Annotated in this window: 49 protein-coding genes and 1 tRNA gene (1 of these 50 only partly in view); 44 read left to right on the forward strand and 6 right to left on the reverse strand. The window is 68.0% G+C overall.

Annotation, left to right across the window (positions count from 1 at the left end; genetic code table 11):
* From BN3001_RS01945 to BN3001_RS08535, 14 genes are all read left to right on the forward strand, one after another.
* Positions 1-98, forward strand: partial view of a thiolase family protein gene (locus BN3001_RS01945; protein WP_058270137.1) — the 3' end only. 1,120 nt of this gene lie to the left of the window's left edge; the window shows 98 of its 1,218 coding nt (coding positions 1,121-1,218); the start codon falls outside the window, past its left edge; the stop codon is at positions 96-98.
* A gap of 45 nt (positions 99-143) precedes the next feature.
* The gene (locus BN3001_RS01950) at positions 144-1,334 is read left to right on the forward strand and encodes an iron-containing alcohol dehydrogenase (protein WP_058270138.1); all 1,191 of its coding nucleotides are present in this window, start codon (positions 144-146) and stop codon (positions 1,332-1,334) included.
* Between the two features lie 107 nt (positions 1,335-1,441).
* Entirely contained in the window at positions 1,442-1,585 is a 144-nt protein-coding gene (locus BN3001_RS08295; RefSeq protein ID WP_156410030.1) for a hypothetical protein, read from the forward strand.
* Positions 1,586-1,851: 266 nt separating this feature from the next.
* Positions 1,852-2,307: a PTS sugar transporter subunit IIA gene (locus tag BN3001_RS01955; RefSeq protein ID WP_058270139.1), complete on the forward strand. Its 456-nt coding sequence runs from the start codon at positions 1,852-1,854 to the stop codon at positions 2,305-2,307.
* 358 nt (positions 2,308-2,665) lie between these two features.
* Positions 2,666-3,280 carry a cytidylate kinase-like family protein gene (locus tag BN3001_RS01960; RefSeq protein WP_058270140.1) on the forward strand — a complete coding sequence of 205 codons (615 nt, stop codon included), beginning with the start codon at positions 2,666-2,668 and terminating at the stop codon, positions 3,278-3,280.
* A gap of 197 nt (positions 3,281-3,477) precedes the next feature.
* Positions 3,478-6,909, forward strand: a complete 3,432-nt coding sequence (locus BN3001_RS01965) for an ABC transporter ATP-binding protein/permease (RefSeq protein ID WP_058270141.1) — start codon at positions 3,478-3,480, stop codon at positions 6,907-6,909.
* Positions 6,910-7,000: 91 nt separating this feature from the next.
* Positions 7,001-8,380 (forward strand): MATE family efflux transporter, encoded by a 1,380-nt coding sequence (locus BN3001_RS01970; RefSeq protein WP_058270142.1) that lies wholly within the window; start codon positions 7,001-7,003, stop codon positions 8,378-8,380.
* Between the two features lie 119 nt (positions 8,381-8,499).
* Positions 8,500-9,081 (forward strand): DJ-1 family glyoxalase III, encoded by a 582-nt coding sequence (locus tag BN3001_RS01975; RefSeq protein ID WP_058270143.1) that lies wholly within the window; start codon positions 8,500-8,502, stop codon positions 9,079-9,081.
* 12 nt (positions 9,082-9,093) lie between these two features.
* Positions 9,094-10,488: a Y-family DNA polymerase gene (locus BN3001_RS01980; RefSeq protein WP_058270144.1), complete on the forward strand. Its 1,395-nt coding sequence runs from the start codon at positions 9,094-9,096 to the stop codon at positions 10,486-10,488.
* 10 nt (positions 10,489-10,498) lie between these two features.
* On the forward strand, positions 10,499-10,936 hold the full coding sequence (locus BN3001_RS01985; protein ID WP_058270145.1) for a hypothetical protein: 438 nt from the start codon (positions 10,499-10,501) through the stop codon (positions 10,934-10,936).
* 172 nt (positions 10,937-11,108) lie between these two features.
* Entirely contained in the window at positions 11,109-11,402 is a 294-nt protein-coding gene (locus BN3001_RS01990; protein WP_058270146.1) for a hypothetical protein, read from the forward strand.
* A 144-nt stretch (positions 11,403-11,546) separates the two neighbouring features.
* Positions 11,547-12,248: an ABC transporter ATP-binding protein gene (locus tag BN3001_RS01995; protein WP_058270147.1), complete on the forward strand. Its 702-nt coding sequence runs from the start codon at positions 11,547-11,549 to the stop codon at positions 12,246-12,248.
* A gap of 4 nt (positions 12,249-12,252) precedes the next feature.
* Positions 12,253-13,374, forward strand: coding sequence for a coiled-coil domain-containing protein (locus BN3001_RS08530; protein ID WP_058270148.1), 1,122 nt, complete (start codon positions 12,253-12,255; stop codon positions 13,372-13,374).
* A 235-nt stretch (positions 13,375-13,609) separates the two neighbouring features.
* Positions 13,610-15,253, forward strand: a complete 1,644-nt coding sequence (locus BN3001_RS08535; protein ID WP_058270150.1) for an ABC transporter permease — start codon at positions 13,610-13,612, stop codon at positions 15,251-15,253.
* Here the strand turns inward: BN3001_RS08535 and BN3001_RS02015 are convergent.
* Positions 15,237-15,932, reverse strand: coding sequence for an alpha/beta fold hydrolase (locus BN3001_RS02015; RefSeq protein ID WP_058270151.1), 696 nt, complete (start codon positions 15,930-15,932; stop codon positions 15,237-15,239). The genes BN3001_RS08535 and BN3001_RS02015 overlap by 17 nt on opposite strands.
* A 6-nt stretch (positions 15,933-15,938) precedes the next feature.
* Complete coding sequence (locus BN3001_RS02020; protein WP_058270152.1) at positions 15,939-17,945, reverse strand: class I tRNA ligase family protein; 2,007 nt, start codon at positions 17,943-17,945, stop codon at positions 15,939-15,941.
* A gap of 146 nt (positions 17,946-18,091) precedes the next feature.
* Between BN3001_RS02020 and BN3001_RS02025 the strand changes: the two genes are divergently transcribed.
* From BN3001_RS02025 to queA, 3 genes are all read left to right on the forward strand, one after another.
* Positions 18,092-18,622: a DUF3267 domain-containing protein gene (locus BN3001_RS02025; RefSeq protein ID WP_082629915.1), complete on the forward strand. Its 531-nt coding sequence runs from the start codon at positions 18,092-18,094 to the stop codon at positions 18,620-18,622.
* A 96-nt stretch (positions 18,623-18,718) separates the two neighbouring features.
* Positions 18,719-19,414, forward strand: coding sequence for an epoxyqueuosine reductase QueH (locus BN3001_RS02030; protein ID WP_058270154.1), 696 nt, complete (start codon positions 18,719-18,721; stop codon positions 19,412-19,414).
* Between the two features lie 87 nt (positions 19,415-19,501).
* Positions 19,502-20,665, forward strand: coding sequence for a tRNA preQ1(34) S-adenosylmethionine ribosyltransferase-isomerase QueA (gene queA, locus BN3001_RS02035; protein WP_058270155.1), 1,164 nt, complete (start codon positions 19,502-19,504; stop codon positions 20,663-20,665).
* 46 nt (positions 20,666-20,711) lie between these two features.
* Here the strand turns inward: queA and BN3001_RS02040 are convergent, their stop codons facing one another.
* Entirely contained in the window at positions 20,712-21,908 is a 1,197-nt protein-coding gene (locus BN3001_RS02040) for a coiled-coil domain-containing protein (protein WP_058270156.1), read from the reverse strand.
* A 237-nt stretch (positions 21,909-22,145) separates the two neighbouring features.
* On the opposite strand from BN3001_RS02040, the gene BN3001_RS02045 reads away from it, so the two are divergent.
* From BN3001_RS02045 to rplT, 11 genes are all read left to right on the forward strand, one after another.
* Positions 22,146-22,427 carry an HPr family phosphocarrier protein gene (locus tag BN3001_RS02045; RefSeq protein WP_058270157.1) on the forward strand — a complete coding sequence of 94 codons (282 nt, stop codon included), beginning with the start codon at positions 22,146-22,148 and terminating at the stop codon, positions 22,425-22,427.
* A gap of 278 nt (positions 22,428-22,705) precedes the next feature.
* Positions 22,706-23,845 carry a tRNA guanosine(34) transglycosylase Tgt gene (gene tgt, locus BN3001_RS02050; RefSeq protein WP_058270158.1) on the forward strand — a complete coding sequence of 380 codons (1,140 nt, stop codon included), beginning with the start codon at positions 22,706-22,708 and terminating at the stop codon, positions 23,843-23,845.
* A gap of 107 nt (positions 23,846-23,952) precedes the next feature.
* Positions 23,953-25,461 (forward strand): protein translocase subunit SecD, encoded by a 1,509-nt coding sequence (secD, locus tag BN3001_RS02055; protein ID WP_058270159.1) that lies wholly within the window; start codon positions 23,953-23,955, stop codon positions 25,459-25,461.
* Positions 25,454-26,422, forward strand: a complete 969-nt coding sequence (gene secF, locus BN3001_RS02060) for a protein translocase subunit SecF (RefSeq protein ID WP_058270160.1) — start codon at positions 25,454-25,456, stop codon at positions 26,420-26,422. Before secD ends, secF begins: the two co-directional genes overlap by 8 nt.
* Complete coding sequence (gene recJ / locus BN3001_RS02065; RefSeq protein ID WP_058270161.1) at positions 26,422-29,775, forward strand: single-stranded-DNA-specific exonuclease RecJ; 3,354 nt, start codon at positions 26,422-26,424, stop codon at positions 29,773-29,775. The genes secF and recJ overlap by 1 nt, the downstream gene beginning before the upstream one ends.
* Positions 29,772-32,120 (forward strand): RelA/SpoT family protein, encoded by a 2,349-nt coding sequence (locus BN3001_RS02070; RefSeq protein ID WP_058270162.1) that lies wholly within the window; start codon positions 29,772-29,774, stop codon positions 32,118-32,120. The genes recJ and BN3001_RS02070 overlap by 4 nt, the downstream gene beginning before the upstream one ends.
* Position 32,121: 1 nt before the next feature.
* Positions 32,122-32,856: an MBL fold metallo-hydrolase gene (locus tag BN3001_RS02075; RefSeq protein ID WP_058270163.1), complete on the forward strand. Its 735-nt coding sequence runs from the start codon at positions 32,122-32,124 to the stop codon at positions 32,854-32,856.
* 123 nt (positions 32,857-32,979) lie between these two features.
* A tRNA-Leu gene (locus BN3001_RS02080) sits at positions 32,980-33,068 on the forward strand.
* 316 nt (positions 33,069-33,384) lie between these two features.
* Positions 33,385-33,954 (forward strand): translation initiation factor IF-3, encoded by a 570-nt coding sequence (gene infC / locus BN3001_RS02085; RefSeq protein ID WP_148362920.1) that lies wholly within the window; start codon positions 33,385-33,387, stop codon positions 33,952-33,954.
* Position 33,955: 1 nt separating this feature from the next.
* Positions 33,956-34,156, forward strand: coding sequence for a 50S ribosomal protein L35 (gene rpmI, locus BN3001_RS02090; RefSeq protein WP_058270164.1), 201 nt, complete (start codon positions 33,956-33,958; stop codon positions 34,154-34,156).
* 42 nt (positions 34,157-34,198) lie between these two features.
* Positions 34,199-34,564, forward strand: a complete 366-nt coding sequence (rplT, locus tag BN3001_RS02095) for a 50S ribosomal protein L20 (RefSeq protein WP_058270165.1) — start codon at positions 34,199-34,201, stop codon at positions 34,562-34,564.
* 149 nt (positions 34,565-34,713) lie between these two features.
* Here the strand turns inward: rplT and BN3001_RS02100 are convergent, their stop codons facing one another.
* Positions 34,714-35,910 carry a glycosyltransferase family 4 protein gene (locus BN3001_RS02100; protein WP_058270166.1) on the reverse strand — a complete coding sequence of 399 codons (1,197 nt, stop codon included), beginning with the start codon at positions 35,908-35,910 and terminating at the stop codon, positions 34,714-34,716.
* A 546-nt stretch (positions 35,911-36,456) separates the two neighbouring features.
* On the opposite strand from BN3001_RS02100, the gene rho reads away from it, so the two are divergent.
* The 7 genes from rho to BN3001_RS02135 all read left to right on the forward strand — a co-directional run bounded on the left by rho (position 36,457) and on the right by BN3001_RS02135 (position 45,348).
* Positions 36,457-38,406 carry a transcription termination factor Rho gene (gene rho / locus BN3001_RS08110; protein ID WP_082629916.1) on the forward strand — a complete coding sequence of 650 codons (1,950 nt, stop codon included), beginning with the start codon at positions 36,457-36,459 and terminating at the stop codon, positions 38,404-38,406.
* Between the two features lie 328 nt (positions 38,407-38,734).
* Positions 38,735-40,135 carry a hypothetical protein gene (locus BN3001_RS02110; protein ID WP_058270167.1) on the forward strand — a complete coding sequence of 467 codons (1,401 nt, stop codon included), beginning with the start codon at positions 38,735-38,737 and terminating at the stop codon, positions 40,133-40,135.
* 242 nt (positions 40,136-40,377) lie between these two features.
* The gene (locus tag BN3001_RS02115; RefSeq protein ID WP_058270168.1) at positions 40,378-41,562 is read left to right on the forward strand and encodes an ABC transporter substrate-binding protein; all 1,185 of its coding nucleotides are present in this window, start codon (positions 40,378-40,380) and stop codon (positions 41,560-41,562) included.
* Positions 41,563-41,676: 114 nt separating this feature from the next.
* Complete coding sequence (locus BN3001_RS02120; protein ID WP_058270169.1) at positions 41,677-42,552, forward strand: branched-chain amino acid ABC transporter permease; 876 nt, start codon at positions 41,677-41,679, stop codon at positions 42,550-42,552.
* Positions 42,553-42,563: 11 nt separating this feature from the next.
* Positions 42,564-43,715 carry a branched-chain amino acid ABC transporter permease gene (locus BN3001_RS02125; protein ID WP_058270170.1) on the forward strand — a complete coding sequence of 384 codons (1,152 nt, stop codon included), beginning with the start codon at positions 42,564-42,566 and terminating at the stop codon, positions 43,713-43,715.
* A 106-nt stretch (positions 43,716-43,821) separates the two neighbouring features.
* Positions 43,822-44,637, forward strand: a complete 816-nt coding sequence (locus BN3001_RS02130; protein ID WP_058270205.1) for an ABC transporter ATP-binding protein — start codon at positions 43,822-43,824, stop codon at positions 44,635-44,637.
* The gene (locus BN3001_RS02135; protein ID WP_058270171.1) at positions 44,638-45,348 is read left to right on the forward strand and encodes an ABC transporter ATP-binding protein; all 711 of its coding nucleotides are present in this window, start codon (positions 44,638-44,640) and stop codon (positions 45,346-45,348) included.
* Positions 45,349-45,378: 30 nt separating this feature from the next.
* On the opposite strand, the gene thrB is transcribed toward BN3001_RS02135, so the two are convergent.
* Entirely contained in the window at positions 45,379-46,314 is a 936-nt protein-coding gene (gene thrB, locus BN3001_RS02140) for a homoserine kinase (protein WP_058270172.1), read from the reverse strand.
* Entirely contained in the window at positions 46,311-47,795 is a 1,485-nt protein-coding gene (gene thrC, locus BN3001_RS02145) for a threonine synthase (RefSeq protein ID WP_058270173.1), read from the reverse strand. The genes thrB and thrC overlap by 4 nt, the downstream gene beginning before the upstream one ends.
* Positions 47,796-47,900: 105 nt before the next feature.
* Here thrC and BN3001_RS02150 point away from each other — a divergent pair, with 105 nt between their 5' ends.
* From BN3001_RS02150 to BN3001_RS02190, 9 genes are all read left to right on the forward strand, one after another.
* Positions 47,901-49,031, forward strand: coding sequence for a homoserine dehydrogenase (locus BN3001_RS02150; RefSeq protein WP_058270174.1), 1,131 nt, complete (start codon positions 47,901-47,903; stop codon positions 49,029-49,031).
* Positions 49,032-50,381, forward strand: coding sequence for an aspartate kinase (locus tag BN3001_RS02155; protein WP_058270175.1), 1,350 nt, complete (start codon positions 49,032-49,034; stop codon positions 50,379-50,381). It abuts the gene before it with no gap.
* 57 nt (positions 50,382-50,438) lie between these two features.
* Positions 50,439-51,452: an aspartate-semialdehyde dehydrogenase gene (locus BN3001_RS02160; RefSeq protein ID WP_058270176.1), complete on the forward strand. Its 1,014-nt coding sequence runs from the start codon at positions 50,439-50,441 to the stop codon at positions 51,450-51,452.
* A 442-nt stretch (positions 51,453-51,894) separates the two neighbouring features.
* On the forward strand, positions 51,895-52,266 hold the full coding sequence (locus tag BN3001_RS02165) for a hypothetical protein (protein WP_148362921.1): 372 nt from the start codon (positions 51,895-51,897) through the stop codon (positions 52,264-52,266).
* A gap of 175 nt (positions 52,267-52,441) precedes the next feature.
* Entirely contained in the window at positions 52,442-52,759 is a 318-nt protein-coding gene (locus BN3001_RS02170) for an Asp-tRNA(Asn)/Glu-tRNA(Gln) amidotransferase subunit GatC (protein WP_058270178.1), read from the forward strand.
* A complete protein-coding gene (gene gatA / locus BN3001_RS02175) occupies positions 52,759-54,270 on the forward strand; it encodes an Asp-tRNA(Asn)/Glu-tRNA(Gln) amidotransferase subunit GatA (protein WP_058270179.1) in 1,512 nt (503 codons plus the stop codon). Before BN3001_RS02170 ends, gatA begins: the two co-directional genes overlap by 1 nt.
* Complete coding sequence (gene gatB, locus BN3001_RS02180; protein WP_058270180.1) at positions 54,270-55,817, forward strand: Asp-tRNA(Asn)/Glu-tRNA(Gln) amidotransferase subunit GatB; 1,548 nt, start codon at positions 54,270-54,272, stop codon at positions 55,815-55,817. The genes gatA and gatB overlap by 1 nt, the downstream gene beginning before the upstream one ends.
* Before the next feature lie 96 nt (positions 55,818-55,913).
* Complete coding sequence (locus BN3001_RS02185) at positions 55,914-56,297, forward strand: Spx/MgsR family RNA polymerase-binding regulatory protein (RefSeq protein ID WP_058270181.1); 384 nt, start codon at positions 55,914-55,916, stop codon at positions 56,295-56,297.
* A gap of 141 nt (positions 56,298-56,438) precedes the next feature.
* Positions 56,439-56,939, forward strand: a complete 501-nt coding sequence (locus BN3001_RS02190) for an Mbeg1-like protein (protein WP_058270182.1) — start codon at positions 56,439-56,441, stop codon at positions 56,937-56,939.
* The last annotated feature ends 8 nt before the right edge of the window (positions 56,940-56,947 follow it).

Raw genomic sequence — 56,947 nt, forward strand, 5'->3', positions numbered from 1 at the left:
ATGAGCTCGCGCGTCGCCATCCCGAGAAGCAGGATGCCATGGTGTCTATGTGCATCGGCGGCGGCCAGGGCATCTCGATGTACTTCACCAAGGAATAAGGCGCATCTCGTCCATCAAATCCCAAACGAAAGGAAATACCAACAATGGTCAACTTTGAGTATCTCGTTCCCACCAAGATGGTCTTCGGTAAGGGCACCGAGGAGAAGGCCGGCCGCCTTATCAGGGAGTTCGGCGGCCACAAGGCCCTTATCCACTGGGGTGGCGACTATGTGCGTACCACCGGTCTGCTTGAGCGCGTCGAGCGCGGCCTTGAGGCTGAGGGCATCGAATATGTCGAGATGGACGGTGTTGTGCCTAATCCTCGTCTCTCGCTAATTAAGCAAGGCGTTGAGCTGTGCAAGAAGGAGAACGTCGACTTTATCCTTGCTATCGGCGGCGGCTCCGCCATCGACTCCTCCAAGGCCATCGCCTACGGCCTTGCAAACGACTTCGAACTTGAGGATCTCTTCCTCGGCAAGGTGAGCACCGACAAGATTGCAAAGATTGGCGCCATCTCCACCCTAGCCGGTACCGGCTCCGAGACTTCGAACTCCACGGTCATCAACATTGACACTATGGGCGACGCCATGCTTAAGCGCTCCTACAATCACGAGTGCGCCCGCCCGCTGTTCGCCATCCTGAACCCCGAGCTCACCTATTCGGTGCCCGCGTTCCAGACCGCCGCCCCGGGCGCCGACATCATGATGCACACCATGGAGCGCTACTTCACCACCGAGCAGCATGTCGAGCTCTCTGACGAGTTGGCCGAAGGCCTCATGCGTACCGTTAAGACCTTCGTCCCCGAGGCGCTCGCCAATCCGACGAGCTACGCCGCTCGCGCCAATCTGCTGTTGGCGGGTGCCAAGTCCCATGATGGCCTCACCGGCCTCGGTCGCGTTAGCGACTTTGCGTGCCACGCTATTGAGCATGAGATTGGCGCCATGTTCGACGTCGCCCACGGTGCTGGCTTGACCGCCATCTGGTCCAGCTGGGCCAAGTACGTCATCGACGTCGACCCCGAGCGCTTCGCACAGTTTGCCGTTAATGTCTGGGGCGTCCAGAACAACTTCCACAACCCCAAGGAGACCGGTCTTCGTGGCGTCAAGGCTTGGGATGAGTGGTGCCATTCCATTAATCTACCCACCAGCCTCTCCGAACTCGGCATCGAGCCGACTGACGAGCAGATTCACGAGATGGCTCAGGGCGCCGTCGACGCCCGCGGTGGTGACCATGCCGGTGCGTTCAAGTTCCTCTACGTTGAGGATATCGAAAACATCCTCAAGGCTGCCCGCTAAGTCTTCAGCCGATAGGCAGCATCGGGGTGTGCGGTGCCCTTCCACACCGCACACCCCGTCGTTTTTGTTCGCTGTGCCCAGTGCCATGTTGAGTCTGGTGTCTAGGGATGATAACGCTTGACAAGAAGAGAAATAAGCTCCTCATGGTGGCCGCGGCCCTGCTTTTGCCCCTGGGTCTTATCTACGCCTTCGTGTTCATGCTCGATGGCGTCGGCATGGACACCACCGGCATTGGCCGCGAGCTGCCGTAGGCACCATGCCGTTCGTTTCGCGCGTCGAATGGAGACAGGCGAATCTTGCTGTCGTTAACGTCTATAGCATCTTTGTCTCACTCGCCGGGCCTTTTGGATTTGGGATGCTATTTGAGACTTACACATCGCTGCTCTCGGTTCTGGGGATAATGACCGTATTAGGTGGCGCGAGCGTGCTGCTTGCGAGCAAACTGCAGTAATAGCTAGGTCGGTGGACTGGACTTTTAGATACAAAAGCTGTGAGTTTTCACAGAGAGGGGAGTTTCATGAGCGACTTCGTAAAGGAGGAGAACGTGTTCGTCGGCCAGAGCGCGCAAAGCCGCGATGAGGTTCTCCGCTTTCTCGCCGACCGTGCGGGTGATTTGGGCATCACTACCGATTCCGATGCCGTTTATCAGGCATTCCTTGAGCGCGAGGACATGGGTGAGACGGGTATGACTGACGGCTTCGCCGTGCCGCACGCTAAGAGTGCCGCTATCGACCATGCCACCGTTATCGTTTTCAAAAACGATTGCCCTCTTGATTGGCCTAGCTTCGACAACAAGCCGGTCGACATCGCCCTGGCGCTCCTCGTCCCCGACGTTGAGGCTGGTACGACGCATATCAAGCTACTGTCAAAGACCGCCGTACTGCTCATGCAGGAGGAGTTTAAGAAGCTTCTGCGCAGCTCTGACGATCGTAAGGCCATTGCTGACGCCATTAACACTGGCATCGAATCGTAAAGGGAATCGTTTTTACTTTTGACTTGTTGGGTTGGTCCTTCTTGCTGCCGCATGGGAGTTAGGTGACAAGAAGGACTCAGCGCCCTTTCTTCGTCACCGTGCTAGAAGCGATGAGGTGGGCTCGCAGCAACGATAGTTCCCCCAGATGAGCCATATTCTTAGATGCTTCCTGTGCAACGCGCAGGCTGATTTCTGGTTCTATTTCGGCAACGGGAGAGCAGCGCCCTCCACTGCGCGCTCGCACGATCGAGCGTCTGTGACGGCCCAAGACCTTGTTAGAGGGAACGTCTAACCTTACCGCGGATGACGGGGGAGGCGCAGAGCATGGGGAGTCTTTACCGTCAGCAACGTGAACCTTATGCTCCAGCGCCTGCTCGACCCCATCGTCGTCTCGATCGCGCGCGACTATGGCGCGGAGGGGCACGAGGTGGGCAAGCTCCTCGCCGACAGGCTCTCGATCCCCCTGTACGACAACGAGCTGCTCGTGCGCTCGGCCCGGCGCATGGGCATCAACGTGGACCAGGCCGCCCTGGCCGAGCGGGCCCAGGACGTTCCGCTGGCCCTCCTGCCCGGCGCCATCGACCAGCGCACGGAGTCAGACCGCCTCTTTGAGGCCATGAGGCAGGTGATACTGGACCTGGGCGCCACCACGAGCTGCATCATCGAGGGGCGCCTGTCCGACTACATCCTGCGCGACAACCCCAACCTCATCGCGGTGCTGGTGACGGCTCCGCTCGAGTGTCGCGTCAAGATCGTCGCCGACAAGAGGGGCCTCTCGCCCCATGAGGCCCTCACCCTCGTGCGCCGTCAGCAGCGTCGCCGCGAGCGTTTCTACACCCGCTACTCCGCCGGCAGGTGGGACATGTACGCCGACAAGGACCTCGTCGTGGACCGCTCGGTCTTTGGCCGGCAGGGCTGCTGCGACATCATCGCGGCGGCATACGAGTACAAGAGGTCGCTGATCGATCGGTAGGACGCGCTGCCTCAATGCGATGCGGTCGCGCGGGCCTCTGGCGGGCGCTCCGAGGACATGCCTGTCCGGACGTCGTCGTGATGAGGGGTCGTATTGTCTTGGCTTCGTAAGCCTTTGGCTGGCGCGCACGATTTGTGGGTACGTCCCCCATGTCAGGTGGCTGCCCTGCAGGGCGGATGCGGAAAAAACGGGTGCAGATGCTAGAGCTCAGGAACGTCTCGAAGACCTATGTGACCAGTGCGTTTTCTCAGGTTGCGCTTGACGGCGTGACGGTGATCCTGCGCGACAGCGAGTTCGTGGCGGTGCTGGGGCCGTCCGGGTCGGGCAAGACGACGATGCTCAACGTCCTTGGCGGCCTTGACCGTCCGGACGCGGGCGACATCGTCATCAACGGCGTCTCCACCGCGCAGTACGGTCCCAGGGACTGGGACGACTTCCGAAATCATCGCGTGGGCTTCGTCTTCCAGAGCTATAACCTCATCCCGCATCAGTCGGTCCTCTCCAACGTGGAGCTGGCGCTCACGCTCTCGGGCGTGGGTCGTGCGGAGCGAAGGACCCGCGCCTTGCGGGCGCTGGGGCAGGTTGGCCTTACGGACCACGCTCGCAAGCGACCCCACCAGCTCTCGGGCGGGCAGATGCAGCGCGTGGCCATCGCACGCGCCCTCGTGAACGACCCCGACATCATCCTTGCCGACGAGCCGACGGGGGCCCTGGACACCGAGACGGGCCTACAGGTCATGGAAATACTGGCCAAGGTCGCCCAGGACCGCCTGGTGGTCATGGTCACGCATAACGCGGGTCTGGCCGAGCGCTACGCGACGCGCGTCATTCGCATCAGGGACGGCAGCGTCGTGGGGGACTCCGATCCCATCGCCGCAGGAGTCGGCCGCGGCGCCGCCGGCGTCGCGGCAGGGAAGGCCCCGGACGCCGTGCCCGACTCCCGCGCCCGAGACGTGGCGCCCGCCCGGCCCGCGTCGTCTGGCGACGGCGGTCCTGGGCGCGGTCGCAGGGGAGGAAGACGCGCGTCGATGGGCATCCTGACGGCCCTCTCGCTCTCCTTCAACAACCTCATGAGCAAGGGGGGACGCACGGCCCTCACGGCCTTTGCGGGCTCCATCGGCATCATGGGCATCGCGGCCATCTTGGCCCTCTCAAACGGCGTCAACGACTACATACGCACGACCGAGCGCGACACGCTCTCGAGCTACCCGCTCACCGTGAGCAGGGTCGGCATGGACATGTCGGGCCTGATGGGCACGATGACGGGAGGGTCGGACTCGACGCAGGGGGCGTCCGGGGGCGGCAAGGAGGCCGATGCCTCGGGCCCCATCCCGCAGACCGCCCTGGTGGGCGACCTGCTCGCACAGGTGAGGTCCAACGACCTCGCCGAGTTCAAGCGCTTCCTCGAGGGAGGCACATCGGACATCACGCGCTATGCCTCCGCCGTCCAGTACGGCTACGACGTCACGCCTTGGGTCTTTGAGGAGGACGCCTCGCACGGCGTCACGCAGCTCAACCCCTCACCCCTGAGCGGGCCGTCGCCGCGCGCGGGCGAGCGCCTGTCGCTCAGCATCACCCCCTTCGGGTCCTCCTCGTTCTCGGAGCTTGCCTCCAGCCGCGACCTTCTCGAGAGCCAGATGGACGTGGTCAGGGGGCGCTGGCCCTCCGCCGACGACGAGGCGGTCCTCATCCTGCGGCCGGACGGCAGCATCAGCGACTACACCCTCTACAACCTCGGCTTCTATGACCTCGACGCCATGAGCGACCTCATGCGCAGGCGGACCGGCGGAGAGGACGTGGAGCTGCCGGACGACATGAGGGACTTCAGCTACGACGACGCGATGGGCATGAGGTTCAAGGTCGTTCCGGCCTGCGCGCTCTACCAGAGAAACGCCTCGTCAGGAACATGGACTGACATGTCCGACGACGCGGATTACCTGCGTGCGGTCGTAGACGAGGGCATCACCCTCAAGGTCGTGGGCGTCGTCAGGCCCACGAGCGCGGCGGGCGGGTCGAGCATGCCGGAGGGCGTCGGCTACCTGCCGTCCCTGACGAGCCGCCTGATCAAGGACTCGTCCGAGAGCCGGATAGTCCAGGACCAGCTCGCGCAGCCCGAGGTGGACGTCTTCACGGGACGGACCTTCGACGACCTGCAGAGCGAGCAGGGAAGGACCATGGACATGAGCTCCCTCTTCTCCGTTGACGAGGACAAGCTCAGGAGCGCCTTCTCCTTTGACGCCTCGGCGCTTCAGGGTCTGGGACGGCTTGACCTCTCGGGCATCTCCCTGGGGCCCTCCGACCCCACGGGGACATTTGGCCCCGACCTGACGGGCATGAGCCTTGACCCGAGCGTGACGTCCTCGATTCTTGACGCCGACGCCCTGGGGCGCCTCGTCGCCGACGCCCCGCGCTTTGACGTGGACGCGGCGCTGGGCCAGGCCGCCGCCGACCTGACGGACGAGCAGCGCGACGCCATCGCCCACGACACGTACGTGCTGGGCAGCGGCTTTATTCAGTGGATGCGCCAGAACCATCCCGACGAGGTCCTGGCGGACCCCTCCATCTCGTCCGACGCGCTGTCACGGCGCTTTCAGGAGTACGTGAGCGAGGACGCCACGGCCCGGGAGGTCCGCGACGACCTCGACGCGCTGACCGAGACCACGCTGCAGACGGTTGTGGACGATGCCATGCAGGCCTACCTGACCCGGCAGTTCGTGCCCTACTTTGCCCAGTCGATGCAGTCTCTCATGTCCGTGGCGGCGCAGGCCATGACCACGCAGCTCGCTCTGCAGCTGCAGCAGCAGATGGCCCAGGCCACCGACAGCCTCTCCACCCGGCTGTCACAGGTCATATCAGGCCAGCTTCAGGCGCAGATGTCTGCGCTCTCGCACGCGTTGAGCGACGGGTTTACGGTGGACCCCGCCGTCTTTGCGAGCGCCATCAAGCTCAACATGAGCCAGGAGGACCTGGCCTCGCTGTTTGCCAACTATGCGAACGCGGACGAGCTCACCTACCGCGCCAACCTCAGGAAGCTTGGGTACGCGGACGCAGCCGACCCCGACCTCATCAAAATCTATCCCAAGGACTTCCCATCGAAGGAGGGCGTGCTCGGCGTCATCGACCAGTACAACCAGGCCGCCCGCGACGCCCAAGACGAAAGACGGGCCATCCAATACGTTGACGTCGCCGGCACGCTGATGAGGTCGGTGACCTCCATCGTCGACATGGTCTCGCTGGTACTGATCGCCTTCGTCTCCATCTCGCTGGTGGTGAGCTCCATCATGATCGGCATCATCACCTACATCAGCGTGCTCGAGCGTCGCAAGGAGATCGGCATACTGCGCGCCATGGGGGCGTCCCGGCTCAACATCGCCAACATCTTCAATGCCGAGACGACCATCGAGGGGCTCCTGTCCGGCGTCCTGGCCATCTCCGTCGTATATGCGCTGTCGGCACCCATAAACGCCGCCGTGCTCCAGGCCCAGGGCGTCCACGGCATCATGGCGCTCCGTCTTGCGGACGCCGTCGCGCTGGTTGTCGTCTCGGTCCTTCTCACGCTCGTCGCGGGCGTCGTGCCCGCCATGGCCGCGGCGCGTCGTGACCCGGTTGAGGCTCTCAGGGGCGAGTAGTACCATCATCAGATGTCGTGGCGCGCACCGTCACGGACCCTGACCCCGACTCTGACCCGTCATCCCACGGACCGAGAGGAGCCTGTCTCACATGCCCGAAGCCACGCCTCCCTCCGACGCGCAGCGTGAGCGCATCGAGCGGGCGCGGCGGCTCTTCGTGGACCTCTCGCCCCGTCGCCTCTTCTTTACCGCCGCGGTCCCCGGCGCCCTGAGCATGCTCTCGTCCTCGCTCTACGATCTGGCGGACGGCATCTTTGTGGGACAGATCCTGGGCGAGCAGGCCTTTGCCGCCGTCAACTTCGCGATGCCCTTCGTGATCATGGTCTTCGCCTTTGGCGACCTGGTGGGCGTGGGTTCGTCGGTGCCCATCTCCATCGCCCTGGGCAGGGGGGACCACGACCGCGCCAACAACGTCTTCAGCTGCTCGATCATCATGAACGTGGCGGGCGGCGGCCTGCTGGGCGGCCTGCTCTGGCTCCTGTCGCCTTGGATCATGGGGATGCTGGGCGCCACAGGGGAGCTCGCGGACATGGCCGTGACCTTCGTGAGGATGTACGCGCTCTGGTCGCCCGTCACCACCACGATGTTCGCCATTGACAACTACCTGCGCATCTGCGGCAAGATCAAGAGCGCCCTGGCCCTCAACGTGTTCATGGCGCTGGTCGGGGCCGCCGTGGAGTTCTCGCTCCTGTACTATGCGCGCCTGGGCGTATTCGGTGCGGCTCTGGGCTACTGCGTCGCCATCGCCTCGGCGGTCGTCGTGGGGATGGCGCCCTTCGCGGCGGGACGGATGCTTCTGCGGCTCGTGCGCCCGCGCTTTACGCTTGAGCTGGTGAGGGAGGTCATGGTCGCCGGCATGTCGGCGTTTCTCAACAACGTGGCCAGCCGCCTCGCCGCCGTCATACTCAACGTCGCTCTGCTCTCGACGGGCGGGGCCCGCGCCGTGTCGGTCTACGGCATGCTCATGTACGCGGGCGGCTTCATCTATCCCATCATCTACGGCATCTGCGACTCCCTGCAGCCCGCCGTCGGCTACAACTGGGGCGCCCGCCACTTTGAGCGCGTGCGGGCCATCGAGCGCTGGTGCTTTGGCGCCGCCGCCTTCGTGGGCGTGGGGTTCTCCTGCGCCATGTTCCTCTTTCCGGAGCAGGTGACGCGCATCTTCATGGCCGACGCCTCGGGCGAGCTGCTCGCCCTGGCCATCTGGGCCTTCAGGTGCTTCTCGCTGACCTACCTGGTTCGCTGGTTCCCCATAGCGACGCTCTCGCTGTTCACTGCGACCGAGAACCCCAAGCTCGCGGTGCTGCTGTCGATATTCTTCGCCCTCGTCGCCCCGCTGGTGGCCCTGGGCGTTCTGTGGCCGCTCGGCCTCACGGGGCTGTGGCTTAACGTGCCGCTGTCCGGCCTGCTGTCCGCCGGCGTCGCCCTTGGGCTGATACGCGCCTTCAGGGACGAGCTTCACCTGCGCTAGCCGGGGTCCACGCGTCCGCGCCGACGCCCCCTCGCGCCACCGTGGCCAAATTCATCGAACATATGTCCGCATCTTGCGCTATGCTACGGATGAGATGGCCCGGGACGAGGGAGGAAGTCATGTTCAAGAAGACAAGCGACCTGCGCGTGGCCGCGTTCTTTGCCGACGGCCTGGAGGAGTGCGAGGCCCTGGTGGTATGCGACCTCCTCTATCGCGCGGGCATCAAGGTCGACAAGGTGTCCGTGACGAGCAACCTGGCCGTCCAATCGAGCCACGAGGTGACCATCGTCTGCGACTGCAGCCTGCGGGACGAGGACTTCTCGTTTGATGACTACGGCCTGCTCTTCCTGCCCGGCGGCATGCCCGGTTCGACCAACCTGCGCGCCTGCGAGCCTCTGACCGCGGCCCTTCGGACGGCCGTCGCGGCGGGCACGGACGTCGCGGCCGTCTGCGCGGCGCCCTTCATCCTGGCCGAGCTGGGCCTCCTCGCAGGAAGGCGCGCCACGAGCAACCCTGGCTTTCAGCACGTCCTCGCCGAGCACGGCGCCCAGGTGCTCCAAGACCCGGTGGTCATGGACGGCAGCCTCATCACCAGCAAGGGCCTGGGCACCTGCGTGGAGCTGGGCCTGGCGCTTGTGGGTCGCTACCTGGGCCCCAAGGCCGTCGAGCGGCTCAAGGACCAGATCGTCTACCTGCGCTAGGGTCAGACGCTCATGCACGGGCTCGCCACGACCCCCGCGGGGGCGGGGCGCACGTCGCCTCGGCAACGCTGGTATCTGGTCGTTGACCTCAAGAGCTTCTACGCGAGCGTGGAGTGCGTGGAGCGCGGGCTCGACCCGCTGACGGCCCGCCTGGTGGTGGCCGACCCCACCCGCACCCAAAAGACCATCTGCCTGGCCGCGTCGCCCGCCCTGAAGGCGCTCGGCGTGCGCAACCGCTGTCGGGTGTTTGAGATTCCCACGTCCATCGACTATCTGATGGCGAGCCCGCGCATGGCCCTCTACATAGAGCGCTCCGCCGATGTCTACGCCGTCTATCTGCGGTACGTGAGCCCCGAGGACATCCACGTGTACTCCATTGACGAGGCCTTCCTGGACGTGACTCCCTACCTGGGCCTATATGGCTGCACGGCCCGCGAGTTGGCCGAGCGCATTCGTCAGGACGTGATGCGCTCCACGGGCATCCCGGCCGCCTGCGGGGTGGGCACCAACCTGTACCTCGCCAAGGTGGCCCTTGACATCACGGCCAAGCACAGCCCCGACTCGCTTGGCATCCTCACGCAGGAGAGCTACCGTCAGACGCTCTGGGACCACCGGCCCCTCACGGACTTCTGGCGCGTCGGCCCTGCCACGGCGCGCCGGCTGGCCGCCCTGGGCGTCACCACCATGGGACAGTTGGCCTCGCACCCTCCCGAGCCGCTCTACCGGACGTTCGGCGTGGACGCCGAGATACTCATCGATCACGCCTGGGGCGTCGAGCCGGTCACCATCGCAGACGTCAAGTCCTATCGGCCGCGGAGCGAGAGCCTCTCAAACGGCCAGGTCCTGGCGCATGACACGGACCGTGCGGGCGGCCTCGTCATCGCCAAGGAGATGGCGGACGCCCTGACGCTGGAGCTGGTGGAACGCGGGCTCGTGTGCTCGTCCCTCTCGCTCATGGTGGGCTACAAGCCCACCCCGCGCGACGGGCATGTCGCCCTCGGGGTGGCGCGGCGAGCAGGGGCGCACCCGGGCGACCTGCGCCGAGGTGAGTTGAGGGAGGCCGGCGGCGTCACGCTGTCGCAGCCCACCAGCTCGCTCGCGCGAGTCTGGCGCGCGCTCGAGGGGCTGTACGGTCGCGTCGTCACCCGGGACCTCCCGGTGCACCGGTTGAGCGTCTGCTTGGGCGGGGTCGGTTCCGAGCGGGCCCCGGGCACCCAGATGAGCCTTCTTGACGATGGGGGAGCAGATGACGCGCGCGAACGTCGTCGCCAGGAGGCCATCAGCGCAATCAAGGGCAAGTTTGGCAAGAACGCCCTGATCAAAGGTATAGACCTGCTGCCGGGTGCCACGGCGCGGGAGCGCAACGCCCAGATTGGGGGTCATCGCAGTGGCGTCGAGGAGGGCTGAGGGGGCGGCTGTGGGACGTCCTGGGGCTGCCACGTCCGGACGTCCTGCGCGGCCGACGCCGCCGGGCGACCCGTCGTCGACCCTCGACGGCGACGACGAGCTGCATCTGCGCCATCCGCGCATGCCTCTCTCGCGGCGGGCAAAGATCTTCATGCCCTTCGAGCCTCTCAGGGGCTATCGCGCGGCCCTGCGCGAGCGCGAGCGTCGGCTGGTCCGCGTGCCGCGCGTCGAGCTTGGCCTCGAGCGCCGCGAGGAGCTCTCGGCGCTGCTGGCGTCCCTGCGCGCCGGCGAGGAGGTCCTCGTCCGCCACTATCGGGACGGCAGCTACGTGCTGACACGGGGCGTCGTCGCCAGGCTGCGCCGAGCCGATCGGGTCCTCGAGCTTGACGGGGCGAGCATCCCCCTTGAGGACATCGCCCTGCTGGAGCGCGTGGACGCCCGGGAATAGGTCCCGCCCGCCGCCGTCGCGCCCTTGTCGTCAAGAGTTCGCGGCGTGGCCCGCGCTGACGGCTTTGTGACGTCTGGAGGCGCGCGGGCGCCGAGCGCCATCCCCGCGGTCGCGCTTGGGCATAATAGACGGAAGTCGTCATGGACGGGACGGACGTGAAGAGAGGTGAGGCATGGCGCGTCAGGTACGCACGCGGCAGCTCGTCGGCGAGGAGAGGGACTATCGTGACGTCGCGGCCAACGCCCGCGGCTCATGGCTGCTGACCCTGCTCGGGCTTCTCCTGTCGGCCCTGGGCATCGCCCTGGTCCCAGGTGGAGGAGGCACGCAGCTGCCTCTCACGCTCCTTGCCATCGCCGTCGTCCTGGGTGGCGTCGCCCTGCTGTACGGGGGGCACTCCCTACGGCGTGACGCCCGCAGGGCCAAGCGGCGTCATGACGAGGGACGAGGGGAGCGGCATCGTGGCTGACGGGCGCCGCCGTCGCCGGCGCGTCCGCTCGCGCCTGGGCGACAGGCCTGCTGCCATGGTCGCTCCCCACGTGCCGGAACGCTAGAATTGGCTTCGGCCGCCGCGCGAGAGGCGGGCGCAGGCGACGCTGGCAGGAGGTGACCCGTGGCGTTCGTTGAGTTCAAGGACGTGCGCAAGACGTATCAGATGGGCGACGTCGAGGTCAGGGCCGTCGATGGCATGGACTTCGCCATCGAGCGGGGCGAGCTCGTCGTCATCGTCGGCCCCTCGGGCGCCGGCAAGACCACGGTGCTCAACATGCTCGGGGGCATGGACTCCTGCAGCTCGGGCACCATCGCGCTCGACGGTGCGCTCGTCAGCGCGATGGGGGAGCGCGAGCTCACCCAGTACCGCCGTCACGACATCGGCTTCGTGTTCCAGTTCTACAACCTCGTCCAGAACCTCACGGCGCTCGAGAACGTGGAGCTGGCGGGGCAGATATGTCGTGACCCCCTGCCGGCCGCCGACGTGCTCGCGCAGGTGGGGCTCGAAAAGCGCATGGACAACTTTCCCGCCCAGCTATCCGGTGGCGAGCAGCAGCGCGTGGCCATCGCACGCGCCTTGGCCAAGAACCCCAAGCTGCTCCTTTGTGACGAGCCCACGGGCGCCCTGGACTACCGGACGGGCAAGCAAATACTGGGGCTTCTCCAGGACACCTGCAGAAGCACGGGACGCACCGTGGTCATCGTGACGCACAACATGGCCTTCACGCAGATCGCCGACCGCGTGATTCATGTCCGCGAGGGGCGCGCGCAGGCCGTCGAGCTCAACGACCGTCCCGCCGACGCCGCCGTCGTCGAGTGGTAGGCCCATGCCCGCGCCCACGAACACCTCCCTTCCGCCCGACGCGCCCCGTGACAGGCCGTCCGCTCGCGGACGCCGCCCCTCGGCGTTCTGGCTTGAGCTTCTGCGCTCCATCCGCGGCAGCCTGGGGCGCTTCCTCGCCATCCTGGGCATCGTCGCGCTGGGCTGCGGCTTCTTTGCGGGCCTGCAGATGGCGGGCTCCGACATGCGTCTGGCCGCCGACCGCTACTACGACGCCACCTGCCTCTGGGACCTGCGCGTCATCTCGACCTTGGGCCTCGGCGACGCCGACGTCCTCCGTCTGGGCCAGATCGAGGGCGTCACGGAGGTCATGGCCTCCCGCAGCGTGGACGCCATGGCCCAGATGGGTGACGAGCAGGTGGCCGTGAGGATCACGTCCCTTGGCGAGGAGGATGCCGAGACGGACAGGTTCGCGTCCGTGAGCGCCTCGCGCGTCAACCGCCTCGTCCTGCGGGAGGGAGGCTGGCCCACGGCGGCGGACGAGTGCGTGATCTCGGCCGACGTCAACCGCGGCGTGTCGGTGGGGGACACCGTCAGGGTCCTCTATGGCAGCTCCGCCCTTGACGACCTGCTCCAGACGAGGTCCTACAAGGTCGTGGGAACGGTGAGCTCGTCCGACAACGTCTACACGAGCAACTTTGGCTCCACCAACCTGGGCGCGGGCAAGATTGACGACTACCTCTACGTGCCCGACGGCGCCTTCAAGCGCGACGCGGCCTATACCGTCGCCTATCTGAAGGTCGCCGGCGCCCAGGACCTCCAGAGCGGGTCGGACGCCTATCGCGCAAAGGTGGGATCGGTCAAGGAGCGCATCGAGCAGGGAACGGACGCCCTCGCGTCCGGGCGTCGGGAGGACCTCCGGAAGAAGGCCCAGGCCGAGCTTGACGACGAGGTCGCCACGTACTGGCGCAAGCATGACGAGGCCTACGACGAGCTTGCCTCCTCCAAACGCAGGCTCGACGAGGCGGAGGCGCAGATTGCCGACGGCCAGGCGCAGCTCGACGCGGGCCAGCGGGAGTATGACGCGGGCGTGGCCGAGCTGCGAAGCAGGAGGGCGGACGCCGAGCGGCAGCTTGCCGACGGCCAGGCGCAGCTCGACGCTACTTGAGGGCTGTCGCGTATACACATCTAGATGTGTATAAGAGACCGCCCGCGCCCAGCTGGAGGACGGCAGGGTCCGCTACGACGACGGCAAGGCCGAGGCGGACGAGCGGTTCGCCACGGCCTGGCGGCAGATTCAGGACGCCCAGAGCAAGATCGATGACATCGAGCCCCCCGACGTCCATGTCCTCGACCGCACCCAGAGCGAGAGCGCGGCCACCTATCAGGCGGACACCGAGCGCATGGACCACATCGCCGACGTCTTTCCCCTCATCTTCTTTTTGGTAGCGGCCCTCGTGGCCCTCACCACGATGACGCGCATGGTCGAGGACGACCGCGTCCAGATCGGCACGTACAAGGCGCTCGGCTATGGCAAGGCGGCCATCGCGAGCAAGTACCTCATCTATGCGGCCGCGGCGGCGGGCCTCGGCGCCGTCGTGGGCATTCTCGTGCTGTCGCAGGCGCTGCCCCGGGTGGTCACCGTCGCCTACTCCATCATCTATGCGGTGCCGCTCATGGCGTTTCCCCTGCCCGTGAGCCTGCCGGTGGCCCTCATGGCCGGCGGGCTGGGCGTGGGCGTGACGCTGCTCGCCACCTGGGCGGCCGCGTACTCCACCCTGCGCGAGGCGCCCGCGACGCTGATGCTTCCGCGTGCCCCCAAGGCGGGCAAGCGCATCCTGCTCGAGAACGTTGGCCCCGCGTGGCGACGCCTGTCCTTCTCGTGGAAGGTCACGTTCCGCAACCTCTTCCGCTACAAGCGCCGCCTGCTCATGACCGTCATCGGCATATCGGGCTGCACCGCCCTGCTGCTGGTGGGCTTTGGGATGCGCGACTCCATCTGGGACATCATCGACCTTCAGTTTGGCTCGATCGTCCATTACGACACCACCGTGGGCCTCACGACCGACGCCACCGAGCTCGAGGTGGCGGATGTGAGTGACTACCTGCGCTCCACCGGGTCCGTCAGCGACCAGGTGCGGGTGCAGCAGGAGAACATGCAGGCCGCCGGCACCGGCGCCTCCACGAGCGCCACCGCCACCACCGCCACGACCGTGGTAATCCCCCAGGACAGCGCCGCGCTTCCCTCTGCCGTGAGCCTCAGGGACCGCGTCAGGGGATCCCAGGTTTCCTTCGACGATGACGCGGTGGTGGTGAGCGAGAAGCTCGCCGCGCTTCATAACGTCAAGGTGGGGGACAGCATCGTCCTCTATGACCAGGACGACGTCGGCAACGCCGTCGGGGACGGCCATGCGCTCACCGTCACGGGCATCGCGGAGAACTACGTGCGCAACTACGTCTACGTGGGCCGTGAGGCCTGGAAGGGCGTGAGCGACGTCGCGCCGACGTTCTCGACGATCTGGTGCAACATCCCCGACGCGTCCGCCCGCGCCGGCATCTCGAGCCATCTGCATGACTTGGGGGACGTCTCCACCGTGATCTTCTCAAACGAGATCATCGACCAGTATCGCCACATGCTCACGGCCGTCAACATGGTCGTGGTGGTCCTCATCGTGTCCGCGGCGTCGTTGGCGTTCATCGTGCTGTACAACCTCACCAACATCAACGTGGACGAGCGCGTGCGCGAGATCGCCAGCCTCAAGGTCCTGGGCTTCACGCGCCGCGAGGTGTACGCCTACGTCTTCCGTGAGATCATCCTGCTCACGCTCATCGGCGACGCCGTGGGCCTGGCGCTCGGCGTGTTCCTGGAGCGCTTCGTCATCACCACGGCCGAGGTTGACTACGTGATGTTCGGTCGCACTATCCACCTTCCGAGCTTTGCGTTCGCCTTTGTCCTCACGCTCGCCTTCTCGGGCGTCGTGATGCTCATCATGCGCCACAAGCTCGACCGCATCGACATGGTGGAGTCGCTCAAGAGCGTGGAGTAGGCGCGGCGGTGCGGATGGTCTCGAGCGCCAGCGCCGCCGCGACCTGGGGGGCCTGCTTGGGGACGTTGTGGGCGCAGTCGCTCACCACCACCAGGCGCACGCGCTCGTTGCCCCCCGAACAGATGCCCTCATAGATGGCCTGAGTCTCCTCGGGGCGGACGCAGTCGTGCTCTCCCGCGACGATCGTTGCCGGGCAGCGCACGGCCGCGAGCGAGGACGCCTTGATGTGCGGCTCCTCGAGCATCAGCTCAAGCAGGTCGGCGCCGTCGCGGGCCTCGCCGGCGGTGGGGCACAGCAGCGTGGGGTCGACGTCCCCGTCCGCAGGCAGGCCCTGGGCCCATGCCGCCCAGGAGCGGGCCGCCCTCGCGCTGCCGGCGAGGTCCCACCCATCCTCCTCGACGACCCCCTCGGGCGTGAGGTTGGCCCCGATGGCGAGCAGCGAGAGGGCGCGGTCGGGATGATCGCGCGCGACCAGCAGTGCCTCGATGGCGCCGTCCGAGAAGCCCACGAGGTGGGCGCGACGGACGCCTAGCGCGTCCAGGCACGCGAGGGCGTCGTGGGCCATGAGCTCGTAGCTGAGCCGGGCGCGACCGCGCGTCGAGCGTCCCTGCGCCCGCGAGTCAAGGCAGACGGCCGCAGCGGGCGTCCTCTCGCGCGCGATGTCGGCCCTCTCGCTCATCGCGGCCTACTTGGTGAAGAAGTCGGTGCGCGGGGGCAGCTCCACCAGGGCGTGCTCCCGGGGCGCCTGGCCAAGCTCGCGCGCCAGCTCCAGCGGCGTCTGGAAGGCATGCTCCCACGAGAAGAACAGCGCGGGGTCAAAGGCGAGGTGCTCGCAGATCCTCTCGCACCCCTCGGGGGTGGCGGGGTGCATGAGCAGCGTCGTCGTGCGCAGGGCCGCGAAGGCGTTGGCGAGGGCGTGCTCGTAGGCGACGTCATCGCCTCGGGCCGCCTTGGACTCGTCGGACCAGCGCTTGTTGGCGCCGCGGCAGAAGTCTTCGACGACGGCGAGCGCCCCGTGCGCGTCAAAGGCATGGGCGCAGCGCTCGAAGGCGAGCGTGGCCTCTGTGCAGGCGTCGCGCACGTCCTCGTCGGCGTCGCGCGAGGGCAGGTGCCCGTCGCAGACGTTCTGGGCCCCGTAGAGGCAGGAGCGCGCCAGGCGGTTGAAGATGTTGGCCAAAAAGGCGCTCTCCTTGAGGGCGGGGTCGGCCACGCGCGGGTCGTCCTTCACGAGCACGTCCCTGCCGGTCTTCTTGTCCCTGTGGCTCACGCTCGTGTCATAGGGCTTGGGCGAGAAGCTCACGGCCTTCTGGTCGAGGCCCAGGCTGAGCCAGTGGCAGCGCAGCTGCTCGGCGTCATAGTGGTCAAGCAGCTCAGAGGCGAGCGGGGGCTTGACGGCGCCGGAGCTCGAGGCCTTCTTGTTCATGAACAGGATGTGGTGGTTGGCCACGGGCACGCCCTGCGTGAGGCCCCAGTCCAGGGCCTCCCAGAGCGCGGGCTGAGCCACGCAGTAGAAGTAGATGTTGTCCTGGCCGATGAACTGATAGACCTTGGCGTCGGCGGAGCACCACCAGTCACGCCAGTCGTCGCTGGCGTAGCGTCCCGGCTCGGCGCCGGCGAGCGCCGCCTGGGTGAAGCTGATGGGCGCCCAGAGGCTCTCGGGCCAGCACCACACCGTGAGGCCGCTCGTCCCCTCGAGCTCGGGAGCCGGCACGCCCCAGGAGATGTTGCCCGTGATCCTGAACGGCAGCAGGGTCTTGCCGGTGCGAAAGCGCACGCCCGCCGCCTCGAGGACCTCGCGCGCCCGGTCGCGGTCCTGCCAGCTGGCAAACGCGATGGAGAAGGACTGCTGCCCCTTGGCCGCCTCATGAAGCTCGTGGGCGGGCAGCTCCGTCGCCGCGGCGTCAAAGGCCGCGCGGAACTTCGTCTGGACGTACATGACCGGGGCCACGAGCGACTCGCGGACCGTCGTGGTGACGATGGGGCGCACCTGAGGGTCGAGGTCCCACTCGTCCATGAGCCCCTCGAGCTCCCGCTTGAAGGAAGGCAGGTCAAAGTACCAGTTGTCAACCGGTCGCAGCTCGGGCGTGGTGCCCGTGAGCTGGGAGACGGGAGCTATGAGCTCCTCGGGGTCAAACTGGTGGCCCAGGTCGCACTCGTCGGCGTAGGCCTTCTCGCTCTTGCAGCCGCGCACGGGGCAGCGGCCCGTGACCTGCCGGCCGTTGAGGAACTGGCCCGCCGTGGCGTCATAGAACTGTCGCGTGCCCATGCGGCGCAGGTGACCTCGCTCGTGCAGGCGCGTGAGCACGGCGGCGGTCAGGCGCGCGTGGATGTCTCGGGCCGGCCCGATGCCAGAGCCGGCAAACAGGTCGAGGCTGATGCCATAGGCGTCGAGGGCACGGCGCTGGGCGTCGTGGTTGGCGCCCACGTAGTCGAGGATGACGCCGTCAAAGCCCTCGCCCTCCACCTTCTTGCGATAGCCCTCCATGATGGGCGAGCCGTAGCAGTCGGTGCCCGAGACAAAGAGCACGTTCCTCCTTCCCAGGCGGTCGCGAAGGAAGCGCGCGAAGAAGTCCGCCGGCACGAACACGCCCCCGATGTGCCCAAAGTGCAGGCTCTTGTTGCCGTAGGGCATGCCGCCCGTGATGACGGCGCGGGCGGGGAAGGAGGGGCGGTTCGAAAGGCTGACAGACATGCGCACGGTCCTTTGCGAGGCTGGGGGAGTACCATACGCAGGCGATTATCCCACATCGGCCGCGCTCGCGCCGTCCGGGTCGACCGGGTCGGCATGCGCCCGCGCGGATCTCATGCCTCGGGGCGTGGCCGTGCTACCCTTGGCCCATGAGGACGCTTTGCGAGATAGACGTGCTGGGCGACGAGGGGATGCGACGCAGGATGGGCAGATTCGTCCTGGTCACCCTCGTCGTCGGCGCGGCGGTCGCCCTCGCGCTGGTGACGTCGGGCGTCCGCGACGCCGTGGCCCCGCCCGTCTGGGCGGCGCTCCTGCTGACGCTGAGCCTCGTCGCGCTGCCCCTCCATGAGCTCGTCCATGCGGCTGCCTTCAAGCTGCTGGGACCGCCCGGCACGCGGGTTCGCCTTGGCGCCCAGGAGGGCATGCTCTATGCCTGCGCTGCGGGGACGCTCCTTTCTCGCCGCCGCTTCATGGCGGTGCTCGTGGCGCCCGCCCTGCTCGCGAGCGTCGCCTTTTTTCTCCTGTGCGTCGCGGCGAGCCTGCCTCTGCTGGCGTGGTGCTGCGGTGCCGTGCACCTTGCGGGCTGTGCGGGCGACCTCATCATGGCGGGCGCCATCTGGCGCGAGAGGGGCTGCTCGCACGTGCGCGACACCGAGCGGGGCATCGAACTCATGGGATAGCGCCCCGCGCGCGGGAATCGGCGTCCCATATGCTCTACAATTCCAGGGCGGAAGGGCGGCGCCGGACGACGCCGCGCACGGCAGCGGGGAGGGACCATGGACGAACGGTCGGCGTCGGGACGCACGCCGCTATTGCTCCACGCCTGCTGCGGCCCCTGCTCGCTGGAGCCCGTCCGCCTGCTGCGCGAGGAGGGCTTTGAGCCCACCATCTGCTGGGTCAATCCCAACATCCAGCCCGTCGCGGAGCATGACCTGCGCCTGAGGGTCCTGAGGGACTGGGCCGCCCGCGTCGCCCACGTGGACGTCATCGTGGGCGCGGACGACCGTGACGGCTGGGAGCGCCTCGTGGCGCCCGCCGCGTTCGACCGCGGGCGCCGCTGTAGGGCCTGCTACACGCTGCGCCTGGCCGAGACCTGCCGCATCGCTCGCGCACGGGGCTTCTCTCATGTGAGCACGACCCTGGCCGTCTCGCCCTACCAGCTCTTTGACGCGTGCGAGGACGCGCTGGTGACCCTCGCGCGCGCCCAGGGCCTGCGCGCGGTATGGCGCGACGTCCGCGACCGCTATCCCGACGCCGTCAGGGGGGCGCGCGAGCTGGGCATGTACCGGCAGAGCTACTGCGGCTGCCGCTTCTCGGCGGCCGAGGCCGCGCGCGCGCGCCACGCGGCCCGCGACCACGACGACGACGTCCTCTCCACCATCCGCTCAAGCCGCACGGACGCCGGGGCGGCCGCGCGCGCCGGTCGCGTCCTGACGGAGGCGAGTCCGTCTCGCCTCGTGACGGGCACGTAGCGCCACGCGCCCCACCGCGGCATGCCCCCCCGCGGCGCAGGCCCCATCCATCCGTACTGCCACCCGCTCCAAGGAGATGCTCGAACCATGCGCACCGACGACTTTGACTATGACCTTCCCGACGAGCTCATCGCCCAGGCCCCTGCGGAGCCGCGTGACTCCTGCCGCCTGCTCGTCCTTGACAGGGCGGACGACAGCGTCGAGCATCGCCTGTTCACGGACGTAATTGACTACCTCGAGGCGGGGGACCTCCTCGTTGCCAACAGGACGCGGGTGCTGCCGGCCCGGCTCATGGGTCACAAGCGCCAGACGGGCGGGGTCGCCGAGACGCTCCTGCTCAAGCGCCGCGAGGACATAGATCCGCTGGGACGCGTCTGGGAGTGCCTCGTCAAGCCCGGCAGGCGCCTCAAGCAGGGGAGCGTCATCGAGTACCGCGAAGGCGGGGCCCATGCCCCCCTGAGCTGGGAGCCCGTGCTCACGGGTGAGGTCGTCGACTACCTCGAGGACAACCGCGGCGGTCGCCTGCTGCGCTTTGAGCCCGCGCGGGGCCTCTCGCTCGACGAGGCCATCCACAAGGCGGGCCATGTGCCCCTGCCGCCCTACATCACGCAGTACGACGGCGACCCCGAGAAATACCAGACGGTCTACGCCATGCGCGAGGAGCACTCAGCGGCGGCACCCACGGCGGGACTCCACTTTACTCCCGAGCTCCTCGAGCGCATCGCGGCGCGGGGCGTGGGCTTCAAGACCGTCGAGCTCGAGGTGGGCATCGACACCTTTCGCCTCGTCGAGGAGGACGACCCCACGGCGCACGTCATGCACACCGAGCGCTACCACGTTGGGCAGGACGTCGTGGACGCGGTCCACGCGACCAAGGCGGCGGGCCATAGGGTGATCGCCGTGGGCACGACGTCGGTCAGGTCGCTCGAGAGCGCCTTTGACCTCGCAGCGCCCGCATCCGACCCCCCGATGGCGGCACGACGCTTTGAGGGGGCGCCCGACTCGGCGAGGGTCACGGGCAGGGGGGACCTCGTCGCCCGCCGCGACGCCACCACCGACCTCTACCTGATGCCGGGGTCCACCTACCACGTGGTGGACGCGCTCATCACCAACTTTCACGTGCCGCGCTCGACCCTCATGATGCTCGTGTCCGCCTTTGCCTCGACGAGGCAGATCATGGATGCCTATCACGCCGCCGTTGACGAGCGCTATCGCTTCCTGAGCTTTGGCGACGCGATGCTCATCAGGTAGGCGCGCCCACCTCGCGCGCCCGCGAGGCCCGCGGCGCGCTCGACCCTCAGCGCAGGACCTGCGTGACGATCACGACGACGGCGACGACGGCCGCGAGCGCGAGGAGGGCGATCCCGACGAACGCGAGGCGCTGACCCCTTGTCCTGGCACGCAGGTTCCGCTCAAAGCGGGCGAGGCCCTCGACCTCGGCCTCGAGCGAGACGAGCTGCGCCTGTCGCTCGTCGATGGCGCGCTCGAGGGCGGCGGTCTTCTCCGGCGTGTCATGGACGTCGCCCGCCTCGTCGAGGATGTCGCGCGCCGCCGTAATGCGACCCTGGGCCTCCCGCGCGTCGTCCTGGGCCAGCTGCCGGTCATGCTCGACCTGCGAGATCTGGTCCTGAAGTTGCCTCTCCTCGTCCCTGGCGGCGTTGTAGAGCGACTCGTACTCCTCGCGGCGGCTGGTCGCCTCGCGCTTGGCGTCGCCGGCCTGACGCTCGACGGCCTCCAGCGACTGGCGCTGGGTCCAGAGATGGGTCTGGGCGTTGTCCACGAGCTGCTGGCACTCGACGGTGACACGTGCGACGTCGTTGCGGGCGGCGTCGAGGTGCGCCTGCTCCGCCACGGCCTCGCTCTGCATCTTCGAGAGCGCCGAGGCCGAGGCGGAGGGATCCTTCTTGAGGGCCATGAGCTCCGCCTGGACCTTCCTCAGGCGGTCCTGCGCGTTGTCGACGGCCTTGTTGGCCGCGGCGATGCGCTGCTCGCGGCGCTTTGCCGCCTCGGCCACCTGCTGGTCGGCACCCTTCACGGCGCGCCTGGCGTCCGCCAGCGAGCGCGCCGCGTCGTCCGATCGGCCCTTCGTGGCGTCCATGAGCTCGCGATAGGGACGCAGGCTGTCCTCATGTTCGGCACGCAGGGAGCTAAGGCTCTCCTGCAGGGCGCCCGCGTCGCCCGCGGCCTTCTCGGCGCGCCCGTCCGCGTCGCGCAGCGCCCCCTGCGCGTCTTTGAGCTCCGCCTCCTGCTCGCTCACGATGGCGTCGTAGTTGTCCTCTATCCGCGTCCTGCGCTCAAGCTCGTCTCGGTCCTCCTTGAGGGCCTGGGACAGCTCGCGCAGCTGGCCACGCGCCGTGGCGTGCTGCCTCGACGCCTCCCAGACGCGCTTGACGGCGTCAAGTCCCCCCTTGAGGGGCGACAAGGCGGACGCGTCTTGCCCGGCGCCCTCGTCGGGCCGCTCGTCAGACGAGGTCTCCTGGGGTTGCATGGACATAGGTGCTCCCTTCGCGCGGGGACGGTCATGGTCTTGTCGGCACTGCGCCGCAGCTCTCCTGACGGCGCACGGGCGTTGTCGCCGCTGACCCACGCAGGACGTTCGGCGGCGGGCTATTTGGCGATTGGCCCCATTTTACCCTTCAACCCGATCGGGCATTTGGTGTAACCTTCATATATCTACCGTCCCAGCGGGGTCGACACCGGCATGCGGCCCTGGCACACAAAGGAGTCTCCCATGGTTTCTAAGCAGGTCACCGTCGTCAGCGCCACCGGCCTTCACGCGCGTCCCGCCTCGCAGTTCGTGCAGACCGCCAAGGGCTTTCAGAGCGCCGTCACCATCAAGGACGTCGAGAAGGGCTCCGCTCCGGTCAACGCCAAGTCGATCATGATGATTCTTGCCGCAGGCCTTGGCACCGGCTCCAAGGTTGAGATCTGCTGCGACGGTCCTGACGAGCAGGACGCCCTCAACGCCATCCTGGCCATCAAGGACGGCGAGGAGGCCCTCTTCGGCGAGTAGGGCTTGCAGGTTTACGCGCACGGCCAAGCCTCCCGCCATGCGGGGGGCTTTTTTGCCGCGACAAAACGCCCGCGCTCGCACGTGCGCCGCCCAGGGCGGCCCCGCCCGCATCGCACATGTGCGTCGCCGCCCGGCGGGGCCACGGGCCGTCTTGCTAGAATCAACTGACCAACGCTCGGCCGGGCCTGCCCGCCTTCGCCCGCGCTCGCCTGACCCGCGACCCCCCTCGCGTCGGCGGCCGGCCCGCGACCCATCACCCCCATAGAGAGGACCAGGCAGTGAGCAGCAAGTGGTTCACGTACGACCTCATCGCCGAAGACCCCGCGACGCACGCGCGGGCGGGCGTCCTGCACACGCCTCATGGCGACGTCCCCACGCCCATCTTCATGCCGGTGGGCACCAAGGCGACGGTCAAGGGCCTTCTCCCGGAACAGCTCAAGGGGCTGGGCGCCAAGATCATCCTGGCCAACGCCTATCATCTTTCCCAGCGCCCCGGCGCCGACCTCGTCGCCGAGCTGGGAGGTCTGCACGACTTCATGCGCTGGGACGGTCCCATCCTCACGGATTCGGGCGGTTTCCAGGTCTTTAGCCACGGCGACTTCGTGAGGCTGGACGAGGGCGGCGTGACCTTCCGTACGGTGGACTACGACGGCTCCTACGTCCACTGGACGCCCGAGGACAACATGGCCATCGCCCAGAGCCTGGGTGCCGACATCGTCATGCAGCTTGACCAGTGTACGCCGTACCCTGCGGAGCGCGCCTTCGTGGAGCGCGCGGTGGAGCTGTCAAGCCTGTGGGCCGAGCGCTGCGCGAGGGCCCATACCCGCGAGGACCAGGCCCTCTTTGGCATCGTTCAGGGAGGCATGCACCTTGACCTGCGCCTGCGCAGCCTTGAGCATCTTGAGTCCTGCGGGGACTTTCCCGGCTACGGCATCGGGGGCTACTCCGTGGGCGAGGACCACGCCATCATGTTCGAGACGCTGGCGCCGCTCGCGAGCGAACATATGCCCCGGCACAAGCCGCGCTACCTCATGGGGGTGGGCAACCCGACGACCTTGGTCCACGGCGTGGCGTGCGGCATCGACATGTTCGACTGCGTCCTGCCCACCCGCACGGCGCGCATGGGCTGCGCCTTCTCGTCCGCAGGCAGGCTCAACTTGAGGCACGCCCGCTTTGCGCATGACCGGTCCGTCCTCGAGGAGGGCTGCGGCTGCCCCGCCTGCCGGGGCGGCTTCACGCGCTCCTACCTGCACCACCTGGTCAAGCAGAGAGAGATGCTCGGCGGCATCCTGCTGTCCCTCCACAACCTGCACTTCCTCCTGGAGCTCATGCGGCAGGCGCGCACGGCCGTCATCGAGGGTCGCTACGCCGACTTCGTGCGCCGCTGGGACGAGCTTCCCGGCAGCGCCGACTGGTAGGGACGCTCGAGGAGGCCCCCGGCGCGCGGGGCCCGGCGACGATCGTGGAGTATGATGTCAATCTGAGACAAGGAGGGGCGCGAGCCCCCTACGAAGGAACGTGAGACATGTCAAAGCAAGATGCGGGTCCGGGGCGTTCCCTTGGCCTCAGTCGCTGGACGGGTGCGGGGGCGACGCCCCCGCCCAAGGGAGCGAGGGGTCGCCGCCCCGCGACCTCGTCGACGGGCAGGCGTGCCGACCTGCGTCTGCGTCGCTCGATTCGTCGGTACGTCTCGACGCTCGTCATCCTTCTCGTGGTCCTCGTCGTCGCGGTCGTGGGCTTCACGCCCCTGCGGGAGCGCATCACCCAGGGGCTTGACATCCAGGGCGGCGTGTCCGTGATCATGAGGGCGACGAAACCGGACGGATCGGCGCCCACGTCGGGCGACATGGCGACGGCGGCGGGCATCGTCCAGAATCGCGTCAACGCCCTCGGCGCCTCCGAGACCTCGGTGCAGCAGCAGGGGTCAAACTCGATCCTGATCCAGATCCCCGGCGCCACCAACGCCGACCAGGTGATCTCGACCCTGGGCCAGACCGGGCACCTGGAGTTTGCCCGCCTTGACCAGATCGGGGACGCGGACGCCCTCCTGAAGCTCAACGCCGGCGCCACGAACGTGAGGCTCAAGGAGGGCACGTACACGTCCTTCATGGACGGGTCGGACATATCGACCGTCTCCGTCGCCCAGGACCCCACGAAGGCCTCTGGGGGTTACGCGGTCAACCTGAGGCTCGGTGGCGACGGCAGCGCCAAGTTTGCCGCTGTGACCAAGGAGCTCGCGCCCATCAAGGGGCGCATCGCCATCGTGCTCGATGGCGTGGTCTACTCGGCTCCCGCCGTCCAGAGCGAGATCACGACGGGCCAGGTGTCCATCACCGGCGGCTTCAGCCTCGACGAGGCGCAGCAGCTCAAGACCGTCCTTGACTCCGGCTCGCTGCCCGTGACGCTGACCTATTCCGAGAGCCGCGTCGTCGGGCCCACCCTGGGCCAGGACTCGCTCGGCCAGGGCGTCGTCGCCATCGCCATCGGCGCCGCCGTGGTCGTGGCCTATCTCTTCGTGTTCTACCAGGGGCTGGGGCTCCTCACCATGGGCTCGCTCGTCGTCTTCGCGGTGCTCTATCTGGGGTTGCTGGCCCTCCTGTCGCACGTCGGCGCCTACGCCCTCACGCTTCCCGGGCTGGCCGCCGTCGTCCTGACGACGGGCTCGGCCGCCGACTCCTCCATCCTCGTGCTCGAGCGCTTCCGCGAGGAGATTCGCATGGGCAGGTCGATTCGACAGGCGTCCATCTCGGGCGCCAGGCACGGCATCATGACCTCGCTCGACGCGGACGCCGTCTCGCTGGTCACGGCGCTTGCCCTGTTCTTCGTGGCCGTCGGGTCCGTGAAGGGGTTTGGCCTCACGCTCGCCCTCGGCATCGTCTGCGACATAGTCACGATGTTCTGCTTCAAGGCGCCCGCCCTGCGGCTGCTCGCCCTTCGTGCCATCGAGCGTCACCCCGGCTTCTGGGGCGTCAGGCAGGACCTCGCCGCCGCGGCGCCCGGCGAGGGACGCAAGGGGGGTGAGGCCCATGCGTAGCCACTTCTCGCGCGAGATTCCCTTCATGAGGCATCGCCGCACCTTCCTCACGCTCTCCTGCGCACTCGTGGTCATCGCCGTCATTGGCATCGTGGTCCGCGGGCTGGTGTTTGGCATCGAGTTCAGGGGCGGCACCGAGATCGACTTCCGCGACACGGGTGACGTCGCCCTCGGGAGGATGAGAGACGCGCTCGTCGCCGCCGGGGAGGTGGACCCCACGGTCCAGACGACCGTCACCGAGGGCTCCCAGGGCTTCCTGGTGCGCTCCGACACGACGGACCCCAACACGGCCAACGCACACGCCGAGGCCGCCGCCGCGGCGCTCGGCCTCACCTCCGAGAACTACACCGTTACCACCATCGGGCCCGATTGGGGCGCGGACGTCACTCGCTCGTCGGCCTTCGCCTTTGGCGTCGCCCTGCTGCTGATCGTCGCCTACGTGTCGCTGCGCTACGAGTGGAAGATGTCGCTCGTGGCCGTCCTGGCGCTTCTGCATGACCTGCTGATCACCGTCGGCGTGTACGCCTGGACGCAGACGGCCATCACGCCCAACGTGGTCGCCGCCCTCCTCACGATCATGGGGTACTCGCTCTATGACACGGTCGTCGAGTTCAATCGCATCAACGAGAACTCCAGGGAGCTGCGCGACGGGGTGCACCGGACCTACTACCAGATCGCCAACTTCTCCATCAACGAGGTCTTCGTCCGCACGATCAACACGACGCTCACCTCGGTGGTCCCCGTCGTGGCCATGCTGCTGCTGGGCGGCTCGACGCTCAGGGACTTCGCCTTCGCGATGCTCGTCGGCGAGCTTCTGGGCACGTACTCGAGCTTTGCCGTGGCGAGTCCGCTTCTAGCCATATGGAAGACGCGCGAGACGGACTGGGCCAGGCGCGAGGCCAAGTACGGCGACGCGGCCCGGCGTGACGTGGAGGAGCCGGCCCAAGAGGGGACGCGCTAGTGCCTGGCCTCCTGGACAGCGACCGATGGGGCCTACCCGAGGTTGACGCCGCGTGCGTCCGCGAGCTTGGCGAGCGCTGCGGCGTCGTGCCCCTGGTGGCCCGCACGCTGGTGGCGCGCGGCATCCGGACGCCCGAGGCGGCGCGACGATTTTTGACCCCCTCCCTCGAGCGCGACTGGGAGGACCCCCTGGGCATACCCGGCATGAGCGAGGCGGCCGACCGCCTCGCCTCGGCGCTCGCGGCGGGCGAGGCCATCGCCGTCTTCGGAGACTTCGACGTGGACGGCATGAGCGCCACCTGTCTGCTGACGAAGGGCCTGCGCGACCTGGGCGCAGACGTCCGTCCCTTCATTCCTGACCGCTTCGCGGAGGGCTACGGCCTCACGCGGGCCGCCCTGGGCCGGCTTCTGGACGACGGCAGGCCCGACCTCATCGTCACGGTGGACAACGGCATAGCGGCTCAGGCCGAGGTGGCATGGATTCGCTCCCAGGGCATTGACGTGGTGGTCACCGACCACCATGAGCCGGCAGGGCTCGTTCCCGTCGGCGTCGCGGTCTGTGACCCCAAGATGTCCGCCGACTGCCCCTCGCGGGAGCTCGCCGGCGCCGGCGTCGCGCTCAAGCTGCTTCAGGTCGTGGGCGCTCGCAGGGGCGCGCCCGACCTCTGGCGCTCCTACGTCGACCTCGCCACGCTGGGGACCGTCTCGGACATGATGCTGCTGGCCGGCGAGAACCGCGCGCTGGTGCGTGAGGGCGTCGCGCTCATGCGCCAGGGAAGGCGCCCGGGCATCGTGGCCCTCGCGGCCTCGGCTCGCACGGAGCTCTCGAGCGTCACGGCGGACGTGCTGCCGTTCTCGCTTATCCCGCGCCTCAACGCCGCCGGCCGCATGGGCAAGACCGTCGTGGCCTTCGAGCTTCTCATGGCCGATGACATGCCAGGCGCCGTCGAGCTCGCCGAGCGCCTTGAGCAGATCAACGCCGAGCGCCGGGACATAGAGGCCGGCCTTGCCGAGGAGGCCTTCGAGGCGATTGACGCGAGCTATCACGGCGAGCGCGTCATCGTCGTCGCGGGGGAGGGGTGGCACGAGGGCGTCAAGGGCATCGTGGCGAGCAGGGTCACCAACCGCTATCACGTCCCCTCCATTCTCCTCTCGGTGCGTGACGGCGTCGCGCGCGGGTCGGGACGCTCGGTGGGGACGGTGGACCTCTTCAAGGCCGTCTCGAGCTGCTCGGATCTGCTCGTGCGCTTTGGCGGTCATGCCGGCGCGGTCGGGGTGACCTGCGAGGTCGGCAGGCTGGACGCGTTTCGCGCCGCGCTCGAGGCGTATATGGACGCCCTGCCCGCCGAGGAGTTCGCAAGCAGGGGGGAGCTCGCCTCCCTGGTCTCGCTGTCCGAGATGACCGTTGACAACCTGGCGGCGCTCGAGGTCCTCCAGCCCTTTGGCCAGGGCAACAAGAAGCCCCTCTTCGGGTGCGCCGGCGTCATGATGCGCAATCGCGCGCGCGTGGGCGCGGCCGGCAACCACCTGCGCTTTTTTGCGACGGACGGCGTCGCCTCGGTGCCGTCCATCATGTTCAGGGCGCCCCAGATAGAGCGTGCCGTGGGTTGCGAGGGCGCCGTCGACCTCGTGTTCGAGCCCGTCAACGAGACCTGGCAGGGGCGCACCAAGCCCAAGCTCATGGTCAAGGACATCCTCTATCGCGACGACGAGCCCCCACGCCCCGCCGAGCTCGTCGCGCTGACGGACGGCCTCTTCGCCGACGCGTCGTCCGGCGATCCCGCAGCCTCCGCAGGAGGCGAGGACCTGGGCTCTCCCGATGGCGACGAGACGGTCGAGGCGACGCTGCAGGCGCTTTCGACGCTCTCGTACGACGAACTCACCGACGCGCTGCGCAGGCGTCTGCTGGGCTCGGCGCCGCTGCTGCCCGCGCAGCGCGAGACGCTCGACCGCCTGGCCGCAGGCAGGTCCTGCCTCTGCGTCATGGCGACGGGTCGCGGCAAGTCGCTCATCTTCCATCTGCACGCCGCCCGCGAGGCGCTCGCCCACGGACGCGCAAGCGTGTTCGTGTACCCGCTGCGCGCCCTCATCTCGGATCAGTCCTATCATCTCGCTCATGCGATGCGCGACCTTGGCGTGGGCGTGCGGGTGCTCACGGGCGAGACGCCCCAGGCGGAGCGGGACGAGACCTACGAGGCCCTCGCCCGAGGCGTGGTGAGCGTCGTGCTCACGACGCCCGAGTTCCTCTCGCTGCACGTGGCCCGTCTGGCCCGATCGCGCCGCATCGGCTTTGTGGTCGTGGACGAGGCGCATCATGCCGACACGCTCTCCTCGGCCGGCAGGGGGGCCTACGGCGAGCTGCCGCGCGTCCTCGGCGAGCTGGGCGGCCCCACGACCCTGGCGGTCACCGCGACGGCGGACCCCTCCACTGCCCGCGCCGTCCTGGACCTGCTCGGCCTCGCCGAGACGGACGTGGTCGTTGACGCCACCGAGCGACCCAACCTCCACGTCATGGACCTCAGGGCGGCACCCGACCGCGACGCCGCGCTCGTCAACATCGTCGCCTCGGGCGAGAAGACCGTCATCTACGTCAACGGCCGTCAGGCCAGCAGGAAGCTGGCTCGCATGCTCAGGGACGCCGTCCCCGACCTGGGCCATGCCATCGCCTTCTATCACGCGGGGCTTGGACGCCCCACGCGGCTGCGGGTGGAGGGTGCGTTCAGGACCGGGCTCATCACCACGATCGTGTCGACCAGCGCCTTCGGCGAGGGGGTCAACCTCTCGGACGTCCGCAACGTCGTGCTGTACCACCTTCCCTTCGACAAGGTCGAGTTCAACCAGATGAGCGGGCGCGCGGGCAGGGACGGTGACGACGCCGCCATATGGCTGCTGTTTGGGGCGCGCGACGCCGAGCTCAACGAGAGGATCCTCGCGGCGCAGGCGCCGGACCGCGACGCCATGGCGCGGCTCTTCGCGACGATTCGTCGGCTGTGCGACCCCGGCGACACGACGACGGCCAGCGACGAGGACATCGCGTCGGCGGCGTCGGCCACGTACGCGCCCGCGCGCTATGACGCGCGGGAGGCCGCGAGCGCCGTGGCGACCTTTGCCGAGCTCGGCCTCATCGCGCTGGGCGGGGACGCGGACGCACGGGTCATCTCGCTTCTGCCCATAGCGGGTCGCGTCTCGCTCGAGCGCTCGAGCGGCTACCGTGCCGCCCGTCGCCAGGCGCGAGAGTTCGAGAGCTTCAGCAAATGGGTACTCTCAAGTAGTCGGGACACGCTGTCCGGACTCGTCGGGGGACCTCTGCTCCCCGGCTTTGGGCAGGTCGCGGATGGAGGTGACGGACAGTGACGAACCAACGGGAAGAGACGGCCGCGCCTCCTGCGCGCCGGCGCGTCCCCCAGGCGGACAACTGGCGGGTGCTCAAGGGCACCTGTGCCGAGTACCTCGAGCCCGAGGCCGTCGACAAGGTCAGCGCCGCCTACGAGTTTGCCGCCGAGTTTCATCGTGACCAGAGGCGCCGTTCCGGCGAGCCGTACATCAACCATCCCGTCGAGGTCGCCCTCATCCTCGCCAAGGACCTCAGGATGGACGAGGATCCCATCTGCGCCGCGCTGCTGCACGACACGGTGGAGGACACCTCCGCGACGCTCGACGACCTGACGGATCGCTTTGGCACGACGGTCGCCGAGCTGGTGGACGGGGTCACGAAGCTGACCTCCATCGAGGTCTCGTCCATGGACGAGAAGCAGGCGCTCAACCTGCGCAAGATGTTCCTCGCCATGTCCAAGGACATCCGCGTCGTCATCATCAAGCTCGCCGACCGCCTCCACAACATGCGCACCCTCGCCGCCCTCAAGCCCGACCGTCGCACGTTCAAGGCGCGCGAGACCATGGACGTCTACGCCCCCCTGGCCGACCGCCTGGGCATCAGCTCCATCAAGTGGGAGCTCGAGGACCTCTCGTTCTTCTATCTGGAGCCCGAGGAGTACGAGCGCATCGCGCGCATGGTCCAGGACTCCCGCGCCCAGCGCGAGCGCGAGACGGCCGAGGCCATCAAGGTCCTCGACGGGGAGCTGAGGGCCGCGGGGCTCACGGGCTACCAGATCTCCGGGCGGCCCAAGCACCTCTGGTCCATCCACCAGAAGATGACCCGCAAGGGCAAGGAGTTCTCGGACATCTATGACCTCATCGCCCTGCGCGTCCTCACCACGTCGGTAGGCGACTGCTATTCCTGCCTGGGGGCCGTCCACGCCCTGTGGCACCCGCTCCCCGGGCGCTTCAAGGACTACGTGGCCATGCCCAAGCCCAACGGGTATCAGTCGCTGCACACCACGGTGATCGGGGCGGACGCGCGTCCCGTCGAGATTCAGATTCGCACCTACGAGATGCACGAGAAGGCCGAGTACGGCATCGCCGCCCACTGGCTCTACAAGAAGGCGGGCAACTCCGATGGGCGCATGGCCTCGGACGACCAGGGCGTGGACTCGCAGATCAACTGGATTCGTCGCAGCCTGGACTGGACCATGGACGACGACATGGGGGACGCCCACGAGTTTCTGAACAACCTGCGCGTCGACCTCTTCGAGGACGAGATCTTCGTGTTCACGCCCAAGGGCGAGGTCATGAGCCTCAGGAGGGACTCGACCCCCCTTGACTTTGCCTACGCGGTCCATACCGAGGTGGGCAACCACTGCGTGGGCGCCAAGATCAACGGCTCGGTGGTGCCGCTCACGTACCGTCTGACCAGCGGCGACCGCGTGGAGATCCTGACCAACAAGAACTCAAAGCCCAGCCGCGACTGGCTGAACCTCGTGGCGACCCCCTCCGCCAAGGCGAAGATTCGCAAGTACTTCACGACGCTCTCCAAGACCGACGACGCCGAGCAGGGTCGCAGCGACCTCTCTCACGAGCTGCGCAGGCGGGGGTACGGCATATCCACGCCGCGGACGGTCAGGGCGCTCGACCGCGTCATGTCCCAGCTTGACTACGTGCGAGTCGATGACCTGCTCGCGGCCGTGGGAGCCGGGAAGCTCTCCGTGAAGCAGGTGGCCAACAAGATCGTGGCCGTCCTCGAGGAGGGGTCGCCCGAGAACCAGGCGGAGCGCGACCGCCTCGCGGCGCGCAAGGAGGCCAAGGAGCGCGCCCTCACGGAGGACAGGCCCCTGGTGCGCCCCGACGCCCGCGCCGCCTCGGACAGGCGTCGTCGTCACGGCAACTGCGGCATCATCGTCAGGGGCGACCCCGACCTTCTGGCCCGCCTCGCCCATTGCTGCAACCCCGTGATGGGCGATGAGATCGTCGGCTTCATCACGCGCGGTCGGGGCGTGTCGGTCCATCGCACGAGCTGCCCCAACGTCAGGGGCCTCATGGCCCATCCGGAGCGGATGATCGAGGTCGAGTGGGACACGACCGGCGCCACGGAGTTCCAGGTGGAGATCGTCGTCGAGGCGACCGACCGTATGGGGCTGCTCAAGGACGTGACGACGGCCATCGGTGACGCCGGCGGCAACATCCTCTCCGCCGCCACCCAGACGTCGTCGTCCGGGTCGGCGCGCCTGCGCTTTCTCACGGCCATATCCGACGCCTCGCTGCTGAATCCGCTGCTCGCCTCCGTGAGCCGCGTGACCTCGGTCTACGACTGCCGGCGCATCATGCCGGGCGAGGGTGCCAACCAGATGAAGAGGAGGACCTAGGATGTCAGAGCATGACGAGGGCCGCGCGGACGGCTGCTGCGGCGGTCGCCACCACGACGAGGGTCAGGGCTGCTGCGGCCGCCACGGCTGCGGCGGGACGGGCGAGCGCGACCGCATCGTCCTGTTCGTGGTGGGACCACTTGAGACCAACTGCTACGCCTACGTGTCGCGGGGCGAGTGCCTCATCGTCGACCCGGGCAACTCCGGCGCCAAGGTCGCCGAGCATCTGCCCGAGGGCGTCACGGTGCGCTACCTGGCGGCGACGCATGGTCACGGCGACCACGTGGGCGGCGTCAAGGCGCTTCGCGAGGCCGTGGGAGGCCGCTATGTGATTCATCCCGCCGACGCCGAGCTCGCTCGCCACGCCGGCGAGCCCAGCGAGACGGGCAGGGCCTACGACGACAACGCCCCGGAGCCGGACCTCACCTATGAGGAGGGCGACGTGCTCGAGCTGGGGAGCGCCCGCTTTCGCGTTATGGAGACGCCCGGCCACACCCCCGGCAGCGTCTGTCTCGTGGGCGAGGGAACGGCGACGGGCGTCGCCTTCATGGGGGACACCCTCTTCCAGGGCTCCTGCGGCCGCACCGACCTCACGGGCGGCAGCCCAAGGGACATGAGCCTCTCGCTCGCTCGTCTCAAGCGCGAACTGGACCCCCAGACCAGGCTCTTCTGCGGGCATGGCGAGATGACGACGATGGGGGAGGAGCTCGCCTCCAACCCCTACCTGCGGTCGTAGGGCGCCTGCCGCCGTAACCGCCGGGTCACGGCGACGCGCCGCGCGCTCCGGCGGCAATCGGCGTGCGGCCGCCCACGTCGCGGCCTCCTGGGACGTTTATTTGCTATAGTTTCACTGCCTCGTGCCCGGATGGCGGAATTGGCAGACGCGGCGGACTCAAAATCCGCAGCTGGGAAACCAGCGTGTGGGTTCGACCCCCACTCCGGGCACCATATGGCACCCTCGGGACGTCGCACGGGACAGCCGACCCCGATCGCCCGGCCCGTTTGTGTGCGTGTCTTGGCGATGGTCACATCGCACCCTTGCATGCCGCGCCCGGCTGGCGTATCCTTATAGGGTACGTACGAAGCGGGACTGTGCGTGAGCCCCCACCTACACGGCGCCGTCAGGCAGCTGTCTGGTCAGACAATGAACCTTGTCCCCACGAGCTGGGGTGTTGTCTCCTGGATGCTGTTGGCTCCAGGTTTTTTCATGCGTGGGCGTCACGGACGCGACGAGTCCCGCCGCAGCGAAGGGAAGGTGTAGAAGATAGCCAAGAACGATGGACCTCGCGTCAACCGCGAGATCACCGCACGCACGTGCCGCCTCATCGGCGTGGACGGGTCGCAGCTGGGCCTGTTCGGCCTGAGTGACGCGCTGCGCGTTGCCATGGACCAGCACATGGACCTCGTGGAGATCGCTCCCAACGCGGAGCCTCCGGTCTGCAAGGTGATGGACTATCGCAAGTTCAAGTACGAGCAGGACCGCAAGGCCAAGGCCGCCCGCAAGAAGCAGGTCAGGGTCGAGGTCAAGGAGATGAAGTTCCGCCCCAAGATCGACGTGGGGGACTACATCACCAAGAAGAACCATGTCATGCGCTTCCTCAAGAAGGGCGCGCGCGTCAAGATCACCATCATGTTCCGCGGGCGCGAGATGGCCCACCCGGAGCAGGGCAGGATGGTGCTCGACCGGCTTGCCGAGGACCTCGCCCCCTTTGCGACGGTTGATCAGCAGCCTAAGATGGAAGGCCGCAACATGCACATGCTTGTCGCCCCGATCAAGGGAGCCTTCGACGAGAAGGACGGCGAGGGCGGCACCGAGAGTCAGAAGGAGAACTAGCATGCCCAAGATGAAGACGCACAAGGGTTCGGCAAAGCGCTTTCGCCGCACCGGCACCGGCAAGATCATGCGTGCCAAGGCGTTCAAGAGCCACATCCTGACCAAGAAGTCCCAGAAGCGCATTCGCGGGTTCCGCAAGGAGGCCGTGCTCGCCAGCTGCGACGCCAAGGTCGTCTCGCAGCGCATGGGCAGCAACAACTAGGCGCGCACGCGCACCATCAGACATTCAAGGAGTTGATACGATATGGCACGTGTCAAGCGCGCAGTCGCCGGTCGCAAGAAGCGTCAGACCCTGGTCGAGCGCACCAAGGGCTACTACGGGACCTCCTCTCGCACCTTCCGCGGCATGAAGGAGCAGGCCCAGCATTCCGGACAGTATGCCTACCGCGACCGTCGCAACAAGAAGCGCGACTTCCGCGCCCTGTGGATTCAGCGCATCAATGCCGCAGCCCGCATGAACGACCTCTCCTACAGCACGTTCATGCATGGCTTGAGGCTCGCCGGCATCGAGCTTGACCGCAAGGTCCTCTCCCAGGTCGCCTACGAGGACGAGGCCGCCTTCGCCGACCTCGCCGCCGTCGCCAAGAAGGCCCTGGAGGCCGCCAAGTAGGCCACGACCCGTGCGTCAGCACGGCTTTGCGCGCCCCGCCGCGACGTATTGCCGCGGGGGGGCGCGCCTCATGTGAGACCGGCCTGCGCGTCTGATGTTGGGCCTGCGAGCCTGTCGCCCTCACGCCTGCGGCGTCCCCCTCCCGCAGGCTACCTTTTGTCGCGCTCGGCGCGCCCCTCGCACGTGGGCGCCCCTTCCGCGTCGTCATCGCCGGCCTCGTCCTGCTTCTTGACATCACCCTCGTCGTCGCAGGGGCTGGCCCGGTGGAGCAGCACGGGCCTGAACAGGTGCAGGTGCTGGGCAAAGAGGGCCGAGAGGACGAACAGCGCCAGGAAGATGGCGATACGCGGCACCACGGCCACCTGGGTCATCACGAGGCTTCCCGCGCACAAAAGGGTGGTCCAGCCATAGATGAGCAGGACGGCCTGACGCTGGTTGAACCCTTCGTCGATGAGGCGGTGGTGAATGTGGCCCCGGTCCGCCTGGCTGATGCTCACGTGGGCCCTTTTGCGCCGGACGATGGCCGAGAAGGTATCGATGATGGGGACGGCCGCGACGACCAGCGGCACGATGATGGTCGTGAGCCCCGCGACGCGCGTGACCGACAGCAGCGAGATGGTGCCGAGGGCATAGCCGAGCAGCAGGGACCCAGAGTCACCCAAGAAGATGCTTGCGGGGTTGAAGTTGTAGCGCAGAAAGCCGAGCGTGGCCCCCACGAGCGCGGCGGACAGCGCGGCGGCGTCGTTGCGACCGGCGAGGACGGAGAGAAACAGCATCGTGAGCGCCGCTATGGACGAGATGCCCGTCGCCAACCCGTCGAGGCCGTCGATCAGGTTGATGATGTTCACGTAGGCGACGAGGTAGAAGATCGTGATGGGGTAGGCGGCCCAGCCCAGGTCGAGCGGCCCTTCGGTGAAGGGGTTCACCACGGTGCCGATGACCAGCCCGCCCGCGACGGCGACGGCAGCCGCGAGCACCTGTCCCAGGAGCTTCTGCCAGGGCTTGAGCTGAAAGACGTCATCCAGGACGCCCGTGAGAAAGATGATGACGAAGCCGAGTTCGACGAGGTGATAGTCCATGCTGCGAAAGTGCGGGGCGGGCGCGAAGGCGGTGGGCCAGCCCAGCAGCAGGGTGCCCAGGTACTGGAGGAGCAGGGCGGAGACGAGACCCGCGAACACGGCCAGGCCGCCCATGCGGGGGATGGGCACCGTGTTGACGCGCCGGGCGCCGGGACGGTCGATGGCGCCGATCCTGCAAGCGACCTGCTTGGCAAGCGGGGTCACGGCAAGCGTCGTGAGCAGCGCTACGCCAAGAAGGGCGAGATGAATGACCCAGGGCTCAGGCATGTGACGCTTCGTCCCCCAGACTGGTGGCAGTGCTGCGACCGTCGCGGCGGGGCGGTCGGCTGACAGAGCGCACGGGCGGGAAAAAGCGCTCACCCTTTTATTCTTGTCATCGAGCGTGACAAGTCAAGACTGGTATTGTCGCGTGACTCCCGTATAGTGAAGGTGTCGTCTCCCTGCAGCAACAACTGGGTGAACCGACAAGCGTTTTGAGGGAGCCCATATATCGTCCTCAGTACAGGCATCCTCCGATGTTGAGGAAGCTGGAACCGGCGACGAGGGCACCCACCTGGGAAGGTGGGTTCATTTCGCGGCTGCAGGGAGCGACTTTTTTATGCCCGCTCGCCCTTGCGCGCACGCTGACGATGATATAGGCTAGACAACGCCGGGTCCCGACGATGACCCGCCGTCACCTTTGTCGTCTCTTAACCAGCTTTCACCCTGACGCCCCACCTTGGGCGCTTGTCTCGCGACGGTCGCGGCAGGCATGCCACCGTGGGACGGGGTGCTGCGTTGGGCCGTTGGCCCCATCACGAGATAGGAACGCATATGTCAGAAGAGGGTCCGAACGAGGGCGTCATGCCCGCCGGTGCCATCCCGACGTCGCCCGACGAGCCCGCCCGTCCCACGCGTGCGAGAAAGCCCAGAACTGCCAGGGCAAGGTCCTCCCGCTCCACCACGGGCGAGGACCAGGCCGCGCCCGAGCCGGCGCTGTCCGCGACGCAGGAGGCCCAGCCGCGCCGCCGTCGCAGAAGCCGCAAGGCGGAGCAGGCCGCCGCGCAGGACGTGCCGTCTGAGCAGGCGCAGCTCGACGTCAGGAACTTGACCGAGGCCGTCACCCAGGCCACGCAGGCGCTCGGGACGGTGCTTGATCCTCCGACCATGACCATCGCCGAGGCCGACGCCTTGGCCGTCCCCAAGAGGCGGGGCAGGAAGAAGAAGGTCCAGCAGGACGTCGCGGACGCAGCCGTGGCCACGGGGGCGGGGCATGCGGAGCGCCCTGAGGAGACGCGCGACGAGAAGCCCGCGTCGCCCACGCCCGTCGCGCCCGAGGAGCCTGGTCGCGCTGCGCCGCGTCCCGCGGCCCAAAAGCGTCGCGGCCGTCGCCCCCGCTCCGACGAGGGTGCCTCAGGCGCGTCAAACGGCTTTGACGGCCAGCGCAACAACCGCCGCAATCGCCGCAACCGCCGAAGCGGACAGGCGGCGCCCAATAACGCGCCCAGTCTCACGCGCGAGGAGCTCGAGTCCCTCAGGGTGGCGGAGCTCAGGTCCAAGGCGGCCGAGCTTGGCGTCGCGTACGTCGGTCTCAAGAAGGCCGAGCTCGTCACCAGCATCTATGAGGCGGCCGCGCGCGCCGAGGGCTTCAGGCGCGTGCGGGGCGTGCTCGAGATCCAGAACGAGGGCTACGGCTTCCTGCGCACGGGCAACTACATGCCCGGGGATGATGACGCCTTCGTGCACCAGCAGCTCATTCGCCAGCTTGGCCTGAGGCCCGGCGACGCCATCGAGGGGTCGGTGGGGCCCGCCCGCTCCAGCAACAGCAAGTATCCCCCCCTCCAGCGCGTCGAGACGGTTAACGGACGCGCGCCCGAGGAGATGCGCAACCGCCCCCGCTTCCGGGACCTCACGCCCATCTTCCCTAACGAGCGCCTGGTCATGGAACATGGCAAGGACTCCATCACCGGTCGCGCCATCGACCTCGTCGCGCCCATCGGCAAGGGCCAGCGAGGCCTCATCGTGAGTCCCCCTAAGGCGGGCAAGACCACGGTCCTCAAGCACATCTGCCAGTCCATCACGACGAACAATCCCGAGGTGGAGCTGCTCTGCCTTCTCGTGGACGAGCGTCCCGAGGAAGTCACCGACATGGAGCGCTCCATCAAGGGACAGGTCGTCGCCTCCACGTTCGACATGCCGGCGTCAAACCACACGGCCGTCTCGGAGCTCGTCATCGAGCATGCCAAGCGCCTGGTGGAGCTCGGCAAGGACGTCGCCGTGGTGCTCGACTCGATCACCAGGCTCGCTCGCGCGTACAACCTCGCCCAGCCCCCCTCCGGGCGCATCCTCTCGGGCGGCGTCGACTCCGCCGCGCTCTACCCGCCCAAGAAGTTCCTCGGCGCCGCCCGCAACATCGAGGGCGGGGGGTCGCTCACCATCATCGCCTCGGCGCTCGTCGACACGGGCTCAAAGATGGACGAGGTGATCTTTGAGGAGTTCAAGGGCACCGGCAACATGGAGATCAAGCTCGACCGCGACCTTGCCGACCGCCGGATCTTCCCGGCCATCGACCCGGTGGCGTCCGGCACCCGCAACGAGGAGCTTCTGCTTGACCCCCAGCTCACGCCCTTCATCTGGGGAATCCGCCGCGTCCTCGCCAACATGAACAACACGGAGCGCTCGGCTTCCGCCCTGGTCAAGGGCTTGCGGCAGACCAACGACAACCAGGAGTTCCTCATTCGCTCCGCCAAGCGCGCCCAGCAGTCCAGCGACTACATCGCCTAGCCGACGTCCTCGACGTCGCCGAGGGCGTCCGCGGGCGGGTCTGACGTCCGCAGGCGCCCCCCACCGCGCCCCTGCAAGGCAAAACGGCCGGCATCCGGGCGTCTTTCGCTTGCAAACGGCATGCCAGGCGGTATCATGCAAAGAGAGGGAACCTTCCGTTCCCATGTCGGCACATGCAGCTAAGACGAAACCTGCCGGACGAGCGTGACTCAGCATCGTGACTGCCAAGGCGTCAGTCTTTCCTGCACTGCCACAGTCGTCTCGTTAGGTCGGGCACCGCGACGTGCTCGCCCGAGGGGCGTGACGGTCGCGGCGCGAGGGAGTGACGATGGCTGGAAGCATACGTGACGAAGCGGTCCGAGCGGGCCTTGCCTGGTCGGCCACGCTTGGCGTCGGCATGACCCTGCTGCCTCGGGCGGCCCTTGCCGAGACGAGCGTCGCGGGGTCGTTGAGCCCGGACGTCGTGTATCCCTTCGCGCTCGGCGTGCTCGCGGGTTCCGTCATCACGGGCGTCGCCTGCGGCGTCAGCTTTGCGCTGCAGAGCCGTGCCGACATGAGGGCGTCCGAAGATCGCCCGGCAGGGGAGAGCCCCGCCGTCCCCCGTCCCGTCCCGTCCGCCGTCACGGATGACATTCCCGCCGTCCGTCCCCTGGAGCGTCAGGCATCGGCGGCGTCCCTTGCCGGCCGGGAGAGGCTCTCCGCCCTGCCCGACGTCGGCCGTCCGGCGGCCGGCGGCCACCTGTCGGACGGTCGGGGCGAGGGAGACCGCCCGCGCGTTTTGCCGATCACCGGGCATGCCGGGTCCCGCGCCCGGAAGGTCGAGCCCGACTCTGCCGCCTCGCCCTCGACGACGCCCCGCCGTGCTCCCACGACGGCGGCCAGCACCTCTGACGCCCCCGCGCGCGATGGCGCCCAGCACCTCTCGAGCGACCTCGAGGACTTTGCGGAGCACTACGTCAGCCGCATCACCTTGGCCGAGCGGCTCGCCGCAAAGGCGCGCGGCGTCAGGGAGGTGCTTGCCGAGCGACTGGGCGGCGACCGCTTTGAGGGTCTGCCCATCATCGAGCGCGCCGACGGCAGCGTGGGCGACGTGGGCACCTCGTGGTGGAACGACCGCCTGGGCGACTCCGTGCGCCTGGTCGGAGGCGACGTCGCGCCGGCGTCGTCGTGCGTCTCCGCAGGCGCCCCCGCGCGGCGGGCGGGAGCCGCCCCCGCCCCCGGCGTGACTCCCGGCACCGCCCGTGGCGCGCGCCCGACGGATGCGTGCGGACGGAGGTGGCCCGGGCCCCGCGCGGACGCCGCGGCGACTCAGGATTGCGTCCTCGCGACTGACGATGACGTCGACGTGCCCCTCGCCCCGACGGTCGGCGCACAGCGCGACGACGACTGGAATCTCGCGCTGGCCTCGATGGACGAGAAGATCAGCCTCTACGTTCCCGCCGAGGCTCCCGCCCTCGTCCCGTCCCATGACGAGACGCCCGCGCCCGTGCTCGCCGACCCCGCGTTCAACGCCCGCACGTACGTGGACGGCATCATCAAGGACGAGGCGTCCCGTCGCGCGCGCGCCTATGCGCAGATGGACCCCACGGACAGCCTGCACGTGCTCGACAGCTCGCTCTCGCTGCGCTCGACGGACGTCATCGCAGGCAGGGCGAACCGGCGGGCGCAGGCGGAGTACCAGCCCAGGCACATGGCCAAGCCCGCCCTGGTCGAAAACGCCATAGCCTAGGCGGCCATGACCTGCGCCGTGCGCTCGGCCGCTCCTCTTCCGGGTGACGGCGTGCCGCCGCGTCGCGCTGCGTCCTGAAAGCCCGTGCGTCTGGCGCTGCTGGGCGGCAGCGTGTTGTTACGAACAAAATAAGTATCCCCCGGCGCACCTGGCAGAAGCATAGGGGCGGCATAAAGTATCTGGTCAACCCCCGACCTGCACACCATCTGGTTGGTCGGACCGCTCAACCTTGGGAGGACATCATGACTCACTCACTCAGCAGGCGCGACCTCTTCAAGTTTGGCGGCCTGGCGGCCGCGGGTCTCGGCGGCGCGTCGCTTCTGGCCGGCTGCGGCGGCACGTCGGCGTCCAGCTCGGACAAGACGATCAAGATCGGCGTGCTCGGCCCCTTCTCGGGCAGCGTCGCCCAGTACGGCATCGCCTGCCGCAACGGCGCGGAGCTCTACTTTGCCAACAACCCCAGCATCGGCGACTACGCCGTCGAACTTGACGAGCAGGACGAGAAGGGCGACGCCACCGAGGCGCTCAACGCCTACAACAAGATGGTCGAGGACGGCGTCATCGGCATCATCGGCGACGTGACGTCCACGCCCTCCATCGCCGTCGCACAGGCCTCCGTGGCCGACAACCTCCCCTGCGTGACCCCCTCTGCCACGGCGGCCGAGGTGATCAGCTTTGGCCCCAACACCTTCCGCGCCTGCGTCACCGACCCCTTCCAGGGCAAGGTCATGGCCGACTTCGCGCAGTCGCAGGGCTGGAAGTCCGTCGGCACCATCTACAACAACGGCGACGACTACTCCACGGGCGTCAACGGGGCCTTCGTCGAGGAGGCGGGCAAGAAGGGCATCAGCGTCCCCCAGCAGTCCGCCTATCAGGACGGTGACGTGGACTTCAACAGCCAGCTCACGACCATCATCTCGGCGGGCGTTGACGCGATCTTCTGCCCCAACTACTACCAGGACGACGGCAAGATCATCACCCAGGCACGCCAGCAGGGATTCTCCGGCCCCATCTTTGGCGTGGACGGCTGGTCCAACATCGCCTCCGGCCAGTACGCCTCGGCGGCCGACCTTCAGAACTGCTACTATTGCTGCTCGTTCGTCGCGACCAACGAGGACGCCGGGGTCCAGGAGTTCGTGAAGGCCTACAAGGAGAAGTTCAACGAGGACCCCACGAACTTCTGCGCCCTCGGCTACGACGCGGCGAACGTCCTCGCCCAGGGCATCAAGGGCGCCCTCGACGCGGGCGGCGACCCTGCGAAGGACGACTTCAAGCAGGCGGTCATCGACCAGATCGCCAAGGGGAAGGTCCAGGGCGTGACGGGCGCCATCTCGTACGACGGCACGGGCGACCCCGTCAAGTCCACGCTCGTCATCAGCTTTGACGCGGACGGCACCGAGAAGGTGTTCACCACCATCGATGCCTAGCGGCGTGACATCGGGCACGGCACGGCGCCGGGGGCTTGTCGCCTGACTCCCGGCGCCGTGGCGTGCGACGGCGGCCGGCATCCGGCAGGACATCAGGAAGGGAAGGGTTGTGCCGTGACGGTTTTGACGCAGGTGCTCAACGGGCTGCAGCTGGGCAGCATCTATGCGCTCGTCGCGCTGGGCTACACGATGGTGTATGGCATCATCCTGCTGCTGAACTTCGCCCATGGCGACATCATCATGGCGGGCGCCTACATCTCATGGATCGTGATGGCGCAGCTGGGCCTCGGCCCCGTGCTCGCCATCGTGCTCTCGGTGGCCGGCTGCACGCTTCTGGGCGTGCTCATCGACAAGGTGGCCTACGCCCCTTTGCGCGAGGCGCCGAGGCTGTCGATCCTCATCACGGCAATCGGCGTCTCATACTTCCTGGAGAACGGTGCCCAGCTGGTCTTCGGCGCCGACGCCAAGGTGGTTCCCAGCTACGTTGACGTGGGCAACGTCCAGATCGGCGCCGCGCAGCTCTCGACGGTGGCCCTCATCACCGTGGTCGTGACCGTCGTCTCGACGGCCGTCCTGACCTTTCTCGTGCAGAGGACCAAGCTCGGAAAGGCCATGCGCGCGGTCTCCGAGGACATGGGCGCCGCCCGCCTCATGGGCATCAACGTCAACTCGACCATCTCCTTCACCTTCGCGATGGGCTCGGCCCTCGCGGGCATCGGCGCGGTGCTCTACAGCATGGCCTACACGCAGGCCTCGCCCACGATGGGCATCATGCTGGGCACCAAGGCCTTCGTCGCCGCCGTGCTCGGCGGCATCGGCTCCATACCCGGCGCCGTCATAGGCGGCCTGCTCGTCGGCTTCGCCGAGGTGTTCGTCTCGGCCATAGGCCTTTCCACCTGGAAGGACGCCGTGGTCTTCATGCTGCTCATCATCGTGCTCGTGGTGCGGCCCACCGGCATCCTCGGCCGTACCATGAGCGAGAAGGTCTAGGGGGGGGAAGCATGCGGACTCAGACCACGGACAAGCCCGTCATCTCGCTGGGCGCCACGGCGGGGCCCGTCCAGAGGCGCCTGTCCATGCCGATGCGCTACGCCATGAACGCGCTGCTCGTCCTTGCCTTCCTGCTCGTCGGCAACCTGCTCGTCGACGGGGGCGTCATCACCCGCTATCAGACGACGGTCCTCGAGCAGGTGGGCATCTACATCATCATGGCGGTGTCGCTCAACGTCGCGACGGGCTACCTGGGACAGCTGCCTTTGGGTCATGCCGGCTTCATGTCCGTGGGTGGGTATGCCTGCGCCATCTTCCTGATGCGGCTGGAGCCCGTCTTTGGGGTCGGCGCACGGGACTTCGTGACGGGAAGCCCCGCCGCCCTCGCCCTGCTCGTCCTCGCGCTGCTGTTCGGCGGCGCCGTGGCGGCCGTCTGCGGCATCATCATCGGCGTGCCGGCGCTCAGGCTCAAGGGCGACTACCTCGCCATCATCACGCTCGGCTTTGCCGAGATCATCCGCGTCGTCATGCAGAACGTCGATGCGGTCCTGGGCTTTGAGCTCACGGGCGGCGCCAAGGGCCTCACGGGCATCCCCAGCTACACGAACTTCGTCAACACCTTTGCGGTCGTGGCCGTCTCGCTCTTCGTCATCCACGCCCTGATGAAGTCGCGCCATGGTCGCGCCATCCTGGCCATTCGCGACAACGAGGTCGCCGCGGAGGCGTCGGGCGTCAACGTCACCTACTACAAGACGCTCGCCTTCGTCGCCTCCGCCTTCTTCGCGGGCGTCGGCGGGGGCCTCTACGCGGGCTGCGTCGGCGTCATGGCGCCGGCCAAGTTCGGCTTCATGAAGTCCATCGAGATACTGGTCATGGTGGTCCTCGGCGGCATGGGCTCCATGATCGGGTCGGTGCTTTCCGCCACCGTGCTGACGATCCTGCCCGAGGCCCTGCGCGCCTTCTCGGACTACCGCATGGTCGCCTACGCCGTCGTCCTGATCCTCGTCATGATCTTCCGCCCCCAGGGCCTGCTGGGCTCGTACGACTTCTCGCTGTCCCGCTGGGTCGAGAACGCCCTGAACGGACGCCTGCCCTGGAAGGACGCCCCGGTCGCCGCTGACCCTGGCGACCACGATGCGAAGGAGGCGAACGTCCATGCCTAAGGAAGGGCGCATGTCCGTGCCGACGGGTGGTGACGGCACGTCACCTTCGGCGGACGCCGTCGGCGCGCAGGGCGGACCCAGGAGGGGTCGCTCCGTGCTCGTGCAGATGGAGACCCCCAACCTCATTCCCGAGCGCGACCTCGGTTCGTTGCCGGTGCTCCAGGCCGAGCGCCTCGGCATCGACTTTGGCGGCCTCACGGCGGTCGACGACTTCTCCATCGCCCTGGGACGCACCGAGATCTCGGGCATCATCGGTCCCAACGGCGCGGGCAAGACGACAATCTTCAACCTGCTCACCAACGTCTACAAGCCCACGCGCGGCACAATCCTGCTTGACGGCGTTGACACGGCCAACAAGTCGATGGTCCAGGTCAACAAGATGGGCATCGCGCGCACCTTCCAGAACATCCGCCTCTTTGACAAGATGACGGTGGCCGAGAACGTGCTCGTGGGCTTCACGAACGCGATGTCCTCCTCCCTCGTCGCCGACATCCTGCGCCTGCCCAGCCACTGGCGCCAGGAGGAGGAGTTTCGCGACAGGACCCTTTCGCTCCTTGACATCTTTGGGATGCGCGGGCTTGCCGACGAGACCGCCGGCAACCTGCCCTATGGCGCCCAGCGTCGCCTTGAGATCCTGCGCGCGCTCGCGACCCAGCCTAAGGTGCTGCTTCTGGACGAGCCCGCCGCCGGCATGAACCCCAACGAGACCGAGGAGCTGATGAGCAACATCCAGCTCATCCGCGACGAGTTCCAGATCGCCATCCTTCTCATCGAGCATGACATGCAGCTCGTGAGCGGCGTCTGCGAGGGCGTCGCCGTGCTCGACTACGGCAAGATCATCTCCAAGGGCACGCCCGAGGAGATCCAGAACGACCCAAGGGTCATCGAGGCCTATCTGGGCAAGCAGGTTGGGGTGAGGTAGGTGGCGCAGATTCTGTCCGTCAAGGACCTGCACGTGTCGTACGGCGCGATCAAGGCGGTCCGGGGCATCTCGTTTGACATCAACGAGGGCGAGATCGTGTCGCTCATCGGGGCGAACGGTGCCGGCAAGTCGACGACGCTCGACACGATCGCGGGCCTCAATCGGCCCGAGGGCGGCTCAATCTCGTTCAAGGGCGAGGACATCGTGGGCACCCGGCCCCACAAGATCGTCGAGCGGGGCCTGGCGCTCTGTCCCGAGGGGCGTCGCGTGTTCACCCAGATGAGCGTCGGCGAGAACCTCGCCATGGGAGGCTACACCCGCACCGACGAGGAGAACCGCGAGCAGGTCGAGCGGGTCTACGCCCGTTTCCCGCGCCTCAAAGAGCGCGTCGCGCAGTCCGCCGGCACGCTGTCCGGCGGCGAGCAGCAGATGCTTGCCATGGGACGTGCCCTCATGAGCCGCCCGGACCTTCTCATGCTCGACGAGCCGTCCATGGGGCTCGCGCCCATCCTCGTCGAGGAGATCTTTGACATCATCAAGGAGCTCAACGAGCAGGGCACGACGATTCTGCTCGTCGAGCAGAACGCCTCCATGGCGCTCTCGATCGCGCGCCGCGGCTACGTCCTGGAGACGGGCACCATCAGCAAGACGGGCACGGGAGCCGAGCTCCTGCACGACGATGACGTGCGCAAGGCCTACCTGGGCGGATAGGGGAGGCAGCCGGGCGTCTTGCGAGGCGCCTCACGCCACTCGCGCCCCCGCCGAGCGTGCGGACAGGGTGCGCACCCACAGGCCCTCGACGCGGTTCTCCACCATGCCCAGGACGGCGTCGGCCACGCGCCGCGCCACGCGCTCGCCGTCGCAGACGGCGAGCATGGTCGCGCCCGACCCGCTTATCAGGTAGGCGGACGCCCCCGCCGCGAGCGCCGTGCGCCTGAGGGCCTCGTAGTCGGGGATGAGAGGTGCCCGGTACGGCTCGTGCAGCCTGTCCGAGGCGGCGGCGGAGAACAGCTCGAGGTCGCCCGTGACCAGGGCATGGACGGCGGCGACGCAGTGCCCCACCTGCCAGACGGCCGTCTCGAGCGAGACCTTTCGGGGCATGACCTCGCGGGCGTCGGCCGTGCGCAGCTCATAGGGCGGCGCGATTGCCACGAAGCTGACGTTGGGCGCCACCTCGAGGCGGACGGGATGGGTGCGACCCCGGTCGACGAACGAGCTCACGAGCCCGCCCAGGATGGCGGGCGCCACGTTGTCCGGATGCCCCTCAAGCTCGCAGGCGATGTCCAGCGCCTGGTCACGATCGAGGCCGTCTCCCACCAGCTCCTGCGCCGCGATGACGCCCGCGACGACGCAGGCGGAGCTTGACCCCAGGCCGCCCGAGAGGGGGATGGGGGAGTCTATGGTGATGTGCAGGGGCCTCGGCTCGCGGCGGAGCCTGCGGCAGGTCTCCAGGAAGCTCGTCCATACGAGGTTGTCCGCACCCCTGAACCGCTCGGGGCAGCCGTCGATGCGGGTGAGGGAGGCCGTCTCAAACGAGAAGCGCGCGACGAGGTCGAGCGCCATGCCAAGACAGTCAAAGCCCACGCCCACGTTGGCCGAGGTCGCGGGCACCTCGATGACGACGGACGTCGCCCGTCGCGCGCCTTCGGGCGACGTCGCGGCGCGCGGGCGGCTCATCGGAAGATCCTCGCGCAGGCGTGGGACAGGAAGCTCCTCATGGCGCCTCGCCCGCAGATGGAGTCATGGGCGATCGGGGCGCTCCGCAGGTCGCACAGCTGGGGCGGCGCGCAGATGCCCGTGCGGTCCTGGAGCTCGTCCATGCAGGCGAAGTCACTCATGCCCTGCGTCGCGACGCCCAGCGCCGCGAGGACGTCGGCCGAGAACTTGTAGGGATTTGCCGTCGAGAGGCACACGCGCTGGCGTCCCTCGGGCGCGCGGCGGCGCAGCACGCAGGAGGCGACGGCCGTGTGCGGGTCGATGAGCACGCCCTCGTCCTCCCAGGCCGAGCGGATGGCCGCGCTCGTCTCGGCGTCCGTGGCAAAGTCGCCGTCAAAGGTCTCGCGGAGCCGTGCGAGCCATGTCGCGCCGATGTCGTAGACGCCCTCGCGCGCGAGGGAGCCCATCCAGGCGGCCACCTGCTCGACGTCGCCGTTCGTGAGGTAGTAGAGCATGCGCTCGAGGTTGGACGAGACCAGGATGTCCATGGAGGGCGAGATGGTCTTGACGAACGCGCGCCGCCGGTCGTAGACGCCGGTCGAGAGAAAGTCGGTGAGGACCTTGTTGGTGTTGGACGCCACGACGAGCCTGCCCACGGGAAGGCCCAGCCGCTTGGCAAAGTAGCCCGCGAGCACGTCACCGAAGTTGCCCGTGGGGACGCAGAAGTCAACGGCCTCGCCGAGCGTGACGGCTCCCCTGCGCACGAGCTGGGCGTAGGCGTCAACGTAGTACACGACTTGGGGGGCGAGCCGCCCGACGTTGATGGAGTTGGCGCTCGAGAGGGCGACGCCGCCCGCGGCGAGCTCGTCGCGCAGGGCGACGTCGGCAAAGATCCGCTTGACCTCGGCCTGACAGTCGTCAAAGGTGCCCGTGACGCCGCAGACGGCGACGTTGCGGCCCGTCTGGGTGGCCATCTGAAGGTGCTGGGTCTCGGAGACCTTGCCCTCCGGGTAGAAGACCGTGACGCCGCAGCCCTCGACGCCGGCGAAGCCGGCGAGCGCGGCCTTGCCCGTGTCGCCCGAGGTCGCGGTCACGATCATGATGCGCGGGCCGTCCGCGTCGCGCGCGGCGGTCATGAGGCGGGGGAGCATCTGGAGGGCGACGTCCTTGAAGGCGCAGGTGGGGCCATGGTAGAGCTCGAGCAGCCAGTCGTGCCCCAGGGGCGAGACGGGCGTCACGGCGGCGCTGTCGAAGGTGTCGCCATAGGCGCCGGCGACGCAGTCCTTGACCTGCTCGTCGCTGAAGTCGGGCAACAGCGTCGAGAGCACCTGGCACGCCGTCTGACGGTAGCCCTGCCCCGTCACGACCGAAAGGTCAAGCTTTCTGTCGCCCAGCTGGTCCGAGACGTACAGGCCCCCGTCCGGGGCGATGCCGGAAAGTATTGCTTGCTTGCTTGTTACGGAGCCGCCGCAGCCTCGCGTGCTGTGATAGAACGTTTCCACGGGTGCGCTCCTTGTCCTCGTGCATGCATGGGCGTGCGCACCGTATGATAGCGTTGCCCGCCCAGGGGCAGCGGAGCCGTCACACACTCGAAAGATTGGATCAAGATGAAGATTGCCCTTCTCGGACACGGCACGGTGGGCCAGGGAGTAGACCGCATCATAGCCGAGAGGGTCGAGGGCGTGAAGGTCGCGCGCATCCTCGAGCTCCCGGGGCGCCTCACGGACCCGCGCATGACCGCCAACTTTGACGACATCGTCAACGACGACGAGATAGAGCTCGTCGTCGAGTGCATGGGCGGCATCGAGCCGGCCCACGCCTTCATCGTGCGGGCGCTGTCGGCGGGCAAGGCGGTCGTGACGTCCAACAAGGCGGTCGTCGCCGCGCACTTTGCCGAGTTTGCGCAAGTTGCCGCCACGTCGGGGTCCGCCCTGCTCATCGAGGCCACCTGCGCCGGCGGCATCCCCTGGATCTCCGGCATCGAGAGGGTCCGTCGCGTCGATGACGTGACGTCCTTCTCGGGCATCATGAACGGCACCACCAACTACGTCATCGACGCCATGGTCAGGCAGGGGGCCGACTTCGCCGACGTGCTCGCCGAGGCTCAGCGCCTGGGCTATGCCGAGCGCGACCCCTCCGCCGACATCGACGGCGTGGACGTGCGCAACAAGACCCTCATAGCCGCCTGCGTCGCGTTTGGGGTCGCCTGCACGGGGCAGTTCCCCGTCACGGGGCTGCGTACCGTGACGAAGGCCGACATCGACCTGCTGGCCTCGCTGGGCCGCACGGTCAAGCTCCTGGGTCGCGGCGTGCGCGCGGGCGGCTCCTATGCCGTCTGCGTCGAGCCCGTGGCGCTGCCCCAGGAGACCCTCGAGGCGCACGTGCCCTCCAACTTCAACCTCGTGACGCTCGTGGGCTCCACGGTGGGCGAGCTCAAGTTCTACGGCCAGGGCGCCGGCATGCTCCCCACGGGCAACGCCATCGTCCAGGACGTCATCGACTATCAGGAGGGACGGCGCCCTCGCTATGACCTCGGCAGCGAGCTGGCCTATGACCCCACGCTCCTTAAGGGCGACTACCTGTTCCGCACGGCGGGTCGCCCCGCGGGGGGCGAGGCCTGCGCGCCCGGCGCGTACGTGGTGCGGGACGTGACGGCACAGGAGGCGCGCGAGCTGTTCGAGCGAGCGCTTGAGACGGATGCGACCTCCTTCATGGCGGCGCTCCCGCAGGAGGCGTAGATGATCAAGGTCGCAAAGTTCGGTGGCTCGAGCGTCGCGGACGCGGAGCAGTTCAAGAAGGTCAAGGGCATCGTTGACGCCGACCCCGACCGCCGCTTCGTGGTGGTGTCGGCCTCCGGAAGGCGCTTCGCCCAGGACAACAAGGTCACGGACCTGCTTCTGCTCGTCAACGCCCACATCGAGTACCACGTCGACTGCACCGCGCTTCTGCACGAGATCGAGCGGCGCTACGTTGACATCAAGGAGGCGCTGGGCCTGAGCTTCCCGGTGCGGGAGAGGTTCGACGACTTCATCGACTCCATCCATGCCCATTCCCCCGAGTTCGTCGTCTCGCGCGGGGAGTGGTTCACGGCGCAGCTCATGGCCGAGTACCTGGAAAAGCCCTTCCTCGACGCGCGCGACGTCATCGTCTTCCACCATGACGGCACCGTCGACCTCGAGCGCACGCAGCTGCGCATTCGCGACGCGGTGCAGCGCCTGGGGGACTTTGTGATGCCGGGCTTCTACGGCTCCACGGTGGACGGCTCCATCAAGCTCTTCCAGCGCGGCGGCGGCGACATCTCCGGCGCGATTCTGGCCCGCTGCATCGACGCCAACCTCTATGAGAACTGGACTGACGTCTCGGGCTTCCTCTCGGCCGACCCGCGCGTCGTGGACGACCCGCGCACCATCCATCGCATCACCTTCGACGAGATGCGCGAGCTGTCCTACATGGGCGCGTCCGTCCTGCAGGAGGACTCCATCTTCCCGGTGCGCGAGGTGGGCATCCCCATCCAGATCAAGAACACCAACCTTCCCGAGAAGCGCGGCACCACGATCTCCGAGGTGGCCAAGGACGGCGCCCGCGAGCACCTCATCACCGGCATAGCCGGCAAGAAGGACTTCCTGGCCGTGCACGTGCAGAAGGCGCACATGTCGTCCAAGGTGGGCTTCGTGCGCCGGGCGCTCTCCGTCTTCGAGCGCTACGGCGTCTCGGTGGAGCACATCCCCACGGGCGTCGACTCCTTCGGCGTCGTGGTCAGCGCCGCCGACGTCAAGGACAACATCTATGCCATCGTCCATGACCTGCAGAAGGAGCTCGAGCCCGACAGCATCAACGTGGTCGACCAGCTTGCGCTCATCTCGGTCGTCGGGCGCAACATGAGCCGTCGTGCCGGCACGTCGGGCCGCGTCTTTGGCGTCCTCGGCGAGGCGGGCATCAACATCCGCATGATCACCCAGAGCTCGCAGGAGATCTCCATCATCATGGGCGTCAGCAACGCGGACTTCGAGCGCGCCATCCGTTGCATCTACGATAACTTCGTCGACACTGAGATGGTCGACATGCCCAGGCAGGCTACGCTCGCCTAGGCGACCTCGCCCGCCGACGGGCGCCCACGCTCACTCACGCTACCAAAGGGGACAGACATGACAGGTAAGGTTGTTGCGATACTGGGCGCGACGGGCGTCGTCGGCACGCAGATGAGACGCTGCCTCGAGGAGCGGGACTTTCCCGTGCGCGAGCTCGTCCCCCTGGCCAGCGCCCGGTCGGCAGGAAGCACGGTGAGCTTTCGGGGCGGCGAGGTCACCGTGCGCGAGGCGACGCCCGACGCCTTCGAGGGCGCCGACATCGTGCTGGGCGCCGCAGGCGACGCGCAGGCCAAGGAGCTGCTGCCCGAGGCGGCCCGCCGGGGGGCCGTGGTCGTGGACAACTCCCACGCCTTCAGGCTCGACGCCGACGTGCCCCTGGTCATCCCCGAGATCAACGCCCACGACATCGCCCGGCATCCGCGCAACATCATCGCCAACCCCAACTGCGCCACGATCATCGGCCTCGTGCCCGTGTGGCCGCTGCATCAGGCGGCAGGCCTCACGAGGCTCGTCGTGAGCACCTACCAGGCGGCGTCCGGCGCGGGCAAGCCGGGCCTGGACGAGTTGGAGCGCGAGGTCAGGGCCATCGTTGCCGGCAAGGAGCCGGGGGCCACCGACCCGTTTGCCTATCAGCTCGCCTTCAACCTCATACCTCAGATCGGGGGCTTTGACGACGAGGGGCACACGTCCGAGGAGATGAAGATGCAGAACGAGGGGCGCAAGATCATGCATCTTCCCGACCTGCGCGTCAGCTGCACCTGCGTGCGCGTGCCCGTCCTACGCTCCCACTCCGAGTCCATCACGCTGGAGTTCGAGCGTCCCCTCTCGCCGGACGAGGCCCGAGAGATCCTTGCCGACGCCCCGGGCGTGCGCCTGGTGGACGACCCGTGCGCGCTGCGCTATCCCATGCCGCTCGAGACGAGCGACCAGGACCTGGTGTACGTGGGCCGCATCCGCCGCGACCTCTCGGCGCCCGAGGGCACCCACGCCCTGACGCTCTTCTGCTGCGGCGACCAGATTCGCAAGGGCGCCGCCACCAACGCGGTCCAGATCGCCGAGCACCTGCTCTGAGGGGCCCCTGCCGCTGCGTCGCGGTCCCCGTGGGTTTCCCGACGCAGGCGCGCGGGCGGCGTCCGTCGTTTCGCCACCCGCGCCCCACTGCCGTAGAATCAGGATGACGCGGCGCGAGGGCGCGCCGCCGGACGTCGCCTCGCGGTGGCGGCTTGGAAGGGGAGTGCGGAGGTACGTGGCAGGAGACGCAGGTCAGAGGAACGCCCGGAGGGCGCGATCCCGGCCCCGCTCGACGGGCCAGGGTCCGTCCCGGCGCAGGGGCTCGACGACGGGGCGGAACCGGACGGTGCGGCCCTCGGCCAAGGCCCGGCCTGCGGGCCCTGGCGCCACGCGCCCTCGTCAGGGGAGCGCAAGGCCCCGACCTCGCGCCGCCACGCCCCGCGACGACGTCGCCGATCGCTCCCTGCGCCGGCGTTTTGCGAGACGCCTCTGGGTCGTCCTCTTGTGCTACGTCATGGGTTGGGCGGGCTACCTTGCGTGCTTCGTCCTTCATCCCGACCTGCTCGGCTCCGTCAAGGTGGCGCTTCCCCTCTATCTGCTCATGGTGACGCTCACCTTCGCGCTGGGCGCCGCAGTCGCGCCCCAGCGCTCCTGGGGCTGGGGGCGCCTGCTCGTCGTCCCGGCCCTTGGCCTCGCGTTTGCCCTGCTCCAGCTGGGAGTGGTGCTCGGGGCTCGTCTGACGCTTCCGCACGGGTCGATCCTGCCGCTCTGGGAGTACGTCGCCATCGGTGCCTGTGCCGCCCTGCTGGGGCTCGTCGCGGGGCTGTACGGGTCCTTCATGCTGCGTCGGGCCCGTGGCGACGAAGGTCGCTAGCGGCGCGGCGGCCCCGGGGCGTCTCCGGCAGGTCCCCGTGTCGCCCTGGGGGGCGCTGGCGCATATGCGCAGGCATGCAGACAGGCGCCCCGCGCAGGTGGCTATCGGATACAATAGGTGGGCTATCGCGCTGTCGTACTGTCCCTAGATTCGCGTTTCGTGTGACGGAGGATTCATGGCACTTTCCACCGAGGACGTCGCCGGCATCGCCGACTACGCCCGCATCGCCCTTGACGCCCAGGAGCTCGAGGAGATGACCGCCTATCTCAACGACGCGGTCCGCCTCCTGGAGCCCATACGTGCCTATGGCCTCAAGGGGGTCGACCCCACCTACCATCCCATCGGGGACCTCTCCAACGTGATGGGACGGGACGTCGTCGACGCCTCCGAGCGCGCGCTGCCCCTGGATGACGCCCTCCGCAACGCCGGCAGCGTCGAGGGTCGCTACTTTCGCGTGCCCTCCATCCTGGGCGACGGGGAAGGTGATCGCTGATGGCCAGCCTTGACGAGCTCTCCTGCGCGCAGATCGCGCGGGGTGTGGCGGCCGGTGACTTCTCGGCCGTGGAGGTGGCGCAGGCCTCGCTGTCTGCCATCGAGGCGCGCGAGCCCGCCGTGCGAGCCCTGTTGCAGGTGACTGCCGAGCTCGCGCTAGCGGCGGCCGGCGCGACGGACGAGCGACGCGCCCGGGGAGAGGCCCTTGGCCCCCTCGCCGGCGTGCCCACGGCGTTCAAGGACAACATGCATCTGGTGGGCACGCGCACGACCTGCGCCTCGAGGATGCTCGAAGGCTACGAGTCCGTCTTCACGGCAAGCTGCGTGCAGAGGATGATCGACGCCGGCGCGACGCCCATGGCCAAGGCCAACATGGACGAGTTCGCCTTCGGCTCGTCCACCGAGACCTCCGCCTTCCATCCCACGGCCAACCCCTGGGACCTCGAGCGCGTGCCGGGCGGGTCGTCCGGCGGGTCGGCGGCCGCCGTGGCCGCCGGCGAGGTGACCCTCTCCTTGGGCTCCGACACGGGAGGCTCCATCCGCCAGCCCGCCTCGCTGTGCGGCGTCGTGGGGCTCAAGCCCAGCTACGGCCTCGTCAGCCGCTACGGCGTCGTCGCCTTTGGCAGCTCGCTCGACCAGGTGGGCCCCTTCGGGCGCCGCGTCGAGGACGTGGCCCTCGCCATGGACGCGCTCGTCGGCCCCGGGCGCGATCCCTTTGACTCGACGAGCCAGGACTGTCGCGCCGACTTCCTCGAGAGCCTCGAGGATTCCATCGAGGGGATGACGGTGGGGGTCGTGCCCGAGCTTTTGGAGGTCAAAGGGCTCACTGACGAGGTGCGTCAGGCCGTCGGCCGGGCGCGCTCGGCGCTCGAGGGGCAGGGTGCCAACGTCGTCGAGGTCAGCCTGCCCAACATCGCGAGCTCCATAGCCGCCTACTACGTGATAGCCCCCTGCGAGGCCTTCAGCAACCTCGCCCGCTTTGACGGCGTTCGCTATGGCTATCAGGAGCCAGGCTGCGCCACGCTCGCCGAGCAGAGCTCCCTCTCGCGCGCGCACGGCTTTGGCGAGGAGGCCAAGCGCCGTCAGATGCTCGGGGCCTACCTGCTCTCGAGCGGCGTGTACGACCAGTACTACTACCCGGCCCAACAGGTCCGCACCCTCATCACGCAGGACTACGCCCGCGCCTTCGCACGGTGCGACGTCATCCTCATGCCCGCCTCCCCCCGCACGGCCTTCAGGTTTGGCGAGATAAGCGACCCCCTGCAGATGTATGCGTCGGACATGTTCACCATCAGCAGCAACATCGCCGGCAACGGCGCCGTCTCGGTGCCGCTGGGTCTGGGGCGCGACACGGGCCTCCCCGTGTCCGCGCAGCTCCAGGGCCCGGCCTTCGAGGACCGCCGCCTGCTGACCTTCGCCCGCGCGCTCGAGCGCGCCGTGGACGCCGGGGGAGGCCTCGGCAAGGGGGCGCCCGTCGCCCCGGGCTGCGCCGGCAGGGGAGGCGAGCTTTGATGAGGTCGCTTCCGGAGGTGCTCGAGGACTGGGAGGCCGTCATCGGCCTCGAGGTCCACACCGAGCTCACGACGCTCGACACCAAGATGTTCTGCAACTGCCGTCTCAGTCACGACGACGAGCCCAACGCCAACGTGTGTCCCGTGTGCCTGGGCCTGCCGGGCGCCCTGCCCGTGCCCAACCGCCGGGCCATCCAGTCCATCGTGATGGCGGGTCTCGCCACGAACTGCCAGATCATGCGCCGCTCGATGTTCTACCGCAAGCACTACTTCTATCCCGACATGGCAAAGAACTTCCAGACCACCCAGGGTCCCGTCGCCTTCTGCATGCACGGCCATCTTGACCTTGAGGTCGCCGGAGAGCATGCCAGGGAGCGCCCGCGGCGGGAGGGCGGCGCCCCCGACGACCGGACGTTGCCGATCGTACGAGCCGAGGATGGCTCGTACGTGGCCCCCATCCGCATCCTGCGCATCCACATGGAGGAGGACGCCGCCAAGATGGTGCACGCCGGCGGCGCGGAGGGCCGCATAGCCGGGGCGAACGAGTCCTTCATCGACTACAACCGCTGCGGCACCCCCCTCATCGAGCTGGTCACGGAGCCCGACCTGCGCACGCCGGAGGAGGCGCGCCTGTTCATGGAGAAGCTGCGCCAGACCTTTTTGGCCCTGGGCATCTCCGACTGCTCCCTGGAGTCGGGCTCCATGCGCTGCGACGGCAACGTCTCGCTGCGCCGCCGGGGCGAGACGCGCCTGGGCACCAAGACCGAGATGAAGAACATCAACTCCTTCAAGAGCCTGCATGACGCCCTGGAGTACGAGATCTGCCGCCAGGCGGAGGTCCTGGAGGAGGGGGGCGTCGTCTTTCAGGAGACGCGCCACTGGGAGCCGGCCCGACGCCGCACGGTTGTCATGAGGGTCAAGGAGACCGCCGACGACTACCGCCTCTTCCCTGACCCCGACCTCGCGCCCTTCGACCTCTCGGACGCCTTCGTCGAGGAGGCGCGCTCGCGCATCCCCGAGCTGCCGGATGCGAAGCGCGACCGCTTCGTGACGACCCTGGGCCTCAAGCGCCCCGACGCCGCGCAGATAGCGGGCGACCCCGCGACGGCGGCGCTCTTCGAGCGCGCGCTCGACCTGGCGGGCGAGAAGACGGCCGGGACGCTGGCGAACGTCGTCGTCAACCTCCTGCCTGCCTACGCGTCCGTCAGCGCCTCCCAGGCGGCCTCCGTCGCGCGGCTGCTCGCGGCCGACGCCATCAGCTTCGCGCAGGCCCGCGAGGTGCTCGAGGCGGTGGACGGCAGCGGGCGTGACCCCGAGGCCGTCGTCGACGAGCGCGGCCTGCGTCAGAGCACCGACGAGGGAACGCTTCGCCCGGTGGTCGACGTGGTGCTTGAGCGCTGCCCCGACCAGGTGCGACAGTATCGCGACGGCAATGCCAAGGTCCTCGGCTTTTTGGTGGGCCAGTGCATGAAGGCCTCCAAGGCGGCGGGCGTCAAGGGCAACCCCAAGCTCTTCAACCAGCTGCTTCGCGGCAGGCTCGAGGCCTAGGGACCCGTGCCGCCGCCCTCGCGCCCGCCGGCCCTGCGGCGGCGTGCGAGGCTGACAGGAGACATCGTCTCGTCCGTAGCGACCAAGGAGGCAGCCATGGCAGCCCACGACCTCACCGTCATTCATCACCCCCGATGCGGCACCTGCAAGAGGGCCCTGCGCTGGCTCGACGAGCGTGGCGTCGCCTACGCGCTGCGCGACATCGTCGCCGAGCGGCCCGCCAAGGACGAGCTTCAAGCCTGGCAGGCCGCCTCGGGCCTGCCGCCGCGGCGACTCTTCAACACGAGCGGCAGGCTGTACCGCGAGCGGAAGCTCAAGGAGCGCCTTGACGCCGGCATCAGCCGTGACGAGGCGTGCGCCATCCTCGCCGAGGACGGGATGCTCGTCAGGCGACCTCTCGTCGTCGGTACCCGAGATGACGGGACGCCGCTGGTCCTGGTGGGCTTCAAGGAGGCCCGGTGGCAGGAGGAGCTTCTCTAGGGCGCCGGGCGCCCGTCATCTTGTGCGGGGCCGCCGTGCGGCCTATGATTGACCCCATTGCGGCAGGGGAGGCAGACGGCGCAGGGGCGACCCCCGACCTCGCGAGGGCATCGACCCCATTGCGGCAGGGGAGGCAGGCTCATGCCCAACATGACGGATTACCTGCGGTGGCGTGGGGACCTACGCTTTGACGAACGGCCGTTTAACGAGGTGGACGCCCTGGTCCTGGCGACCGCGTCCTATCTTGACCTGGCCCGCGTCGTGCCGCCTCGGGGGAGCTGCTCCACCTTGGGTGACGCCTGCGCGCAGATCCTCGCCGAGGCCCAGGGGGACCTGTCGCCCTTCGTCCGGTCGCTGGCGAACCTGGACGTCGAGTTCGTCAGCGACCTTGCCACAAGCCGCCGCTTTGGGACCTTGCGACTGAGCGGCTGCGTCGACGTCGTCGACGAGTCGCGCGCCCTGCAGTTTGCCGCCATGTGCGTCGAGCTTCCCGAGGCCCTCGTCGTCGCGTTTCGGGGCACCGACAGCACGCCGAACAGGATGGCGACGAACAGGGCGGCGATGGGGTTGAGCTGGGCGCTGAGGGCGATGGCGACGCCGTCGAAGCCAAAGCCCGACCCAAAGCCGTCCGCCAGGCGGTAGGGCGTCTT

This window comes from Olsenella massiliensis (genome assembly GCF_001457795.1).
Taxonomy (GTDB): Bacteria; Actinomycetota; Coriobacteriia; order Coriobacteriales; family Atopobiaceae; genus Olsenella_F; species Olsenella_F massiliensis.

Bases quoted from the DNA above. Each gene is read 5' to 3' on its own strand.
- BN3001_RS01950 (WP_058270138.1), top strand. From the start codon at position 144: ATGGTCAACTTTGAGTATCTCGTTCCCACCAAGATGGTCTTCGGTAAG.
- BN3001_RS08295 (WP_156410030.1), top strand. From the start codon at position 1,442: ATGATAACGCTTGACAAGAAGAGAAATAAGCTCCTCATGGTGGCCGCG.
- BN3001_RS01955 (WP_058270139.1), top strand. From the start codon at position 1,852: ATGAGCGACTTCGTAAAGGAGGAGAACGTGTTCGTCGGCCAGAGCGCG.
- BN3001_RS01960 (WP_058270140.1), top strand. From the start codon at position 2,666: ATGCTCCAGCGCCTGCTCGACCCCATCGTCGTCTCGATCGCGCGCGAC.
- BN3001_RS01965 (WP_058270141.1), top strand. From the start codon at position 3,478: ATGCTAGAGCTCAGGAACGTCTCGAAGACCTATGTGACCAGTGCGTTT.
- BN3001_RS01970 (WP_058270142.1), top strand. From the start codon at position 7,001: ATGCCCGAAGCCACGCCTCCCTCCGACGCGCAGCGTGAGCGCATCGAG.
- BN3001_RS01975 (WP_058270143.1), top strand. From the start codon at position 8,500: ATGTTCAAGAAGACAAGCGACCTGCGCGTGGCCGCGTTCTTTGCCGAC.
- BN3001_RS01980 (WP_058270144.1), top strand. From the start codon at position 9,094: ATGCACGGGCTCGCCACGACCCCCGCGGGGGCGGGGCGCACGTCGCCT.
- BN3001_RS01990 (WP_058270146.1), top strand. From the start codon at position 11,109: ATGGCGCGTCAGGTACGCACGCGGCAGCTCGTCGGCGAGGAGAGGGAC.
- BN3001_RS08530 (WP_058270148.1), top strand. From the start codon at position 12,253: ATGCCCGCGCCCACGAACACCTCCCTTCCGCCCGACGCGCCCCGTGAC.
- BN3001_RS08535 (WP_058270150.1), top strand. From the start codon at position 13,610: ATGGACCACATCGCCGACGTCTTTCCCCTCATCTTCTTTTTGGTAGCG.
- BN3001_RS02015 (WP_058270151.1), bottom strand. From the start codon at position 15,932: ATGAGCGAGAGGGCCGACATCGCGCGCGAGAGGACGCCCGCTGCGGCC.
- BN3001_RS02020 (WP_058270152.1), bottom strand. From the start codon at position 17,945: ATGTCTGTCAGCCTTTCGAACCGCCCCTCCTTCCCCGCCCGCGCCGTC.
- BN3001_RS02025 (WP_082629915.1), top strand. From the start codon at position 18,092: ATGAGGACGCTTTGCGAGATAGACGTGCTGGGCGACGAGGGGATGCGA.
- BN3001_RS02030 (WP_058270154.1), top strand. From the start codon at position 18,719: ATGGACGAACGGTCGGCGTCGGGACGCACGCCGCTATTGCTCCACGCC.
- queA (WP_058270155.1), top strand. From the start codon at position 19,502: ATGCGCACCGACGACTTTGACTATGACCTTCCCGACGAGCTCATCGCC.
- BN3001_RS02040 (WP_058270156.1), bottom strand. From the start codon at position 21,908: ATGTCCATGCAACCCCAGGAGACCTCGTCTGACGAGCGGCCCGACGAG.
- BN3001_RS02045 (WP_058270157.1), top strand. From the start codon at position 22,146: ATGGTTTCTAAGCAGGTCACCGTCGTCAGCGCCACCGGCCTTCACGCG.
- secD (WP_058270159.1), top strand. From the start codon at position 23,953: ATGTCAAAGCAAGATGCGGGTCCGGGGCGTTCCCTTGGCCTCAGTCGC.
- secF (WP_058270160.1), top strand. From the start codon at position 25,454: ATGCGTAGCCACTTCTCGCGCGAGATTCCCTTCATGAGGCATCGCCGC.
- BN3001_RS02075 (WP_058270163.1), top strand. From the start codon at position 32,122: ATGTCAGAGCATGACGAGGGCCGCGCGGACGGCTGCTGCGGCGGTCGC.
- rpmI (WP_058270164.1), top strand. From the start codon at position 33,956: ATGCCCAAGATGAAGACGCACAAGGGTTCGGCAAAGCGCTTTCGCCGC.
- rplT (WP_058270165.1), top strand. From the start codon at position 34,199: ATGGCACGTGTCAAGCGCGCAGTCGCCGGTCGCAAGAAGCGTCAGACC.
- BN3001_RS02100 (WP_058270166.1), bottom strand. From the start codon at position 35,910: ATGCCTGAGCCCTGGGTCATTCATCTCGCCCTTCTTGGCGTAGCGCTG.
- rho (WP_082629916.1), top strand. From the start codon at position 36,457: ATGTCAGAAGAGGGTCCGAACGAGGGCGTCATGCCCGCCGGTGCCATC.
- BN3001_RS02110 (WP_058270167.1), top strand. From the start codon at position 38,735: ATGGCTGGAAGCATACGTGACGAAGCGGTCCGAGCGGGCCTTGCCTGG.
- BN3001_RS02115 (WP_058270168.1), top strand. From the start codon at position 40,378: ATGACTCACTCACTCAGCAGGCGCGACCTCTTCAAGTTTGGCGGCCTG.
- BN3001_RS02125 (WP_058270170.1), top strand. From the start codon at position 42,564: ATGCGGACTCAGACCACGGACAAGCCCGTCATCTCGCTGGGCGCCACG.
- BN3001_RS02130 (WP_058270205.1), top strand. From the start codon at position 43,822: ATGGAGACCCCCAACCTCATTCCCGAGCGCGACCTCGGTTCGTTGCCG.
- thrB (WP_058270172.1), bottom strand. From the start codon at position 46,314: ATGAGCCGCCCGCGCGCCGCGACGTCGCCCGAAGGCGCGCGACGGGCG.
- BN3001_RS02150 (WP_058270174.1), top strand. From the start codon at position 47,901: ATGAAGATTGCCCTTCTCGGACACGGCACGGTGGGCCAGGGAGTAGAC.
- BN3001_RS02155 (WP_058270175.1), top strand. From the start codon at position 49,032: ATGATCAAGGTCGCAAAGTTCGGTGGCTCGAGCGTCGCGGACGCGGAG.
- BN3001_RS02160 (WP_058270176.1), top strand. From the start codon at position 50,439: ATGACAGGTAAGGTTGTTGCGATACTGGGCGCGACGGGCGTCGTCGGC.
- BN3001_RS02170 (WP_058270178.1), top strand. From the start codon at position 52,442: ATGGCACTTTCCACCGAGGACGTCGCCGGCATCGCCGACTACGCCCGC.
- gatA (WP_058270179.1), top strand. From the start codon at position 52,759: ATGGCCAGCCTTGACGAGCTCTCCTGCGCGCAGATCGCGCGGGGTGTG.
- gatB (WP_058270180.1), top strand. From the start codon at position 54,270: ATGAGGTCGCTTCCGGAGGTGCTCGAGGACTGGGAGGCCGTCATCGGC.
- BN3001_RS02185 (WP_058270181.1), top strand. From the start codon at position 55,914: ATGGCAGCCCACGACCTCACCGTCATTCATCACCCCCGATGCGGCACC.
- BN3001_RS02190 (WP_058270182.1), top strand. From the start codon at position 56,439: ATGCCCAACATGACGGATTACCTGCGGTGGCGTGGGGACCTACGCTTT.